The sequence below is a fragment of the Algoriphagus sp. AGSA1 genome (genome assembly GCF_021390545.1).
Lineage (GTDB): Bacteria > Bacteroidota > Bacteroidia > Cytophagales > Cyclobacteriaceae > Algoriphagus.
In genome coordinates, this window is sequence record NZ_JAJUWR010000039.1 from 1 (window position 1) to 43963 (window position 43963).

Genomic DNA, 43963 nt, shown 5'->3' on the forward strand with positions numbered 1-43963 from the left:
GAAAAGGAACTTAAATCAGGAAAAGGGCGCGAATGGTTACGAAATAATGTAATTCCATTTTATAAAAGATAAGCCCAGGGGTCATATCCGCCGCGGCGGACACGGGTTCAACTCCCGTCCTCGCTACTAAAGGCTTTCGGAAACGGAAGCCTTTTTTTATTTTTACCTATGGATGAATTCGTCGTTTATGTGCTTCTTTCCACATCATCAGGTAAGACCTACACCGGAATGACCTCGGATTTAATCACAAGATTTCACTTTCACAATTCCAGATCAGTTAAAGGATATACAATAAGATATAGACCATGGACAGTGATCTATGTGGAATTCTATCAAATCGAGATGTGACAATTCATCTTATCTGTAAAAGCGCATCCAATACTTTTCTTATTCCCTCAGTACCTGGCCTTGGCGCATTTGGATGAATTAACTTCCCTTCCGGATCAAAAATCAAATATCTAGGTATCCGCGCCACATCCAGTGCCTTCAGGTATTCAGACTCCTCTTTTTTTATAGCTACAAAAGATTGCCCTGGAATTGCAATATCATATTTCATAGCGACCTCTTCCCAAAACTTATAATTATTGTCAACGGATAAAAAGATCACTTCCACTCCCTTGCCTTTATAAGCTTGATTCAAAGTAAGAGCTCCCGGGAATGCTTTAATACAGGGGATACACCAGGCAGCCCAAAGATCTACATATAAATACTTTCCCTTCTTTTGGCTTAGTATCTCTTCAAAGCTGCTGAAGCTTTTTCTCAGTCCCATCAATTCTATATCCGGCTCTATACCTTTAAGAACCTCATTAGAGGAATTCAAAAGAACCAGCTGGGCAGGATTTGCTAATTTATCGCCATAATGCGCCAGAACTTCATCTGCTCCTTCAAAAGACAGATTTGGGATTTCCTTTTGTAAAAAGTGAAAGAGCATGGATTTTTCACGGGAATTCAAATCACCGCCATCAATCAGTTCATCAATTAATGCCCTTGATTCTTCCTGCGTTTGAGTAGAAATAATCAACTCGGAAAACTCATCCAAATACACGCTGTAGGCTAGCGGAGAATCTTCTATTTCCAGAAAAGAATTGACAGCCATTTGGGTATTGATTGCCAAGTTTTCAGGATCGTGAGCTTCCAATTTTTTGCACTCCAGCGCATTTTTAGAAGTGTAGAATTTTTTGATTTCCATACTGAGCAAACCGGCATTCACCAAGGAATCTATCCATTCCAGCTCTTTTTGAATTCCCTGAATGGCTTCATCTCTAATTCGCTTCAAGTCCTCCTCCATTGCTAATTCGAACGTAAACATTTTTGTCTCATTCCACAAAAAATAGAAATCCTGGGCTTTTGAAAAATGTTTACCAAAGAGTTCGGTGTTCCTGAGAAATTCCAGATTGTAATGGTAAGATGAGTGCTCTCTATTGATAGAAGTTAGCCATGGCTTTTTGTCTTTTTCTTGAATCAGGATAGAGTCTCCTTTTTGTAGTAGGTAAGTAAACTCTACCTGGCTATTGTCTCTATAAACAAGGTCTAGGTGTTCTCTCTCAGTGGGGATTACAAGATTTGTCTCAAGTTCTCCGCCTTTAAACGGAGTTTCCAAAGGCAACTTATTATCATCCAGGTACTTGAATACTGATTTCCTTTGCTGGAAAAACTGCATGGAAAGACTATCTGCAAAGACTAACACAATCTGTCCCTGAGTAGTTGCTTCCCCGATAATGTCGGACTTTTCACCTGAATTGCAAGCCCAAAAGATTGCAATAGCCAAGAAAAGGCTAACCGGACGACTTGCGCTTCTAGTCTTTCGCATTATTTCTAAACTGTTCTTCCAGACTACTATCCTTTTCCAGATTCCTGATAATTGCTGAATCGAGTGGGTATTTTTTGATTAAATCATAGGTCTTCCAAAAGTTTGAATCAAGTTCATATTTTTTGGATTCCACTTCTTCATCCCGCCCAAGAGCATCTTTCGCTCGAATCTTTTTCAAGTCCTCAATCATAGGCACATCAAACCAGAATGTACTGATATTCATTTGATGCGTGCCCACATCACGGTTAATTAACCGTAATTCCTTATTTCGGATCATTTCCGGATAATAAAGCCCATCTACTTCCCTAAACTTCGCAAAGTGCTCATATTCACCAGAAGCCCATCTAAATTGATATTCTACAATGGCATGGTTCCTACTGTTAATTTTCAAATAGCTGCGTCCATTTGGCGGGTCTTGGCCTCCAAATGCTATTTGATAGATAGTGTCCTTACCGACAATTTCCTCTCCCATTATCCTATGATAAGTAGGGAGCTCCGGGATCCCCATAAATCGACCTCCATCTTTCCCAAACCAAGTTCTGGAATTATACGCATCACCTCGAAATCCATTATATTGATAGATTCCAATGATTTCGTTTAATGGCCCGAAAGTACTTCCCGTTGATTTAATATGCTCTCTAATCCGTTGCTTCAGTATTGACATAGAAGAATCCACTTCTCCCAATTCGTCGCTTTGTCGTAGCGATTCAAGCTTTATCCGAAGAGACAATCCGTCTTTTTTATAGCTAACATCCTCGACCAACACAGCAGCCTCGACCAGCTTCGTAAACTCCTCGTAATTGGTAGATATTTTTCTGTAAAATCCTCTCAGCTGGTGACGCTTGTCAGGATAGTTTTTGGGGATATTATCTATCGCTTTCGAAATCATTCCTTCTATAGAATTACCTTCTGGCATGACCGTTACCTCATTTAGCGACAGAAATTGCCTCTGGAGACTCAGTTTGTTAGCGGTAGCTGATAGAGAAGAAATTGAGACCTCCTTCTTTTCGTATCCTATGCAGGAGACCACCAGCATCTCATCCATAAACTGTGAAGGGAAAAAGAACTTAAATTCACCTTGCTCATCTGCCAAGGCAGAAAAACCAGGATAGTTCTTTAGGTATAGGTAAGCGAAGGGAACCGGAGCCGAATCTTCACTGTCTATGATGACGCCGGAAAGGTTATTTGCTTGCTGATTTTGTGCGGCTACAAAATGAACACAAATAAAAAAGACAGAGAATACTAAAAATCGCATCACCTAATAAAATAAAAAGAAGGTGATTTTCAAAAACATATTTGGCTAGGAATGATAAAAATGATTATCCTGTACACTAACTATGTTTTCGAAGGATTCATTTGATTCAAAATCTGAGGCTGACCTATTCAAAAATAGTAAAAATTCGCTGTTAAATGCAGCTATACCTTGGGGGAATGAATTTATCCCTATTTCTTTCTGAAACTCCCCATTGAGATTAAATATCACAATCTTTCTCCCACCGCTATCAAGTATATTAATTTGCTTTTGTTCGGAATCAATCCAAAAATCCATTACCTCAGAGATCTCCCCGGGCCCAGCTCCAATATTTCCAATCGTATGGATAAACTCGCCATTTGAATTGAAAACAAACAATTTTGACATAGACCCTACGAACCATTGCTCATCAACTTTCTGGGCTTTTGAAATATTACCTAATAACGATTCCTCATTGGTTTCAAGTTGAATTATATCCAAAACTTCAACCTTGCTTATTTCCGAATATTCTGAAACATCCCTATCCAGTTTTATGGTATAAGCACCTTCATAAGTTTCTGATACATCTTTTTCAACCTTGCCTTTGCAACTAACGGACAATAAAACTACAGTTATAACCTTCAAAGAAAAGGAATGGACTTTCATTTCCATAATCAATGTTTAGCTAAAAATATAGTGTCAAGAAGTATGCTGTTAGTTTTTGAAAAACACCTATTCAATTGCTTCCATCACCAGCACCATATCCTGATCCAAGGGATTTTCAAATTCAAGAATGTGCTCATGCGGAGTTGGTTCACCAGTTATAACCTTGTTCAAAACGGGATCAAACCAACGAACCTTATACTTTTTTCCGTCAATGTTAAATACACTGATTGATTGCTTAACAGGAGAATAAATCAAAACCATAGAACGGTCTTCATTTGCCAGCACAGAAATAAAGTGGTTAAAAACCTCATCACCAGGTTGAGCTACCAGCAATTCATTTACTGGTCGGAATTCCCACCACTTAAACTGGTTAATAAATTCATGCAAATAGCCTATCTGACGGCTTCCATCAAAATCCACACTTTCTTTCCAGGTATGAGTTCCTGCCGAAGGTTCATGATTTTCAATTTCCTCTCCTTCCCTCAGCCAAGGCCAAATGCCGTTTGCACCATAAGTGATTCCTGAAGGCGGGGCTGCAAATACACTCCAATAAGATGCATTTCGGACATCTTCCGCTGTGATCTTAAAGTAAATTTCCTCGTAATTTGGCTCAGTATTGATCAGCGGCATGGGACGAAGTTTATCCCAGCGTTCGGCCACAGGGCCTTTATTGATCCAATTAACTGTATTGGATTCATTTGAATGGGAAGATTGGTAGGTGACCACATCATACCAATCCTGATCTTCATAAAGATCCCCTAGCCACGAAAGTCCATGCGGATGCAGGGTGACCAAACCCTGATGTTTCCCTTCTCCGAAGACCTGAGACCCAATTGATTTCCAGCGCTCTTCCAAATCGCCATAATACTTTCCGTCACCACCCAATGTCCAGAGCACGTGATTCCCCTGATACCTTGCCACAATATATTTAGCCAAAATCACTGCTTCACGTATCGGCAAATAGTACCCGGGGCTGAATTCTGTCCCTTCTCCAAAAGGAAGAGCCCAAAGAACCACGGGGGAAACCAAAAACCCCTTGGCGTTAGCTTCTTCTATTTTTTTATCCATACGAATAAAAAACTCAGGATCAAGGATGATTTTGCCTGATCCCGTAAACGCCACTCTTCCCTCTGCATTTTTTGTTCCTCCTCTCCACTGCGTGGTGACCAGTTGGATGGTGTTATAGTGATGTTCTTTTCTGTGATTGAGGTAATATTCCCATTCTTCATCAGTGGATTTCAGGGCACCGTTCCAGGCGGTACAGGCTGTCCAGAAAAATGGGGTCCCATCCGCGTGGCTCAGGTGATAAGTTCCCTTAGGTTGGGTCAATGACCCTTTTCGGTAAATATCCAAGTCACTTGAATTTGTCACACATTCAAAGACGCCCTCCACACCATGCAGCCCTGGGTTGTTTTTATCCGAGGATGTGGACAAAAAACTCCACTTCCCTACTTCATCCGGCATAAACCGGACTTTCCACTTTTTGCCACCATCCCAAAAGCCCCTCACGGTCTTTGACCTACCTGAAGGAGAGGTAAAGGTGACATCAAATGTGCTGACATCGTAAAGTGGATTTGTATATTCCTTATCACTGGTGAATTCATGCTCATATCTCCCATATTTATCTGTTTGGCAGAAAGAAAAGTGGTAGAAAAAAAAGAGCACGATCACCAAAAAATATCTTGGGAATTTCATAGTCAATCTTGGGTTATAGTTAGCAATCAAGGTAAGATAACAAAATTTACAAGCTTCATCTTCATCCATATACGTGTATTCTTCCTGAATCATAGCTACTTCCTCCTAATCTGTATGCACTGCGTCATCCCCTGTGGCTATAACACACAAAAAAAGCCTTCCCGAGGGAAGGCTTCTACTAAAATAAGACAGTGCAACCTTATTTTACTCTTTCAACTACAGCTTTGAATGCTTCTGGGTGATTCATGGCCAGATCTGCCAAAACCTTACGGTTAAGTTCGATCTCACCTTTCTTCAATAATCCCATTAATTGAGAATAGGACACGCCGTGCATTCTTGCACCTGCGTTGATACGCTGGATCCACAAAGCTCTGAACTCTCTTTTCTTCGCTTTACGGTCTCTGTATGCGTACTGAAGACCTTTCTCATACTTGTTTTTGGCTACTGTCCATACGTTGCTACCTCTTCCGAAGTAACCTCTTGTGGCTTTTAGCACTTTTTTTCTTCTTGCTCTGGACGCTACCGCGTTTACCGATCTAGGCATAGTGTTTTGTTTTTTGACAGTTGGTGCCCCGAGTGACCAGGATCTTGATTACCAAACTATCTGGTGAATAAATAAACCTTAATTAATTGATTTTTAAGCTATTGCAGAGAATCAGATTCTCAACATGTCTCTTACTCTACCCTCATCAGATTCGTGAACCAGACCGGTTTTGGTCAAGTTTCTCTTTCTTTTGGTAGCTTTTTTGGTCAGGATGTGGCTTTTGAAAGCGTGTTTCCTTTTGATTTTGCCGGTTCCCGTTAAAGCGAACCTCTTCTTTGCACTGGATTTGGTTTTTACCTTTGGCATTTTGCTGTATTTATTTAGTTGAAATTTATTTCTTTCCTGCCTTCGGAGCGATGAAGATGTTCATTCTTTTTCCTTCCATTTTTGGAAGCTGCTCTACCGCACCGTACTCTGCCAGTGCCTGCGCAAATTTCAACAGCAACATCTCGCCTCTTTCTTTAAACACAATGCTACGGCCTACGAAGTGTACGTAAGCCTTCACTTTTGCGCCTTCTTTCAAGAAGTTTATCGCATGTTTCAGTTTGAAATTAAAATCATGGTCATCGGTGTTCGGTCCGAATCGGATTTCCTTCAAAACAATCTTTGCCGCATTGGACTTGATCTCCTTCTGCTTCTTTTTCTGCTCGTACTTAAACTTTGCATAGTCAAGGATTTTACAAACTGGAGGATCAACATTCGGGGAAATCTCTACCAGATCCAGGTCATTTTCCTGAGCGAGTTTGATGGCTTTATCTGTAGGAAGAAGTGCATTACCACCTTCTACAAAATCACCTACTACCCGCACTTCACGAGCTCTGATTTTCTGGTTTACTTTATAAGGTTCTTCCTGCCGACCTCTATAGGGTTGTCTTTGGTTTCTCAAGTTTGCGTTGATTGTTTTTATGAAATTGGATGCAAATATCGGAATTATTTCTAATTAAGAAAAACTGAATTAAACAATACAGTATTATTCCTTACTCAATGATGCTGAAATAATCCCTTGAAAATAGTTTATAAACTCCTCCGCTGAGAAGTTACCTAGATCTCCTTCACCGTGCTTACGGACAGAAAGCTTCCGCTCTTCCTGCTCCTTTTCCCCCACGATCAGCATAAATGGCACTTTTTTTACTTCTGAGTCACGGATTTTCCTTCCGATTTTTTCATCTCTGTTGTCAATAGAACCTGATATACCCACCTCTTCGAGGATTGATTTTATTTCTTCGGCATATGCTACATATTTCTCAGAAATAGGCAAAATATTGATCTGCTCCGGAGAAAGCCAAAGCGGAAAGTTACCTGCACAGTGTTCGATTAGCACAGCGACGAATCGCTCCAAAGAACCAAACGGTGCTCTGTGGATCATCACAGGTCTATGCTTCTGGTTGTCCGAGCCTATATATTCCAACTCGAACCGTTCTGGTAATTGATAATCTACCTGGATAGTTCCCAACTGCCATTTTCTTCCCAAGGCATCCTTCACCATAAAGTCCAGCTTAGGCCCATAGAATGCCGCTTCTCCAAGCTCAGTCACGGTTTCCAATCCTTTTTCCGCAGATGCTTCAATGATTGCTGATTCGGCCTTGTTCCAAGCCTCATCACCACCTATGTACTTGGAAGGATTTTCTGGATCACGTAGAGAAATCTGTGCGGTATAATCATCAAAACCCAATGCTTTGAACACATATAATACCAAATCAATCACTTTGATAAACTCGTCCTTCACCTGATCCGGACGGCAGAAGATATGCGCATCATCCTGGGTAAAGCCCCGAACACGGGTCAAGCCATGAAGTTCTCCACTTTGCTCATAGCGATAAACTGTACCGAATTCCGCATAGCGGATAGGCAATTCCTTATATGAGTGTGGCTTATGCTTATAGATCTCGCAGTGATGCGGACAGTTCATCGGCTTCAGCAGAAACTCCTCCCCTTCATGGGGAGTGGCGATAGGCTGAAAGGAATCCTTGCCATATTTCTCATAATGGCCGGAAGTCTCATACAGGACTTTGTGTCCTATATGCGGTGTAATCACCTGCTGATATCCGGCTTTATCCTGCGCCTTTTTCAGGAAATTCACCAAACGCTCTCTGAGCAAGGTTCCTTTTGGCAACCAGAGCGGTAGCCCCGCCCCTACTTTCTCAGAGAAAGTGAAAAGCTCAAGCTCACGGCCTAGTTTTCTATGATCACGTTTCTTGGCCTCTTCCAGCAAAGTCAAATATTCCGAAAGTTCTTTGGCTTTAGGAAAAGTCACACCATAGATACGGGTAAGCATTTTTCGCTTCTCATCCCCTCTCCAGTATGCTCCTGCGATGTTGGTCAGCTTCACTGCCTTTACAAAACCCGTATTAGGAATATGTGGCCCACGGCAAAGATCTACAAAGTTTCCCTGCTGGTAGAAAGTAATTGAACCATCCTCAAGTCCTTCTAACAGGTCAAGTTTGTATTCATCACCCTTCTTTTGGTAATAATCGATTGCGTCTTTTTTGGAAATATCAGTACGGATGTACTCATTCTTTTCCCGGGCCAGTTCGATCATTTTCTTCTCGATGGCTTCCAGTTCAGATCCGTCCAGCGTTTTATCCCCAAAATCCACGTCGTAGTAAAAACCTGTTTCAATGGGAGGACCTATTCCGAATTTGATCCCCGGATGGAGTGCTTCCAATGCTTCAGCAAGCAAGTGGGCGGATGAGTGCCAGAAGGTATTCTTACCTTCACTGTCATTCCAGGTCAGCAATTGGATAGTGGAATCGGTATTGATAGGCCGGGTAGCGTCCCACACCTGCCCGTTAACTTTTGCGGCTAGAACGTTCCTGGCTAAACCCTCGCTGATACTTGCAGCAATCTGTAGTCCGGTAGTTCCTTTTTCGTACTCCTTCACAGTGCCATCCGGAAGGGTGATTTTAATTAGTTGTGACATTTGTTTGTGTTAATTCTGCCCATACAAACAGGCATAAAGATTAAGTTGCAAATATGCACAAGACAGCTGCAATCAAAAAATATATGGGAAGGGAATATGGAAATGAGTGCTTATTTTATGTTTGGCCACAGAGATCACTGAGGAAGCACAGAGATACACTGAGGGATTAGTTAATTTTGTCGCAGAGATGTTCCGTCTCTGCGAATGGCTGCCGCAGACAAATTGAAGGTCTGCGGTTTTTGCCCAAATTACCTCTCGTTTAGCTACTCAAGATTTCTTTTGTCATCGCTTCTTAGGAAATCAGCTTTCCGTTTTTAATATCCTCCTCACTCATTTCCAACATCATTTTTGTTCATTCGTTAGTTCCACCTTTTCTAGCTCGTGTGAACTTGGGAAAATCAGTTTGTCAAGCGCATCTAAAAAACCTGTTTGTGATTGAAAAATTTTATCGATCAATCTCCTCTTCTTGAGTTATCAACTTTAGCCATTTCTAATCCTGAATACTTAAATATCGGGAATTTTATACTTATTCCAAATAAGTTCAACAGCTCATGGTCATGTGAATCTTTATTAACCCGGCTTACTGGATAAGCTTCAGATTATTTAAAAACTCTTTCCAATACTCAATCCCGCAATCCTCTTCCTCCAAAATAAACATCAAATATAGGAGTATATGCAACCCTGTAGAAAAATCCTCCCTCGGTTTTTTGGTATCTATAGCCAATTCTTAGGGGAATGAAAGCGAAAACAATCCACTAACTAAAGGATAATCTGTCCGGAGATTTTCACCGCAAATGGCTTAGCTTCAGGATTATCCAGATACGTCATCCTGTGAAAGAAGTCTATTCTGAAGAATTTAAAAATATTCTCAATTCCATATCCCAATTCCACATAGGGTTTGGAAGGATCGAGTCTTCCAAAGGTCTGTAAGGGATTTCCGGCGGGCCCCACAGTCGGAGCATTGGCTATGTTATTATCACTTACCGATCCGTACAGTATATTCGCATTGGCCACGGCACGCCACTTCAGTTTTTTCAGCAAAGGAACTTTGTTGAGCAAAAAACCTTCGAAATAATGTCTATAACGCAGGCTTGCATACTGATCCGAGGCAAATTCGTTGAAATTCATGGTATTGAAGGCGGCAGAGGTATAGAACAATGTCTCATTTCCCAAGTGGTTTTTCAGTACAGGATAAGGCACCTCCCCAAACACTTTTCCCGCATCGAACTCATACCTTGAGACGCCGAACATGCCCACATTCAACCGCTGATATACATAGAAGTTTACTTTGGAATAAGCAATATCTCCACCCAACCAATCCATCCCTTTGGCATAGCTCAATTCGAAAATTGGCCATCTCAGAGGCCCCAGAGAGCTTCGTTCATTGTCATTGATCAGGATGGTTTCATCCCGCCCATAGCGCACTCCTACCTTGGCTTCGGTTGTCTCAAACTGGGATTTGTATTCCCTGCTGCCTTTTTCCAGGTAATAAAAATCATATAACGGCTCAAAATTCATAAAAGTAAGGTCTGAGTACAAGAGAAAACCCTTGAAAAACTCCCGTTGAAAATTAATCTGATGCTTCCGGCTGAAATAAGGTCTTCGCAGCGTACCAAACCTGCTTGCAGCCAGAAATACACTGTTTCCCTGCAAACTGGACATCTCCAAACCGACCTGATCGATTTCCTTCTGCGTGGACAGGGAAACAGAGGTCCAGTGCTCTCTATCCAAAATCCGTGTGACTTTTGCCGAATACTTCAGTTCCTCATCTTTGAAGCCATAGCCTAAATAACCTTTAAATGCCCATTCATCACTGAATTTCAGGTTGGTGCGGAAGCCCATCCCCAGTCTCACTCCTTCTATGTCATTATAGTTGAAAAAGGCAGGCCAAGGACCTATGTCCACTTTGCCGACAGGAAGGTAGCCAGTACCGAAGAATTTTAATCCTTCGGAGTAAAAACGCACGATGGGGATTCTTTTCAGCGTATCCACCATCCTGAGTACCGCTATTTCTTCCTGAGTCAGGATATCCTGTCTGTTGTCTTTCCAAAACTCCTCACTCGCTTCATCATAATCGGGTAGTAAGGTCACCGATTGGTTGAAGAAAGATGTAGGTTGTGGATCGTCTATTTTTACACTATCCGCAGAAGTATAGAATTTGGCCAAAAGCCCTGCGGTTTTAGGAGTAATCTGCCCTATTTTGATCTGGACACGTGTTTTGGAAGGGATCAATGGGCCTGCGGAGGTCGGTACCAATTCCTGCTGGATTTTGATCCGTTCTATAAAATTCAGATTAGCCTCTCTGGGAATCGTCAGATCCACCTGCTTCAGCGCATAAGTTTCTTTATTGATCCAAATGCTCCCGGAGAAAGCCAGATCCTGAGTCCTCAGCGGATAGACTTTCAGCAAATAGCAGGAATCCTTACCTACCAAAACCGAATCCACCAAATCATAATCGTAAAACTGCTTCCAGCCATCGGCAATTGGTGAAACGAACTCCTTTCCTACGATGCTCAGCCAGTTTCTGTAAAAATTATATTCCTGGAATGCTGATCCGGTGATCTGAGAAGTGGTGGATCCATCCGTGATCCCAACGCCGGTCACCTTGGATTTCTCTACTACTTCCTTCCTGAGTTCTGGATTGTTCCTGAAGTAAAATCGGGAAAGCGTCTCTGAAAAGAAAACGGGCAAGATCTTCTCCCCTTCGTCATTGGTTAGTTGCTTGATCGAATCCAAAACCGCGGTGACTTTCTGGACAGTTTTCCGCTGGGTAAATTCCTCCGAGACATGGTCTATATCAATTTCTATCTTCGTATAGTTTTTTGTCTGATAGGCGCTTAATTCTCTTTTATCAAAGTCCTTTTTACGGCCCACTGCCTTTCGGATTACCTCAAAGGCGGGATTCTCCCCAGCTTGAAACTCGAAAGCCTCCATCTCAAAATCAGAAGGCTTGAGCTGGAAATTGACAGTTTGCTCGGCTACCTGCAGCAAGGCTTTTACCCCTGTGATATAGCCCAGATAATTGACCGAAATACTGTCTGTAAGCGACTTGGTTTCCAGAATATAATTACCCTCAAAATCCGTTGAGATCCCTATGGTGGTACCTTTCAGCAGCACCGAAGCGAAAGGGATTGGATCTCCAGTGGCCGAATCAGTCACTTTCCCCTTTACCACATATTGGGCAAAAGACTGGGTACAAATAAGGACTAAGAAAAGGGAAAAGTACTTGCGGATCATGTAGTAGTGGTGGCACTAAAAGGATATTCCTGCAAAATAAATTCATTCCCCATGCAAATTGCTACTCAAGCCCTAAAAATTATAAAGGATTAACTACCCGAAGATGTTCACCAAAGAAGCAAATACAAATCAGTATATTTTAGTTAATCCAAATCTTTCGGGTCTCCTCCTTTGCTTATTGCCCAATTAATGTCCTTATGTGATTTTCACCAAAGAAACTGACTAGTTTCCCATTCCTTTTTAAGCGGATCACTCCTTATATTTGGCTCCGAAAACAGGGAATATGATATACGACATAGCAATAATAGGTGGCGGGATCGTGGGGCTGGCAACTGCGCTAAAAATCCAAAAAGCACGCCCAGGCCTGAAAATTGCACTTCTGGAAAAAGAAGATCAACTGGCCAAGCACCAGACAGGCAATAACAGTGGGGTGATACACTCTGGGTTGTATTATAAGCCGGGCTCACTGAAAGCGACCAACTGTATAGGCGGATATCATGAACTGATAAAGTTCTGTGCCGAAGAAAAAATCCCGTTCGAGATCACAGGAAAGGTTGTTGTCGCCACCCGAGAGAGGCAAAAGCCTTTATTGGACAAGCTGTATGAAAGAGGGATACAAAACGGTTTGGAGGGTACAAAATACATCAGCGTAGATGAACTGAAAGAATATGAGCCACATTGTGTGGGAGTTGCTGCCTTGCATGTTCCTCAGACGGGGATAGTGGATTATTATAAAGTTGCCTTGGCCTACGGAAGAAAAATAATACAGAATGGCGGAGAAATATTTCTTAATCATAAAGTACTGGAAATTAAGCAACAAAATGGAGTTAATTACATTGAAACTTCCAAGAGGACAATCGAGAGTAGCTTAGTAATAAACTGTGCGGGGCTATACTCAGACAAGATCGCTCAGATGAGTGAGCGAGAACCCATAGATGTGAAAATCATCCCGTTTCGCGGGGAGTATTTTAAACTGAAAAAGGACAGGGAGTTTTTGGTCAAAAACCTGATATACCCTGTTCCGGATCCCAATTTCCCTTTCCTAGGTGTTCACTTCACCCGAATGATGAAAGGTGGTGTAGAAGCCGGTCCCAATGCCGTTTTGGCTTTCCGAAGGGAAGGGTATAAAAAATCACAAATCAACTTAAAGGAACTTGCCGAGTCTTTAGCCTGGCCGGGTTTCCAAAAAGTCGCGGCCAAATACTGGCAGACTGGATTTGGGGAGATGTACCGCTCGTTTTCCAAAGCGGCCTTTACCAAAGCACTGCAGGAATTGATCCCTGAGATACAGCAAACAGATCTTGTGGAAGGCGGGGCAGGTGTGAGAGCACAGGCTTGTGACCGCAATGGAGGGCTTTTGGATGATTTCTTCATCAGAGAATCCACTCATGCCATACATGTGCTCAATGCGCCATCTCCGGCGGCAACCAGCTCATTGGCGATCGGCGGTACAGTAGCTGAGTTAGCGCTGAAGAGGTTTGATTGAAACAGGTTTGGGGAAATCTACAGACCTGCTGATACATTTCTGAAATCAATGCAGGCAAAATGGAGAAACTGACGATAGGTTATCGAGCCCCATACAATTGGATTACCAATCTTAGCCTCATTATCTTTTCAAACAGATTTCATAGTCCGTGCCTATGGCACTTTATCAAATCATTTTGTAATCACTATACGTTGAAACGGCTGGCAATAAGATGAACCGTCCCGATGGGACTTTGCAGCAGCAGGTAGGACTGTGCCGAGAAAACTGCATAGAAAAAACCAGTTATAAAAAAACCAGTCTGAAGACTGTTTTGAAAAAGGTCTAAGTCATGAGACTTAGACCAGTTAACGGTTTTTAAACCTCGAAGCAACCTACACTTGAGTATTTACAGAATCCGGAAGATACCTGTTTGCTAGCTTGATCATTTCATCGCCTTTGACAAGATCTGCCGCGCTTAATTCAGATGTATGCTTATGCCCACATGCTCCCAGAAGCTCCTGCACCGCATGCACCGTGTTTTTATGGAAATTATATACCCGTTCAGCTTTATCGGTGATTACCAAACCACCGACCAAATTCGCTTTTTGTGTAGCAACTCCCGTAGGACATTCATTGGTATTGCAGCGAAGCGCCTGTATGCAACCAACACTAAACATGAAACCTCTTGCAGAATTGCAGATATCAGCTCCCAGAGCAATATTTTTTAGGATTGCAAAGGCACTGATGGCCTTACCGGAAGCTATTACTTTGATCTGGTCCCGGATCTGGAATTTTTCCAGAGTCATCCTTACAAAAATAAGGGCAGGCTCCAGGGGCAAGCCAACACTGTCTGAGAATTCCAATGGGGCGGCACCGGTTCCTCCCTCTGCTCCATCCACGGTAATGAAATCCGGATATATATTTCTACTTACCATCTGCTTACAGATGGAAATAAATTCTTCCGTCCTACCAACACACAATTTGAAGCCTATGGGTTTTCCTCCGGAAAGCTCTCTGAGTTTAGAGATAAAATCAAGAAGTTCCCCTTCATTTGTAAACGCACTGTGCGCCGGTGGAGAAAGAATAGTCGTTCCCTGCAATACTCCTCGGATTTCAGCGATTTCCGCTGTATTTTTCACACCCGGAAGCACTCCTCCGTGTCCCGGTTTGGCACCCTGGGAGATTTTGATTTCTATCATTTTGACTTCCGGCCAATTTGCTTTCTCCGCAAACTTTTCCTCACTGAAATTGCCGTGATCATCCCTACACCCAAAATACCCTGTACCAATCTGCCAGACCAAGTCGGCCCCAAGCCTGTGATGTGAGGAAATTCCTCCCTCTCCTGTATTATGGGAGAAACCGCCTTTTTTGGCACCCAGGTTCAATGCCCTCACCGCATTGGAGCTCAGCGACCCAAAACTCATTGCGGAAATATTGAAGATGGACGATGAATAAGGCTGCTTACAGGAATCGTTTCCAATGGTGATTCGCGGATCTTCATCATGTGTGTGTACAGCGTAGATGGAATGCCGAAGCCCAATATAATCCTCTCCATTAATATCCCGCTGGGTTCCAAAAGGATGGGTATCATTCACGTTCTTTGACCTACGGTAAACAAGTGACCTGATATTTCTGCTAAATGGTGTGCCGTCCGTATTCGTCTCTATGAAATATTGCTGGATTTCGGGGCTTATTTTCTCCAACAAATAGCGAAAATGCCCTATGACAGGAAAATTCCGCAGAATAGCATGGGATTTTTGATTGATATCATAGATACCCAGGGCAAAGAGCAGCACTATAATCCCCAGTATAAAATATCCGAATTTGAACTGTACAAACTGGAAATACCACATTAGAAAAAATGTCACCAGTGATAGCAGCAACAGGCTGCCGAAAAATACTTTTCTCATAACGGTTCTTTGGTTGAATATGCTTACAATATAATAAATCCCTCAGGGTCTAGCCTCCATTTAGGAGGAAATCCCGGACTCTGTATTCCGCCCAGGTAAACTCATTTCCACCAACTACAAACCCGGTATGCCCTCCCCTTTTTGGCATTTCCAGTGATAGTTCCGCCTTCCTTTCTGCAAGAGCTACGGGGTAACATTCCGGTCCTAACAATGGGTCATTAAGCGCATTGATTACCAGAGTAGGTGTCTCTATGGCAGGCATCCAGTTATCAGCACTTACAGAAGTATAAAAATCATTCGCATCCTTAAACCCATGGAGCTGGGCAGTAAAAAAAGTATCAAAGGAATCAAAATCACTTACTCGTTCCAATAAATCCAAGTCGATCAACTCCGGGAACTGTGCTGCTTTGGCCCGGACCTTAGCTTTGAGTTTTCCCAGAAATCTATTTTTATAAAATGCATTACTTCTAAATTTCAAAGTATTTGCACTGGATAGTAGATTACATGGAGTGGAATAAACTGCGGCACGTTTGATTGCAGGCGGCAAATCTGCCCCCATTTCCCCGAGATATTTAAGCGTCTGAGCTCCTCCCATACTAATCCCTGTCAGGTAAATTTCCTTGTAATCCCTCGATGCCAGCACATGCGAAACAGTGGTGTCCAGATCGTAACTGGCTCCATGATGGTACAAAACCGGGGTAAGGTTGATCTCCCCCCCACAAGAACGGTTATTCCAGACCAAGACATCTGTATTGCTGGAATTAAACAGTTTAACCAATGCTTTGGCGTAGTGTCTCCCAGAGTCTCCCTCTAACCCATGGGACACAATTAACAATTGGGAACTGCCGACAGAAGACCAGTCCAGATTCAGAAAATCGCCGTCAGAAGTAGGGATTTTCTCCCTTTCATATGTTACATCCGTAATTTTCCTGAACAGGCTTGGGATGACTGTTTCCAAATGGCCATTGAATAGATATGCCGGGGGGCCTGTGTAAGTAGAGTTGATGATTGCCATGAAAAAGCAAAAATAACAGCTTTACATGAAATCGAGCCTTCCTACCGGCAGGCACGACCTGAGCGACACAACTGAAATGATTCCAATGCCACCTGCCTGCCGCAGGGATTCTATATGGCCTTTATGGGGAAAAAATATAATCACATGAAATTCATCTTCTCTTAAAGCCGATTTTACATGTATCACCTAATTTTATGACAGAAAAAATCTTCATAGGGTAATCATTTTAAAAAGCGGAGCGGCGGGTGTCAGCTCCTTTTTTTGTTATAAAGTAAGTTCGTAAACGCGTCGAATGGTCGCATCCAGTTTTATCTGTAGATTTTGAAAATGGGATCGGAACAAAGCATTGTCAAATCCACTGTTTTCAATAATCTCTTTACCCACCTGAAGTTCATCTATGATATGTGTCAGTTCAAAGATGCTGAGGGTGGGCTTCAATTTATGGCGTATCTGTTGTATCTTTTCATCATCCTTTTCCATGGAGGCTTTGGTGTATATATCCTTAAGCTCAAGCAATCCTGTATATATTGCCCACGTCAATTCTTTCTGAAAGGCCTCATCACCTTCAGACATATTGATAATCAGTAGATCCAGTTCAGGGTAAAGTTGTTCCATATTATTAGCGGGATGAGGCTATACCAGCAAGAAATCCTGTTGACCAGGCAGCCTGAAAATTAAATCCGCCGGTGATTCCATCGATGTCCAGGACTTCCCCGGCAAAGTAAAGGTTAGGGTGATATTTACTTTCCATAGTTTCCGGATTCACCTCATTCAAAGCGATTCCACCAGCAGTGACAAATTCTTCTTTAAAGGTTGTTTTTCCTTCGACTTTCAAATTATAGCAAAAAAGGTTCTGTACCAACTTATTAATTTGCTTTTTTGAAAGCGAACCAAATAACTGCCCCGGCTCAATGGTGGCACGAGTACAAAAGTGCCCCCAAAGTCTGGAAGGAATATCAAACAGTGGATTGCTTTCCACCTTGCGGGAAGGATGCGCCTGTATATAATTTCTGATATGGGAACCAAACTCCTCTTCTCCAAAGGCAGCATTCCAATTGATCAGCGCATTGGCTTTATAATTGTGCTCTTTTAACCACTGCGCGCCGAATGCCGACAATTTTAATACTGCTGGCCCACTTATCCCCCAGTGCGTCACAAGGATAGGCCCGCGATAGTTCAACTTAGTCCCTTCGATTTTCACTAAGCCATCGGCTACGGACAGTCCCATCAGCTTTCGAAGCGACTCCTTGGGTGTATTAAAAGTAAAAAGTGAGGGGATAGGATCTAAAATATTGTTGTTTAGATTTTTAAGAAAATCATATCCAGTTATTTTAGGATGGCCACCAGTAGCTACAATGAGCTTATCTACCTGAGTAAAACCCTCATCTGTATCTAGAAGAAAATGTCGTTCTTCTGGAATAATATCCTGTACGCCACAGGATTTTCGGATGGAAACTTTGAGTTTATGGGCTTCGCCCAACAAGGCGTCGATGATGGACTGTGAGGAATCGGAAACCGGAAATACTCTCCCGTCAGCTTCAGTTTTCAGTGCCACACCTCTACTTTCAAACCAGCTTATTGTGTCTTCTGATTTGAATTTGGAAAACACCCGTTTCAAAAACCTCTCACCCCGTGGATAGTGTTTTGCCAGTTTCGATATTTCCATGGGCCTATGTGTCACATTGCAACGCCCCCCGCCCGACACCTTCACTTTGGATAAAAGCTTGGGCGATTTTTCAAATAGAATTACTTCAGATCCCCTACCTGCAGCATGAATAGCAGCAAAAAAACCTGCAGCTCCGCCCCCAATTATGCCAATTTTCAAAACTTATATTGTATTGTTTTTCAAATGATTATATTACTCACTTTCTTTTAGAGAATGAACCTAGAATTCCTCTGGTCAATTCCCTGAAAATCGTACGTCCCACTTGCCTCACCATGGTGTTTTTGCTCAATTCCTCAATTAGAGAAGTTTCGCTTGTAGTCCTTCTGCTCTTCTGCGCCGATGCTTTAGACTGCAGAGATCCCGACTGTCGCTGTGCTTCTTCCAGATCATTCATTTTTTGGTTCAATAGCTCAAAAGCACTTTCCCTGTCAATATCCTGGTTATACTTATAAAGAAGTACTGAGTTCCCTACTACCGCATTGATCTCTTCGGGACTCAGAATATCCATCCTGGTAATCGGTGCCCTGACTAATGTATGTGCCAGTGGAGTGGGAATCCCTTTTTCATTCAAAGCCGTCACCAGGGCTTCCCCTATTCCCATAGCTGTGAGCACTTCCGAAGTCTTGTAATACGGAGAATCCGGATAGTTTTCAGCGGTCTTGGTAATTGCCTTCCGATCCTTCGCAGTAAAAGCCCTTAATGCGTGCTGCACTTTCAGTCCCAGCTGCCCCAGTATGTTGTCCGGGACATCTGTCGGAGTCTGTGTACAGAAATACACCCCTACTCCTTTGGAACGGATCAATTTGACTATAGCCTCGATCTTTTCCAGAAGATCCTTGGATGCATTGGAAAACACTAAATGTGCCTCGTCTATAAACAAGCAAAGTTTTGGCTGAGCCGCATCACCCTGCTCAGGGAAAGTCTCATAAATCTCCGATAGCAGGCTGAGCATAAAAGTTGAAAACAACTTCGGTCGGTTTTGAATATCAGTCAATCTGATAACGGATATCACTCCTTTTCCATCTTTGATCCTCAAAAAATCCTCTACTTCGAATGATTTCTCTCCAAAAAAACGTTCTGCCCCCTGTTGCTCCAGTTCAATAATCTTCCGCATGATGGTATTCACTGAAGCAGCCGAAACCTGTCCATATTCCTTTTGAATGGCTTCTTTACCTTCATTGGTAATATACTGAAGCACCCTTTTCAGATCTTTCAGATCAATCAAAGGCAGATGATGCATATCGCAGTAGCGGAATAGCAGAGATATTACTCCCCGCTGTGTATCGTTAAGTTCCAGTATCTGGGAAATCAAAACAGGGCCAAATTCGGAAACAGTCGCTTTTAACCGAACTCCTTTTTCTTCCGAAATGGACATCAGTTCGATAGGAAGGCCTATTGGATCATAGTCAACTCCTATGGCCTGAGATCGTTTTTTGATAAAATCACTGGCTGTCCCCGGCTGTGCAAGTCCAGAGAGATCCCCTTTAAGATCCATTAAAACAGAGGGGACTCCTTTCAAAGCCAGCTGTTCGGCGATCACTTGCAAGGTTTTTGTTTTACCGGTTCCGGTAGCTCCCGCGATGAGACCATGCCTGTTCATGGTCTTCAATGCAATGTTCACCTGCGCTCCAGTCACAGGTTCCCCCGCCAATATGCCGGTTCCCAATGTGATGAAATCATTTTTATAATTCTGGCCCTCTGCCAGGTGGGCAATAAATTCTTCTTTTTGGCTCATTGTCATGCCGATTAAGTAAGCAAACTACAAAAAAAACCTTGATGCCTTGGGCAAAAAGGTTTCAGTTAATCCTTTGATTGAATACAGTTCAATAAGTTACTAGAGGTTCCAAATTCTTAGCCTGCTCTATAAAGTCAGCCACTTTGGATTCGGCCGGAACTACCCTGGTCAATTTTTTCTCTTCCTGGGTTTTTACCAGGGCATTGTACAGGTTTTCAGGATTTCTAGTCCGCAATTCCTTTACGGTGTCCACTCCTGCGGCTTTTAGGAGTTCTGCAAACTGACTGGCAACGCCGTTGATTCTAAATAAATCTGCCATATTCACCCAATCCAGAATCCTGCCCTCACTCAATCCCGAAGCTTCCGCAATAGCTTTTCTACCTGATTTGCTCGCACCTTTCTCCAATAAACCTTCTACCGTAGAAATCCCCGCAGAAGCTAGTTTCTCTTTAATTGCCGGGCCGATACTCTCTATCATTGTAATTGATTTTCCCATCTTTGTTTAATTTTAGGGTTAAAGTAAATTGACAAAAAATTCTTTAATAGTGCCTGGAATATGTCAGGTCTAAATAGAATTTCATTCCAAAATAAAGACAATTATCAATTCGCCAAAACCAATTTCACATATTCATGCTAGTGTTGGCTTTTTGGAAACATTAACTTTACGATTACGAAACTTCTACCTTTATTGCTTCTGTAGATAAAACCTGTTCATGTGAGCTTTAAATTCCACCCTCCTCTCTATCTGATTTGCTTGATCCTCACAGTGGCTTTGGGCCAGGTTTCCCTGGCCCAGATCGGCCCAAATCTAGGGCATACCGACCGCTGGATGAAAGCTGCCAAAGCGGCTATTGAAAGAACTGATTATAAGACGGCAAATTCTATTTTCCGAAACATGATCGACTCAGGCCAACCACTTCCTGAGGAAATGCCCTATTTTTTCGCAGAAACTCTTTTCCAACTCGAACAGTATGACAACTCATCCAATTTTCTCAACAAGTACCTGGAGCTGAATGGATTTACAGGTGAATACTACAAAGCTGCACAAGAATTACAGCAGCGCCTGGAATCCCCCCTACGGGAAATACTGGATTGTCAGCTATGTGACCGTCGCGGGTACCGGTTCAAAACATGTTTCACCTGTCATGGAGATCGGCAACTAGAACAGGATTGCCACTACTGCAAAGGCAAAGGAGTGGTAGGATGTAGTCGCTGTAGTGGTTCAGGTATGATTACCAAAGTGAATATATTCAAAATCGTGGAATATTATGAATGCGACAGATGCCATGGAAAGGGCAGGCTTACTTGCCCTGTGTGTGAGGGAAATTTAAAGGAAGTAAGCTCATGTGAAACATGCCGCGGCAGTGGTAAATTAAGTTCAGAGGTGATATGCAATCATGAAGAGGAATCTCACGATCATGAGCTATAGGACATAGTCAAGGTCTAGAAGCTGTCCTATCGGAAATCTGTCCCTGCCTCTCGCAAAAAAAACGGCTGTCTCATAATCAGGTTCTCTTGTCAGGCTAGGCAGCCAGTCTGCCGAAGACATGAAAGTCGAAGCCTTTTATTTATGTGCTAATTAAGCCCATTTCGACTTGGCTCAATGTGACAATTATGAGTTACGAGACAGCCTCCTTTTTATTACTTGCAGTATTTGGAGTATGCTTCCTCAGCTCCGGGATACTCCAAAGCTGAAGCCAATTGAAAATCCTCACATGAGGATCCCACTTTTTTCATTGCGACCTTAAGCAAGCCCCTGTTATAGTAAGCCTGCCCAAAATTCTTATCAACCGAAATAGCATTATCGTAGGCTTTCAGCGCTTCATCAGGCTTGCCCAATTGATGCAAAGCACGTGCTTTCATAAATGAAGCCATAGCGGGTGCTCCTGAGACCTCGGCTGCCTGATCCGAATACAGCAAGGCATTGGTGTAGTTCTTCTCATTATAATGCACATTGGCCAAGCTGAGCAAGACCTGAAAGTTGTTCGGGTCTGTAGAGAGTGCTTTTTCAAAGTCCGCTATAGCGTCCTGGTTATTGCCCAACTCCTCGTAAGACCTGCCTCTGTTATAAAGAGCCCGTACATCATTTGGTTTATATTTTAATTCCTTGGTGTATTCACTTGCTGCCTCCTCGTACGCCCCTTTGTTGAAATACGAATCTCCGGAACTTGTTTTCTTTTCCGAACAAGACCAAAGTGATACTGAAATAAATAGAGCCAATAAAGCCCGTTTACCCATTTTCATTTTAATTAATCAGTTTATACTGCCACACTATTATCGCGCAGCGCATCGTTAAGCGAAGTTTTAAGATCAGTGGAAGCTTTTCTTTGACCGATGATCAATGCGCAGGGAACCTGGAAAGTACCGGCGGCGAAGTTTTTGGCTATAGACCCCGGAATCACAACAGACCGTTCTGGGACAAAGCCTTTGTATTCCTTAGGTTCAGAACCGGTTACATCTATAATCTTCGAACTAGCAGTCAAGGTGACACCTGCCCCGATTACAGCTTCTTTGCCGATTCTTACTCCTTCTACGATGATGGCCCTAGACCCTATAAATGCTCCGTCTTCAATGATCACCGGTGCTGCCTGAATAGGTTCCAGAACTCCTCCTATCCCTACACCGCCACTTAAATGAACATTTTTGCCGATCTGCGCGCACGAACCCACAGTAGCCCAAGTGTCAACCATCGTGCCACCGTCCACATAAGCTCCAATATTAACATAACTTGGCATCATCACTACCCCGGATGCAAGGTATGCCCCATAACGGGCTACTGCATGGGGAACCACACGCACTCCTTTTTCAGCGTAATTTGTTTTCAACGCCATCTTATCATGGAATTCAAAAGGCCCAACCTCTATAGTTTCCATTTTTTGGATAGGGAAATAGAGAATTACTGCCTTCTTTACCCAGTCATTTACTTTCCAGTTACCATCTTCAGCAGGTTCCGCTACACGTATTTTACCTGAATCCAGGTCAGCTATCACTGCTCTGATTGCTTGTTGTGTTGCTTCTTCTTTTAATAATTCCCGGTTTTCCCAGGCCTGCTCAATGATTGTTCTCAGTTCCATTATTTTGGTTAGTTTCGTTTAATGAGTGGAAAATCAGCTTCCTTAACTCCAGTCTTGATCGCGTCAAGCTTGAAGCCCGTCAAAGATACACGAGCTTGGGGAAAGCTTGGCCTTTCACTGCATAAAACAGGGCTTTTTAAGGTATATTTTATGGGATTTTCACAAAATCCTGAAGAAAATTGTAAAGATGAAAACTTCTATTCCTCGTTTTCATCTCAGAACTCAATAGGTAAAAGAGTGTTTTCGCAGGTGAATTTTACCCGAACGCTTTTTAAGCTACGGCCAAAAACCCTAGTTGTCTGCACTTATGAATATCTCCCCTTGGCCACCTTTTTCAAGAGATATTTAGGGTATAAATTAATCTATGATGTCCAGGAAAACTACGTGAAAAACCTGGAGCTTAACCCTACTTTAAGTAGTCCAACCAAAAGAAAAACCGGGTATCTAATCCGTTTGATGGAAAGTATGGCTAACATAGATTTACATCTCCTTGCCGAAAAATGCTATGTGGAAGAGATGCCTGAGAAATCTCCGTTTCTGATTTTGGAAAATAAATATAAAGGTGAAATCACGCCAATTTCCCCCTTCAGAGTGGGGCACAAAAATGGTTACTCTTTTTTGATTTCGGGGACGCTCACCCCTGCTTTTGGCACCCTGGATGCCGTCAAGTGGTTCAAAGAAATATTGAGAGAATTCCCGGCTTCGCAACTTCATATTATCGGCCATTGTCCTTTAGCGGACTTTCAGTTCACCCTGCAAAAAGCCGTTGAAAACACTCCCCAAATCCAACTCCGGTCATCCCGTTTCCCCGTGCCTCATGAGCAGATTGTCGCTGCTTATTCTACGGTAGATTTTGCACTTCTAGCTTACCAAAACAGAGCTGCTATTAAGAATAAAATGCCCACTAAACTGTTTGAATCAGCAGCCTTGGGACTGCCTGTTCTGATCAGTCCCAATCCAAAATGGGAGGAATTTTTAGCTCCGTTTTCAGGTGGGTTTTCCATGGATTTTTACGACCTGGACCATGCACTCAAGAATTTTGAAGCTGCACTTAAACAAGAGTATTTCACCCAAACACCGGGTGAATCTATCCTGTGGAAATCCCAACACGAAGCATTCATCACCGCCATTACCTCCTTATAATCCACACCAAGGTTCATATCTGAATGTGGATTACTATCCACACTTATCCACCTATGCCTGATTTTTGACACCAGTTCCCGGCCAATGGAAACTGGGGGACATTGCGATTTTTACTGACGGATTATCATAAACAATTTAATTAAATGACAAATTATCAATGCATTACAGTTTTTATTAGGGGAGCCTAAACTTTATTTTCGCTATAACTTAATCAATAAACACATTCGGAAATGAGTTATCCACACTTAATTTAGCCATAGTTCAAAATATTTTTAGCTATATCTAAATTATTTTTTATATTTGCCATAGCAAAAAACATTACCCCATGAACCTGACTACAGCTGAAGAGAATTATCTGAAAGCCATCTACCATCTTTCTGACGGCGCCACCAAAAGTGTATCCACCAATGATGTGGCTGCCGAGATGAAAACCAAGCCCGCCTCCGTATCCGATATGCTTAGGAAACTCGGTGAAAAGGAAATGATAGAATACAGGAAATATTACGGAGTCAACATCACGGAAGAAGGCAAAAAGAAAGCACTTCAGACCATTCGAAAGCACAGACTTTGGGAGGTGTTTCTTGTGGATAAATTACAGTTTGCCTGGGACGAAGTTCATGATGTAGCAGAAGAACTGGAACACATACAGTCCACCCTACTTATCCAGCGTCTGGACGCATATTTGAACTTCCCGAAATTTGACCCGCATGGTGATCCTATTCCAGATGAATACGGGGACGTAAGGGCTAGGCCAAGACTGGCGCTGAACGAAATGGAAGTAGATCAATCCGGTCAGATCGTAGCGGTAAAAGACAGTTCGGCAGCCTTCCTTAAATACCTTGACAAAGTGGGCGCGTATATCGGGGCAAGGATCAAAATATTGGACAAGGTGGAGTTTGACGGATCCATGGAAATCCTCGTCGATCAGAAGAAAACGCTTTTTATGTCAAAGGATGTCGCAGCAAATATTCTGGCGATTCAGTCATGAAACCGAGCACATCGGAAGCGAAACACAGATGGATGATTATTCACTATGCGAGATTCCTGTGACCATAAAGATTCAAAATATAATCACATGAAAAAATTCCTGGCATTATTGTCCCTACTGCTACTCTCTTTCGCTTGCAAATTTGAAAACAAGGAAGAAAGGGTGAAGCCAAAAATCGTGGCCACTACCAGTATCCTGGCAGATGGGATCAGGAATATAGTAGGCGAAAAAGCAGAGGTGGTCTCATTGATGCCCGCAGGTGTAGATCCGCACTTATACAAAGCCTCCGTCAGGGATTTGGATTTATTGCAAGATGCAGATTTGGTCATCTACCATGGACTGTTCCTAGAAGGAAAAATGACGGAGATTTTTGAAAAGCTAGACTTCAGCCAAAACCTGATCAATGTCTCGGAGAAACTGCCCCAAGACATGCTTCTAAGGTCTGGCCCTGAGACCCACTCAGTAGATCCGCATATCTGGTTTGATGTTTCACTTTGGTCCCAAGCCCTGTCCCATGCCGCGGAGGAAATCATCCTCTGGAGGCCTGCTTGGGAAGCAGCAATCCGTGAGAACAGCAGAAGCTATTTGGCCCGACTGGCAACTTTGCATCAGGAGACCATAGACAGAATAGCAGAACTTCGCAAGGCAGACCAGGCTCTGATCACAGCCCACGATGCTTTCTCCTATTTTGGGAAAGCCTATAATCTAGAGGTTCTGGGACTACAGGGACTGTCCACACTCAGTGAGCCGGGACTGAGAGACTTGACCGGCCTGGTGAGCTTTATTGTGGAGCGTGATATCCATGCGGTTTTTGCCGAGCAAACCATCTCTCCCAAAGCTATAGAGGCCGTAGTCGCCGGCTGCGCAAACCAAAACCACCAAATCAGGCTTGCCGGGCCTCTCTATACAGACAGTTTGGGAGCCGTTGACTCCCCTGCCGGAACCTATATAGGAATGATAGAGACCAATGTGCAAGTAATCTTTGAAAGCCTAACACTATGATCATAAACGTAGAATCCCCGATATTAGAAATACATGACCTCACAGTCAGCTACGACCAGACTCCTGTACTATGGAATGTTGACCTAAGTTTGCCTATGGGAAAGCTGATCGGCATTCTTGGCCCCAATGGTGCGGGAAAGTCCACGCTTATCAAAGCGATCATGGGATTGGTTCCTAGTACCGCTGGCCATGTAAAACTTTTTGACCGGGAGTTAAAAGAGGTAAGAAGCCGCATCAGCTACGTCCCGCAGCGAGAATCTGTGGACTGGAATTTTCCCGCATCGGTACTGGATGTAGTAATGATGGGAACCTACGGTAAATTAGGCCTTTTTCGCAGACCTGGAAAAAAGGAAAAAAACATAGCCATGGAATGTCTTGAAAAGGTAGGGATGCAGTCTTTCGTAGGCAGGCAGATATCAGAGCTCTCTGGCGGACAGCAGCAACGGGTTTTTATTGCCAGAGCGTTGGCACAGGAGGCGGATTTATACCTGATGGATGAGCCCTTTGCCGGAGTGGATATGGCGACGGAGACGGCTATTTTCCAATTGCTCAGGGAAATGACCACAGCAGGAAAAACCGTAGTGGTGGTACATCACGACATCCATTCTGCGATGAATTACTTTGACTGGATCATCATGCTGAACCTTCACCTGGTAGCTTCTGGCCCGAAAACCGATGTGGTGACGGAAGAATTGCTGCGCAAGACTTATGGTGGCAAACTCAACCTGCTCACCAAAGTCAGCGATATCATAAGACAAAAGGACTTCAACCCTCTAAAAAGCTGACATGAGTGACTTTGTATATTTCTTCACTTTTCAAGACAGCTCCATTGCATTCGTGGTGTTAGGGATCACACTTTTGGGCATCGGGTCTGCCTATGTGGGCGCCTACAGTTTTCTCGATAAAAAAGCCCTGTTGGGAGATGCCATTTCGCATGCGGTGTTGCCAGGCATCTGCCTGGGCTTTATACTGGCTGGTGAAAAAAACCCTCTATATATAGTCTCCGGTGCATTTCTGTCCGGTGCCCTGGCCACCTTTCTCACTTCCTGGCTCAAAGGCAACACGAGATTAAGTGACGATGCGATCATCGCCTCTATCCTGTCAATATTCTTTGGATTTGGAATAGTGCTTCTGACTGTTATTCAAAAGTCTGGAAACCCTGAAATGGCTGGCCTCAACCAGTTTATTTTCGGCAATGCCATAGCCATTCTGGAAGAAGATCTTTACATCTACGGAGGGCTGGCACTGTTGATCATAGTCACACTGACGGCATTCCGCAAGGAATTTTCCATGCTGGTATTCAATGCCGACTTTGGTAGATCCATTGGTTACCCCATGGGGACAATCCGATTGGTTTTTAATGTACTGATGATTTTGGCAGTAGTTATCGGAATCCAGGCCATTGGAGTAGTGCTGATGGCCGCACTGCTGATCACCCCCGGAGCTGCTGCCAGATTCTGGACGGATAGGCTTGGGCGACTTTTGGTTGTAGCCGGATTATTCGCTGCTATATCTGGCATAGTCGGAACCTACATCTCCTTTGTAATCCCCCAGATGCCCACAGGGCCCTGGGTGGTAGTAAGCCTTTCATTACTTGCTGTAATCTCCTTCCTTTTTGCTCCAAGAAAAGGAGTGGTTTCACGTTTTATAGCCAGAAAGCATTACCTGAAAAAAACACACCAAGATCATGTGTTGAAGCTTATTTACCATGGTCTGGAAAGTGGAAAGAGCACTTACCCCATAGAAGAAATCTATCAGTCTTTTTCATCCTCAAAAAGGAAAACAAGAAATATAATCGATGAATTAACTAAATCAGGTCTTATTACTGTAAACCAATTAGATATAAGTTTCACTTCAATGGGTAAGTCTGAAGCAAAACGAATCGTAAGACTGCACAGGCTTTGGGAACTTTACCTCAATGAATACATGAATATTGCCCCAGACCATGTGCATGACTCTGCCGAAAAACTAGAGCATATCCTTACACCGGAACTGGAAGCTTTACTGGAAAACAGGCTGAATTATCCCAAACTCGATCCTCACCAAGAGACTATCCCCCGCGACACCGATGAGCTTTGACCAAAACGCATTTCTGATCATTTTTACCGCATCCCTGATTTCCATATCCTGCGGACTTTTGGGTGTATTTATGATGCTCCGCAAAATGTCCATGACTGGCGATGCGATTTCTCATGCCGTACTGCCGGGCATAGTCATAGGCTTCTTTGTATCCGGAAGCCAGCGGGGACTTGAGGTCATTATAGGTGCAGGTTTGCTCGGTATTATGGCCACCTTAATCATCAACTGGCTCAAAACAAAAGCCAAAGTGCAACTTGATGCATCTATAGGAATCACTTTTACCCTGCTTTTTTCCATAGGGATAATTCTCATTAATATGCTCGCCTATAAAGTGGACCTGGATCAGGAATGCGTGCTATATGGGGAAATAGCCTATCTCCCGATTGATCTCTGGATTACTAATTCCGGTTTTAGTATGGGGCCACGTATCACCTACCTGGCATTGTTGAATTTGGTTTTGGTATGCATATTTATAGTCTTGTTATACAAAGAGTTAAAACTTACAAGTTTTGATGAAAGTTTCGGCCTGGTAATAGGCCTTCCTGCAGGAGCGATCAACCTGGCGTTAATGAGTATGGTATCGTACACTACGGTGAGCAGTTTTGAGGCAGTCGGGGCTATTCTAGTAGTGGCGCTACTAGTAGTCCCTCCCGCCACAGCTTTTCTATGGACTAAAAAATTGAGTTCCCTGATTAAACTTACCTGTGCATTGGGTATTTTTATTTCCATTGCCGGATATTACATGGCATATTTGGTGGACAGTTCCATAGCCGGGATGATGGTATCTGTGGGAGGAGTAGTATTTCTGGGAAGCGCCCTACTCACACGCACCAAGCCAAACTGGATATTCGGAACTTCCACTAGTCCAAAGCCGTTGGAGAATTGAAAATTACACGCATGAAAAAAATAGTAATCATAGGCTTAGTTCTATTAACAGCTTCATTTGCGCAAGCTCAGGATAAAATTGAATGGCTGAAATTTGAAGAGGCAGTAGCCGCTACTGAGGCCAACCCGAAAATGCTCTTGATCGATGTATATACCGACTGGTGTGGGTGGTGTAAAAAAATGGATAAGGAAACCTTCACCGATCCGGCTGTAGTCAACTACATCAATGAGAAATTCTATGCCGTCAAAATGAACGCTGAGGACAATAAGCGCAAGTTTGACTTCAAAGGAAAAGAATATACTGAGGCAAAAATGGCAGCGGCAATGCGCGTGAACTCCTATCCCAACTTTGTAATCATCGACCCTACCCTAAGGAATATTACCCAGCTACCCGGATATAGACAGCCCATTCAGTTTCTCGATGGATTGGGGCAAATCGTAGAAAATGGAATCGGCGCAAAATGAGTTTTTCCCTTTCAGAGCAGAATGACACCATCATAGCGTTAGCTACACCACAAGGTGTAGGTGCCATTGCCGTAATTCGCCTTTCTGGAAAAGATGCCATTCAGCTTACCAACGAGGTCTTTTTTGGCAAAAACCTAGAGAAGCAGGAATCCCACACCATTCACTTCGGCACTATCCGGGATGGAGACAAAATCATAGATGAAGTTCTCGTCTCTCTTTTCATCGCTCCCAAGTCCTTCACCAAGGAAAACGTGGTGGAAATCTCCACACATGGTTCTTCCTACATCATCAATCAAGTACTCAAACTATTTATCCGCAAGGGGGCCCGTCCGGCAAAGCCGGGAGAATTTACCCAGCGCGCATTTCTGAACGGACAGTTTGATCTGGCTCAGGCCGAAGCCGTTGCGGATCTCATCCATGCGGATTCCGAGACTTCACACCAGGCAGCTCTCAGCCAGATGAGAGGAGGGTTCAGTTCTGAAATACAAGAGCTTAGGAGCCGATTGATCCATTTTGCTTCAATGATAGAACTAGAGCTGGACTTCAGTGAAGAGGACGTGGAATTTGCAAGTCGTGAAGAATTACGGACACTTGTAGAGCGCTTACTTCGTGTGGTCGAAGAATTGATTCTAAGTTTTGATCTGGGGAACGTGATCAAAAACGGAGTGCCCACCGTGATCGCCGGTAAACCTAATGCAGGCAAGTCCACCCTGCTCAATGCCCTGCTCAATGAGGAAAAAGCCATCGTCTCTGAGATCGCAGGAACCACACGGGATTTTATCGAAGATGAAATCAACATAGGGGGCGTGATCTTCCGCTTCATCGATACGGCCGGACTACGGGAAACCACCGACACCATCGAGGCTATCGGAGTAAGCAGAACCCAGGAGAAAATGAAGTCAGCCTCTCTGATTATATATCTTTTTGATTTGGGAGATACAGACTTGGTGGAGATCAATCGGGATGTCAATAAGCTGGAAAATCAAGGGGTACCTTTCCTTAAAGTTGCAAACAAGATAGATAAGGCTAATTCACTACTTGTTAACGAATTAAAAGAGAAACATCCAGATACTATATTTATCTCGGCTGGCCAAAAGGAGAATCTCGAAGAGCTCAAATCCAGGATTTTGGTATTGGTGAATCTGGATAAATTCCGTACAGGAAACACCGTGGTGACCAATGTGCGGCATTATGATTCCTTGGTCAAAACCCGCGAATCCTTACTGGATATTCTGAGTGGACTGGACAATGAAGTCACCAATGATTTTGTGGCAATGGATATCCGCCGCTCCTTACATTTTCTAGGAGAAATTACTGGGGAAATTACGACCGATGATCTGCTGGAGAATATTTTTAGGAATTTCTGTATTGGTAAATAAACGCTTACAAACAACTATAAGGAAAATTAACAAAACCCTCTAACTAAGCTGATTAGAGGGTTTTTCATTTTTAAGTAATTTGTTAGAAAGCATAATTAGGCATGGTATTTCCTTAATTTTTGCAGGCCTTTAGATAGGCCGAAAAATCCCAGAATAACTTTTCTACTTATCATAAGCCTAGGAGTTTTTTTCGCTGATCTCTGGATAAACTGACCGTTTCAACTTGGCCCAGATCCATTTCTCTTTTTCTGAAAAGTATTTCTTCTACGTTCCTTGGGTTATCAAAATATGGATCTCCGCTTGGTGATGGATTATCATGCGAAACCAATTCACATTCTCTAAGTGTCACGCCATTTTTATAGGCAAGTTTTCTGAATTTTTCTAATACTTTCGGGTTATCAAACTCTATTTCAAGCAGATGCTCCATTTTTGATGCTTTGTCTATTCATTAAGGACTTGTAGAAAAAATAAGCAGGATCCAGATATCTAGGATGCTTTGATTGACCCAAATTTTACCAGAGGCTGTGGCAAAAAATCACTTACTGCCTTTTAAAATTTCAATTTTCTCCTGTTCGCTTTTTAGCAAACGTTCGTATAGCTTTTTATTTTCTTCTAGTGCCTCCATTAACTTATCCAGAGGGTTGAAGGTGCATTGAAAATTAAAGGCACTTTGATCATAAAAAGAATTAATGTTACTGATTTTTACCGGCTAAAAAATTGTTTTTTATAAAAAATGAACTGTCAACTGCAAAATTTACCGGGAATGATGGTTTCATGATTTCTCTTTTAAGTAATTAGGGTCAATAAAAAGAATTCTCAAAAATTAAGATTTTCTTAACAATCGCGTAAACTATATTCGCAGGTTTTAAGTGTATGAGTTTATCGTCATGGATTAAACTTATCCCGTGAATACAGCAATTTTTGTTTTTTGTTACTCCAATTTCTCAATTCTCGTAAACTCTAGACCAATTCCGAAGCCAAATTAAGAATTTCGTCGAGCTTTAAAAAAAAATCAACCCCACATCCCATTGAGTTTTTAGTCAAAAAAAATGCATCTTGTAATATGTTTTTTAATACAAGATCCTTTCTGAATGTCCATCAAGATTCTTAAGCCCAAACAAGCACTAAATAAAGCCTACCTAAAAGTAAAGCCTAACCGTACAGAAATCGAGGGATTTAAGTCAAATCTTACCAAGCTGATAAATCATAGTAATGAGGTTGAATCTGAGGAATTTCATAAGAATCTGGTCATTGATTTTCTTGAAAATACCTATTACGATCCCAATCATTACATCAATACCAAAGGAAGAAATGACCTGGTAATCCATAATGGAGATAAAGCTAAGGCAACGGTTGAAGTGGTCGACCAATTGGTTTATGAGCTGTATGGATTAAGTGAGGAGGAGATTATGATAGTTCAAACTTAACAGAATATGGGATATTATAAGAACATCAAATGCGGAAATTGTAAATATTCTTTTACTGGGGGATATAGTCCAGCCAATGGATTTATGGATTCAAATCTAGGAATTCCTTATGTAAAATGTCCAAAATGTAGAATAATTAATGCAACTGGGGATATTCCTTGGTCTCAATTCTCAAGTTGGAAAAAAATATATCATTGGATTTCTTTAATTATTAGAGGATTACTTTACGGGTTTTTCCTAGGGGCTATTATTTGGGGTGTCTTAACAAAGTTGCTAGAAATAGATTTCAACATTAATATTTTCTTTCCTATTGGGATAGGAATAATTATAACTTTATCCATTATGATAAAATATAATACTAAAACAGTAAAAAAAATTGAAAAAAGGTGCATGAATAAAGACTGGGATTACCTTTTATCTGAAACAAAAAATAATTAGTTTTAACACATGAATAAATGTAAACTATGTAAAAGCTCCAATGCGGTCAAAAAAGGATCGCATATTATACCTCATTTTCTTCTAAAGAAAATTGAAAATATTGATGGCTCAAAATTGAGAGATATGGAGTTAGGATTTACTCTTACTGCTACTGACTCAAAGGTTCATTTCGGAAGAGCTGTACCTCCTGAAAAATTAGAAAAGGTATTAGGAAAAATAGAAGAAAGTGACATAGAAAATAATAACCATCCTATGATACTTGATTATATTTTTTGTAGCAACTGTGAAATAAGATTTTCAAACATTGAATCGATTTATTCTATAGGTTTGTCAAAACCTATAAATTCAAATAATGAATCTGGAAATAGCGGAGTAATTTCAATATTATTTTGGGTTAGTGTGTTTTGGAGACTTTCAATTATTTATCCTAAAATATTCTCAAAAAAAGAGATTGAGTTTATGAGAAAATCATTAGATAGATTTTTAACATCCAATGGAGAAGAAATTAATGAAAAAGGAATAATTGAAAGTCATACATTCGAAAAAATAGGATTACGGATTTTAAAATCTGTTCTTAATGATACTGATGCTTCACATCATATGATTCATCCACGATTTAAATATCCATACTCTATGATTATTCATGACATGGTGATAACTCTTGCGTTTTCAAACAATTTTAGTATTTACAAAAACAGTAATTTATTTGGATTATCTAATGAGATATTAGAATCTTCTCCTACTTTACCAAGTGGCAACGAAAAATTAAATCCATTAGACTCTTCAATATTAAGGTCTATGAATTTGGAAGTAGTCAATACTAGTGTCAGGCAAAGAGTTAAATCCTTTAATTCTATATTAAATGAAATTCACGTAAGACTTGGAGGAAGAGGAAATACTATGCCTACAGATATAAAAAGTCTAATATGGAGCCATATGGCAAATAAAGAGAATGAAAAGGCAAAACAATTCACATTAGAAGACTTTTACGATTCTGTAATCGAAGTGTTCAAAAACCATATCATAGAGTAATATTGTTATGAAAGCCACAGAACTCCAAATAATCAATTTTTTACAAGCACCTAAAGTCCAATTTGTAATTCCTATTTATCAGAGAAATTACGATTGGACTATTTCTGAATGTCGGGAACTACTGAAAGATATCATTCAGGTTTCCCAAGAGAACAGACCCTCCCACTTTATCGGAAGTATAGTCTTTATTCATGACGGGGTTTATAGCTCCAGTAATGAGGTAAAGGAATTGGTGATTATTGACGGTCAACAGCGGTTGACTACTATAAATATTCTCTATGTTGCTCTATACCGATTTGCAAAGGAAAATGGAATCGCCAATGATGCGAATATGGTATTTGATATGTTCCTGACGAATCAATATGTACAAAAAGAAACATCTAAACTAAAGCTGAAGCAAACGGATCGGAATGGGGATGCATTTAAAGCTATTCTTTATGGAAATGAGAAATCTTTCCCTGAATACTCCAATGTAAAAGAGAACTTCACTTTTTTCAGCGGGGAGATCACTTCAGAGAATTTCCATACCATATTGGATGGTTTAAATCGATTGATTTTTGTAGAAGTTTCCTTGGAACGCGGGAAAGACGATCCGCAGCGGATTTTTGAAAGCTTGAATTCCACAGGCTTGGATCTTTCCCAATCTGACTTGATCCGGAATTTCATTTTAATGGACTTACCTCCTATTTCGCAGAACAAAATATTTGAGTCCATTTGGAGTCCTATAGAAGAAAACGCAAAAGATCTGGCTAAGAAAACGTCGTTGGTTTCTGACTTTATCAGGGATTATCTGACTCTTAAAAACAAGAAGATTCCGAACAAGAATAAGGTTTACCAAGAATTCAAAATTCTGTTCTGCGACAAAAATCAAGATGGATTCCACCAAGAATTAGAGGACATCAAATCACTTTCTGTTCATTACAAAAAGCTTGTCAACCCATCCACAGTGGCAGATAAACAAGTCCGGAAAGAGCTTGAATATATCAATAGACTTGAAATCAACGTCGCCTACCCTTTTTTACTGCAGGTGTTTGAAGATTTGGAGAATGGATTGATCGAAACTCCAGAGCTTGTTTCTATTTTGAAGTTGATCCAAAGTTTTGCCTGGAGAAGGTTTATTGTCGGCCTACCTACTAATTCCCTCAATAAAGTCTTTATGACTTTGTATTCAGAAATCGATACAGAAGACTATGTAGAATCCATAGAGAAAGCCCTGATGCGCAAAGGTGGTAGTTCAAAATTCCCAACCAATGATGATATCAGATTGGCTTTGAAAGACAAAGACCTTTACAATATCCAGTCAAAAAACAGATCCTATTTCTTCGAATTACTGGAAAACTACAATAACAAGGAATATGTGGATACCTCAAACGAGGCAATCACCATAGAGCACATTTTCCCTAGAACTCCCACAGATGAATGGAAATCACAGCTGACAAGAGAGCAATTTGCTGAGTTTAAGGATAAGTATCTTAATACCATTGCCAATCTTACGCTGTCTGGCAACAATGGAGCACTTAGCAATAAGTCTTTCCTGGAGAAGAAAACCATGAATGTGGACGGAAATGAGCAAGGTTATATTCACAGCAGGCTTTGGCTCAACTCCTATCTTCAGAAACTTGAAGAATGGACGATTCCACATTTAGAGCAAAGATTTGAAATCATCTACGAACGATTTCTAAAAATCTGGAAATTGCCTGAAGTTATAGTCTTTGAAGATCAAAGCGATGAGGAACAAAATATCTTTGACGCTGAAAAACCAACATTTAAAAAGTTAGGATACTTTATTTTTGAAAACAATAAAATTGAAGAGGATGCCATTGCACAGATGTATTTCTATGTGCTCAGAAGCCTTTTCAAGAAAAACTCAGAAGTAATGGTAAGCGGTCAGGAAATTTTGAAAATAACCCGAAACCAAACTGACTTTAGAGAAGCAAAGGAATTAGATAATGGTTGGTTTTTCGAATCCAATATTGATAGTAATTCGAAATTCAGCATTTTGAAAAAATTGCTTTCACTCTTCGAGATGGAAGAGGAGCTGATCATAAAATATCAAACTGGGCCAACAAATAATGGTGAAACGGGAAAGGCAGGATTGCATAAAAAATTCTGGCAACAGTTATTACCGCAAATCCAAGGATCATCTTTATTTGAAAATATAAAGCCAAATAAAGATCATTGGCTTAATGCTGGCTCTGGAGTTACTGGAGTTGCTTACTGTTTAGTAATCACCAAATCTTGTTCTAGAGTTGAACTTGACATAATGACGTCAAATAAGGATCTTAACAAATCCTATTACCGACAACTTTTCAATAAAAAAGATGCTATTGAGGAAAAATTTGGGCATTCTTTAGAATGGCAGGAATTACCTGATAAAAAGATGTGCAGAATTAAGTGTGAACTGGATGGATTGGATTTCTTCAATCAAGAGGAATGGCCAAAAAGAAATGAATTTTTCGTAGAGATGCTTCCCAAATTTCAGCAGGCCTTTGATCCTTATATTAAGGGATTAACCAATAGAAATAATGACATTTGATATGATAACTGTAAAACACCGATTTTCAAATCATACAATCAGGCCTGATACCGAGACTTTGATACTTGGAACATTTAACCCTGAAACATCAGGTAATAACGCAGATTTTTTCTATGGAAGAACTAGGAATTATTTATGGAGGCTGTTACCTACAGCTTTTGGTGAGGATGATCTAAAAGGTGCCCCCAAGGCTGAGAAATTGGACTTCATTAAAAAATTCAAAATCGATTTGATTGATTTAATGGAAGAGATAAAAGTTGAGGAAGGTCAAGAAGCTAATTATGATGATGTGTATATAGACAATAAGGTTAGCATCTGGCAGAACGTAATTGGTGAAATAGATAAGTTGCCAAATCTGAAGCTTGTTTGCTTCACAAGAAAGACCTTTACTGGTATTCCAAATATGAAAGAACATGTGGACGAGATAATGGCTTATTGCGAAGTAAGAGGAATACTCTTCAAAGCTATGACCACGCCAGCACGTTTTTACAGTAATGATAAACAAACTGAGTGGACAATTTCTCTGAAAAATTAAATACTTGGGAAATTTCAGTATACAATTAATTAAAATGAACATGGCAGTATTCAGAAATTTCTAAGCGACAATTTGAATATATTGACAGTACTTTCAATGCGCAGCTATTCAATAGAGAAATAAATGATCTTCCAGAGAATTCTACAATAACATTTAATGAAAAAGTCATAACTTCAGAATTTAGCATAGAATTACAGCTAGTACGTCGTAATATTAGATTTTCCAAATGTACATTTAACGAACCAATTTATATAAATGCTAGTGATTCTAAAATATTAATATATGGAAACACTGTAAATGAAGTTGGATTAAATACTTTAGTACTCTCAATTAATGGGGCAAGAAACTCGATATTTTTTAATAATATAGAGGGAGTATATACAACTTTAGAGGGAATAATTGGTCAGGGCAATAATCTTTCAATCGGAATGTCAAGTAGTTTTTCATTAGCTATTTCTAGTTGTTCTTTTTCAAATTTTAAAATTTATAGTTGCAAAAATTTACTCGAACTTTCATTAGACACTTTAAATATTAATAAATTTGTAATCGTTTCTACTCAGATAAATGAAAAAATATTTATTCAAGAGTGTGAAATATCAGAAATTGAATTTTCACAGGCAAAATATATACTAATAATGCCAGTTTGGAATTGATAGAACTAAAAGAACTTAATATACTAAGTTCAAATTTCAAGAAAGTTTGGATTTCAATTAACCATTCACATGAGAATATTAGATCAATAAATTTTCAACCAGTAAGAAGTCTTAAAATAATAGTGGATATTCCGGAGCATGCTGACCCCTCCAGTCCGGAGAGTTTTTAAGTAGTGAAAGTGCCTTTACAGGCTGGATTCGACTGACATTCCGGCGCATGTTGACCCCTCTAAGATAGATTTTCGGTGATATTCCGGAGCATGTTGACCCCCTGATGGTTGATATTCCGGAGTATGTTGACCCCTCTGATCGATGGTTTTGGTTTTTTAGCGGACATTTTCGATAACCGCTAACTATAATCCAATGGCTGGAAAACCTAAACCTATGAGTCAGATAAAACAAATGATCATACTTAACAGGCAGGGAAAGGGAGTCAAAACAATCGCCCGTATGCTGGATATCAGTAAGAATACCGTCAAGACTTATCTTTTTAAGCTCGATAAACTACTGACAGCCAATCTGTCAAAAAAGCTTACCACCGAGACATTGCTAAGCCTTGACGAGCCTGAATTATATAGGCTTTTCCATCCCGGAAACCCTTCTTATAAAGATTCACGGTATGAATACTTCAAAGCCAACCTTGGGTATTATCTAAAAGAGCTGGAAAAGACGGGAGTGACCAAAGCCGTTCTGTGGGAAGAATACAGGCAGTCCATTCCGGACGGATACAGCTACTCCCAATTCTGTTTCCACCTTGACCAGCAGCAGACTGCAAAAGGGAAGCCTTCCATGATTCTGGCCCACAAACCCGCAGAAAAGCTCTACATGGATTTTGCGGGAAAGACAATTCACTACGTCGACAGGGAAACAGGGGAAGTCATAGCCTGCCAGCTTTTTGTTGCCTGCCTGCCCTTCTCGGATTATGCTTTTGCCATGGCTGTGCCATCCCAGAGTACATCCGACTTCCTTTATGCGCTCAGTAGATGCATGGAAGACCTGGGCGGTGTACCACAACTTCTTGTTCCCGACAACCTGAAGGCAGCTGTGGTTAAAGCCGACCGGTACGAACCTGATATCAACCAGGCCCTTGAGGATTTTGCCAACCACTACGGAACAGCAGTGTTACCTGCGCGGGCAAGAAAACCCCAGGACAAAGCTTTGGTGGAAAACCAGGTCAGGATCCTGTACTCAAGGGTATATGCCAAGCTCAGGAACATGCAGTTCTTTGATCTTACTGCCCTCAACGGGGCAATCAGAACGAAGGTAAAGTCCCACAACCAGACAAGGATGCAGAAGAAGCCATACTGCCGGGAAGAGAAGTTTCTTGCAGATGAAAAGGCCCTGCTGGGAGATCTTCCTGCTGAGCGTTTTGAGCTCAGGAGTTATTCAGTGCTTACAGTCGCCAAAAACAACCACGTCTATCTGTCTGCCGACAAACACTACTACAGCGTCCCCCACATATTGATGGGCAACAAAGTAAAAGTGGCCTATACCAGATCCATGGTTTTTATATACCATGAAGGCAAAAAAGTGGCGGTCCATTCCAGAAGCTTCAAGACCGGGGCTTACTCCACGGTCAAAGAACACCTCTGTTCCCATCACCAACACTACCGGGACCGGAGTCCGGAGTATTACAGAAACCTGTCTGCGAAGGTGTCAAAGGTTCTGTATGAGTATGTATGTCTGCTTTTTGAGCAGAACAGATATCCCGAGCAACTCTACCGGTCCTGTGACGGACTGCTTGCCCTGGCAAGAAAATCCGATACGGAGGTATTGGAAAAAGCGTGTAAAACGGCCATGGAGAACGGGATATTCTCCTACAAATTCATCAAAAACATCATCGAAAACCATATGGAAGACGAATCTGTCCACAATAACAATACAGCGCTGCCCAAACACCGGAACTTAAGGGGAAAAGCATATTACAGTAACCAACAGACAATTAAATTTTAATGCCTATGACAAACCAGATCCAATCGCAGCTTGCCAGACTCAAGCTGCACGGCATGTCCAAAACATGGACGGCCCTCATGGAAACAAGAAAAAACCAAAGCCTCTCACTCGCTGAGGGTCTTGAACTGTTGCTGCAGGCCGAAGAGCTTGAAAGGGACAACAGAAGATTCAAAAGACTTGAAACCAATGCTGCATTCAGGTATAAAGCTTCCATAGAGGAGCTCAAACTGGACAAGGTAAGAGGTCTTGACGATGTGCTTCTCACCACCCTTGCAACAGGAGAGTTCATCAATAAAGGAGAGGCTGTCCTGATTACCGGGGCAACAGGATGCGGAAAAAGCTATATGGCTTCTGCGCTGGGACACCAGGCCTGTATTCTGGGATTTAAAGCAGCTTACTTCAACACACAGAAACTGATGCTGAAAACCAAGATGGCCAGGCTGGAAGGGACAGTGATGAAGTTCTTTGACAAACTGGCCAAGACAGACCTGCTGATCATGGACGACTTTGGGCTGACACACTTGGAACAACAACAGCGAATAGATTTTATGGAAATGATTGAGGACAGACACGGGAAGAAATCAACGATAATCGTCAGTCAACTGCCCGTTTCGAGTTGGTATGATATCATCGGAGAAGAGACCATTGCTGATGCAATTCTTGACAGATTGGTCCACTCATCTTACAGGATCGAGCTAAAGGGGGAAAGTCTCAGAAAAAAAATGTAAAATTGTCAGCCTAACAGATTACAGTACCAAACCCATTTTTAGAGAGGTCAATATGCCCGGAACGGGGGTCAGTATTGTCCGGAATATCCATCTAATCCCCACTAAACTACCCATAATCAGAATTCCTTAACTCCAATCTCGGCATTTCAACGCCCCTTTTTTCCTTACCTCTTTTACAAATAAAGTGATTATTATAATCCTGTCCCCATTGTTGAACTACAAAATTATGGATTAATGATTTGAAACTCTTGAATATCACCAAGGAAAATAGGAATAATTCAATAAACGGTCGTTTTTTGAGACAGTGTTGGAAAAGGATTATCATATTCGAATTTACTTTGTTCGTAGTTTTAAAAATTGATCTAGGGAAAGAAAACAACTTTTAACCCTTTTACCTGCATCAACATCAGGTGGAAAAAAAAAATTATCCGTGAGATCAGCTCTCTCACGGTTTTTTTAAAGTACTTATGCTTTTTTACTTATCGATAAATTGTATAATGATATCCATTAATTCTACATTTAAAGGTAGATCTGGCATAGAATAGGTCGCAATATTTTTCGATCTATCTAGTTCTGAATCTTTCAAAATATGATTCATTCCTTCAATTATCTGCTTTTTAGCCTCTTCATTTGCGTTTCCAAGTTTATCAGCATCGGAGACACCTATCTGAATGTCCGTGGTGCCTTGGATTATTAAGGTTGGTATATCAAGCTTTGCAATTTCTTTTTGCGGGTCATATTTAAACCAAGAAATAATATAAGGCTGAATACTAGGGCGGAAAATCGAGTAAAGCATTTGAGGAACTTCTTCCGCTGTTTCTCCCTTTTCTAATTGTTCTATAATTGGTAGCGCTTGTTCTAATACCACAGGAGGTTGCGATTTAAATTGCTCCTTTATAGCCTCACCTGCCGGAATTCCAGCTCCTGCTATAGAGATGAATCTATCCGCCTGAGACTTGCCAGCTGCCAGCATTCCAATTAGTGATCCTTCGCTGTGACCAAGAATAATAATTTCTGAAAACCTTTTATCTTTTCTTAAGAATTCTACCCAACTCACCGCATCATCGACATAATTTTCAAAACGTAAATCGATTTCCTTTAAACCTGAATCCTTACTTTCAGCTACTCCTCTTTTATCATATCTAACTGAAGCAATTCCATTTCCAAGTAATCCCTCTGCTAACATTTTCAAGTGATTATTTGTCATCATTGGATTATTACCATTTCTATCTGTCGGCCCTGAACCTGCAATAATTAAAACAACAGGAATTTTTTTACTGACATCAGGACTAAGTAAAGCCCCCTCTATATTTCCTGTTTTGGTTTCAAGAGTAATCTCCTTATCACTTATTTGAGCAAGAAGGTTTCCGGCTAGCATTACCAGTGCTAGCGTGATAATTTTTAGTTTCATGTTTTTTAGTTGAGATTCAGATATTTTTCGAGCTAGATTTTAATTTCAAATGTAGGAGTCCAAGCATTAAAGCTTTTTATGTTGCATTGGTTTCAATTTCAGCCGTACCTAGAAATTTAACGAAATCGATTATTCACTAATAAGTTCGAACCAACAACAGAAACTATCAATCCTACTATAGTCACTAACACAAATATTCCTACACTTAATTTCGGGTTTTCAAGCCAAATAGATACAGGAAATCCTATAAGGACAACACCCCCCATTAAACTAAAAAGCAGAGAGGCATAGAATGGCAAACCATTTTTCTCGGCATTTTCCCTTTCACTACTTGACAACCTACTATAACCCGCTAAAATATTTGGATACACTCTAACCACTTGACCAATAATCAAATATAAAGTTCCCATTATTATAATGCCCATGTTCTTGTTCTTTTAAAGATTTAATTTGAAATTAAGGCAAGCCTAAGATTAATTCAAATAAATTTTAATTGCAAAAGCAAATCGAAAATAACTGTTTTGTCTATTTTAAAAATGATCAATTTTTCCGGTTGCGATAAAAAAAATAGAAGTATTAAGATCGAAATAATCCAAATTCGCTACTGATTTCGCTACTGATTCAAAATTAAAAACCCTAACCATCATTTTTAAGACATTTAGGGTTTTTATATGTAGAGAAGAAGAGTATAAAACCTTAATCTGTAAGATTACTTCTACTTCAATAGCTCAATAACACATTCTAAATGAGTTATAGAACAACTTTCTATTCCTCAAGTGAACTACTTGGCGAAAAATTAACCTACTTTGAAGTTCGGACTGGAAATCCGCCGTTTCCAATTTTGCCACAGCTTGTGGCAAAAATCGTTTCCTGCTTTAATTTGTAGTCGCTTTCTCAAAATTAACTAAATCAAAGAGCTACCAACTCATTGACCTGAATTCAATCAGTTTCCGGCTCTCGAATACTTCTCTTTAGTTCATCTGTTTTAGATTTCCGAAACTTTCAAATTTTAACTTCTCCCTAATTTAGTCAAAGGCTTATAAACTTGTAACTTATGGATTTGGAGATAAAAAATTGTCATTTTTGAATTAGAAAAAGAATATCGGCCAATGGAAAACCAGATCGAAATATATCAAGGAAGTGACGGTCAGACTCAAATCGAGGTAAAATTTGAGCAGGAAACGGTTTGGCTATCTCAAGAACAAATTGCAGAGCTTTTTGGAAAGGGAAGAAGTACGATAACTGAGCATATCCGAAATGTTTTTAAGGAAGGGGAATTAGAAGAGCCAGTGGTACGTCGGGAATTCCGACATACCACTCCGCATGGAGCTATAGTGGGGAAAACTCAGGAAAAAGTAATTAAGCACTACAATCTAGATGTAATCATTTCGGTAGTTTATCGAGTCAAATCAAACCAGGGAACCCAATTCCGAATTTGGGCCACCAAGCGCTTGAAAGATTACCTCATCCAAGGCTACACCATCAATGAAAGTCGGCTGGCTCAGAAAGAACAAGAAGTCCAAACTTTAAAGGATGGGATCCGGATATTAAGTAGAGCAATTCAGCAAAAAGAGGAAGATCAAAATCTGGATTGGCTCAACCACTTTGCCAAAGGCCTGGAGTTACTTGACGATTACGATCATGAAAATCTAGATAAAAAAGGCTTAAGCAAAAGAAAAGCAAACTATCCCGATTTAGCTCAATATCAGGAGGTAATTAAATCCATGAGGTCAGATTTTGAACCCGGTGTATTTGGTAAAGAGAAAGATGGAAGCTTTGAAAGTGCCATAGCACAAATTAGCAAAGGCTTTGGCGAATAGGACTTTTATCCCACCCTGGAAGAAAAAGCCTCAACCCTACTCTACCTGATCGTCAAGAATCATGGATTTGTAGATGGTAACAAACGGATTGCGGCCGCATGCTTCCTTTTATTTTTGCAGCACAATGATCTTCTACATTCTAGTGATGGAATTCCAATCATAAGTAATGACGCCCTTGCCAGCCTAACGCTCTTCATCGCATCAAGCAAGCCAGAAGGCCTGTCCCGACGAATGACGGGAAAATGGATACCGTGAAGAAATTGGTGATTAGTGTATTGAACAGAAACAGAGACGGTAGGCACTGAACCTGAAAACAGCGTTGTACCCATTTTGAATAGAAAAAAACCCAATCCAACCGTCTGGATAAACTTTGTGCACACACTGTGTGCACAATCTTTCGTTTGGCTATTTACTAGATACTTAAAATAAAAAGGCCATAATTTGGATTTATGGCCTTTTTTTGAGATTATTATATCTAGTTAATAAACTAGATATGGGATATCCAACCAAAGTACAACTCA

General features: G+C 41.2%; 40 protein-coding genes. 20 read left to right on the forward strand and 20 right to left on the reverse strand.

Annotated elements, in window-relative coordinates; all coding sequences use genetic code 11:
• Window positions 1–168 precede the first annotated feature (168 nt).
• Entirely contained in the window at window positions 169–348 is a 180-nt protein-coding gene (locus LZF95_RS22710) for a GIY-YIG nuclease family protein (protein ID WP_233757618.1), read from the forward strand.
• 4 nt (window positions 349–352) lie between these two features.
• Here LZF95_RS22710 and LZF95_RS22715 read toward each other — a convergent pair whose 3' ends face one another.
• From LZF95_RS22715 to LZF95_RS22755, 9 genes are all read right to left on the reverse strand, one after another.
• Window positions 353–1810 carry a TlpA disulfide reductase family protein gene (locus LZF95_RS22715; protein WP_233757620.1) on the reverse strand — a complete coding sequence of 486 codons (1458 nt, stop codon included), beginning with the start codon at window positions 1808–1810 and terminating at the stop codon, window positions 353–355.
• The gene (locus tag LZF95_RS22720) at window positions 1797–3065 is read right to left on the reverse strand and encodes a carboxypeptidase-like regulatory domain-containing protein (RefSeq protein WP_233757621.1); all 1269 of its coding nucleotides are present in this window, start codon (window positions 3063–3065) and stop codon (window positions 1797–1799) included. Before LZF95_RS22720 ends, LZF95_RS22715 begins: the two co-directional genes overlap by 14 nt.
• Window positions 3066–3110: 45 nt before the next feature.
• Entirely contained in the window at window positions 3111–3713 is a 603-nt protein-coding gene (locus LZF95_RS22725; protein WP_233757622.1) for a 6-bladed beta-propeller, read from the reverse strand.
• 60 nt (window positions 3714–3773) lie between these two features.
• Window positions 3774–5402, reverse strand: a complete 1629-nt coding sequence (locus LZF95_RS22730; RefSeq protein WP_233757623.1) for a DUF4038 domain-containing protein — start codon at window positions 5400–5402, stop codon at window positions 3774–3776.
• A gap of 199 nt (window positions 5403–5601) precedes the next feature.
• Window positions 5602–5946 (reverse strand): 50S ribosomal protein L20, encoded by a 345-nt coding sequence (gene rplT, locus LZF95_RS22735; RefSeq protein WP_091691840.1) that lies wholly within the window; start codon window positions 5944–5946, stop codon window positions 5602–5604.
• A gap of 111 nt (window positions 5947–6057) precedes the next feature.
• Window positions 6058–6252, reverse strand: coding sequence for a 50S ribosomal protein L35 (gene rpmI / locus LZF95_RS22740; protein ID WP_087941465.1), 195 nt, complete (start codon window positions 6250–6252; stop codon window positions 6058–6060).
• Between the two features lie 25 nt (window positions 6253–6277).
• Window positions 6278–6832, reverse strand: a complete 555-nt coding sequence (gene infC / locus LZF95_RS22745) for a translation initiation factor IF-3 (protein ID WP_233757624.1) — start codon at window positions 6830–6832, stop codon at window positions 6278–6280.
• 84 nt (window positions 6833–6916) lie between these two features.
• Window positions 6917–8866: a threonine--tRNA ligase gene (gene thrS / locus LZF95_RS22750; protein WP_233757625.1), complete on the reverse strand. Its 1950-nt coding sequence runs from the start codon at window positions 8864–8866 to the stop codon at window positions 6917–6919.
• Between the two features lie 759 nt (window positions 8867–9625).
• Complete coding sequence (locus LZF95_RS22755; RefSeq protein ID WP_233757626.1) at window positions 9626–12103, reverse strand: DUF5686 and carboxypeptidase-like regulatory domain-containing protein; 2478 nt, start codon at window positions 12101–12103, stop codon at window positions 9626–9628.
• A gap of 283 nt (window positions 12104–12386) precedes the next feature.
• On the opposite strand from LZF95_RS22755, the gene lhgO reads away from it, so the two are divergent.
• A complete protein-coding gene (gene lhgO / locus LZF95_RS22760) occupies window positions 12387–13589 on the forward strand; it encodes an L-2-hydroxyglutarate oxidase (protein ID WP_233757628.1) in 1203 nt (400 codons plus the stop codon).
• A 371-nt stretch (window positions 13590–13960) separates the two neighbouring features.
• Here the strand turns inward: lhgO and LZF95_RS22765 are convergent, their stop codons facing one another.
• The 6 genes from LZF95_RS22765 to LZF95_RS22790 all read right to left on the reverse strand — a co-directional run bounded on the left by LZF95_RS22765 (window position 13961) and on the right by LZF95_RS22790 (window position 20390).
• Window positions 13961–15478 carry an FMN-binding glutamate synthase family protein gene (locus tag LZF95_RS22765; protein WP_233757630.1) on the reverse strand — a complete coding sequence of 506 codons (1518 nt, stop codon included), beginning with the start codon at window positions 15476–15478 and terminating at the stop codon, window positions 13961–13963.
• 49 nt (window positions 15479–15527) lie between these two features.
• Entirely contained in the window at window positions 15528–16493 is a 966-nt protein-coding gene (locus tag LZF95_RS22770) for a YheT family hydrolase (protein WP_233757632.1), read from the reverse strand.
• Between the two features lie 264 nt (window positions 16494–16757).
• Window positions 16758–17108 (reverse strand): hypothetical protein, encoded by a 351-nt coding sequence (locus LZF95_RS22775; RefSeq protein WP_233757634.1) that lies wholly within the window; start codon window positions 17106–17108, stop codon window positions 16758–16760.
• A 4-nt stretch (window positions 17109–17112) separates the two neighbouring features.
• Complete coding sequence (locus tag LZF95_RS22780; protein ID WP_233757636.1) at window positions 17113–18318, reverse strand: NAD(P)/FAD-dependent oxidoreductase; 1206 nt, start codon at window positions 18316–18318, stop codon at window positions 17113–17115.
• Window positions 18319–18355: 37 nt separating this feature from the next.
• The gene (locus tag LZF95_RS22785; protein ID WP_233757638.1) at window positions 18356–19894 is read right to left on the reverse strand and encodes a helicase HerA-like domain-containing protein; all 1539 of its coding nucleotides are present in this window, start codon (window positions 19892–19894) and stop codon (window positions 18356–18358) included.
• Between the two features lie 88 nt (window positions 19895–19982).
• Entirely contained in the window at window positions 19983–20390 is a 408-nt protein-coding gene (locus LZF95_RS22790) for a DUF4332 domain-containing protein (protein WP_233757640.1), read from the reverse strand.
• A gap of 219 nt (window positions 20391–20609) precedes the next feature.
• On the opposite strand from LZF95_RS22790, the gene LZF95_RS22795 reads away from it, so the two are divergent.
• Window positions 20610–21323, forward strand: coding sequence for a molecular chaperone DnaJ (locus tag LZF95_RS22795; protein ID WP_233757642.1), 714 nt, complete (start codon window positions 20610–20612; stop codon window positions 21321–21323).
• Window positions 21324–21535: 212 nt separating this feature from the next.
• On the opposite strand, the gene LZF95_RS22800 is transcribed toward LZF95_RS22795, so the two are convergent.
• Window positions 21536–22138: a tetratricopeptide repeat protein gene (locus LZF95_RS22800; RefSeq protein WP_233757644.1), complete on the reverse strand. Its 603-nt coding sequence runs from the start codon at window positions 22136–22138 to the stop codon at window positions 21536–21538.
• A gap of 14 nt (window positions 22139–22152) precedes the next feature.
• Entirely contained in the window at window positions 22153–22968 is an 816-nt protein-coding gene (locus tag LZF95_RS22805; protein WP_233757646.1) for a 2,3,4,5-tetrahydropyridine-2,6-dicarboxylate N-succinyltransferase, read from the reverse strand.
• A gap of 21 nt (window positions 22969–22989) precedes the next feature.
• Here LZF95_RS22805 and LZF95_RS22810 point away from each other — a divergent pair, with 21 nt between their 5' ends.
• The 8 genes from LZF95_RS22810 (at window position 22990) to mnmE (ending at window position 30909) form a co-directional block, all read left to right on the forward strand.
• Window positions 22990–24111 carry a glycosyltransferase gene (locus tag LZF95_RS22810; protein ID WP_233757648.1) on the forward strand — a complete coding sequence of 374 codons (1122 nt, stop codon included), beginning with the start codon at window positions 22990–22992 and terminating at the stop codon, window positions 24109–24111.
• A 325-nt stretch (window positions 24112–24436) separates the two neighbouring features.
• Window positions 24437–25099, forward strand: coding sequence for a metal-dependent transcriptional regulator (locus LZF95_RS22815; RefSeq protein WP_233757649.1), 663 nt, complete (start codon window positions 24437–24439; stop codon window positions 25097–25099).
• An 87-nt stretch (window positions 25100–25186) separates the two neighbouring features.
• The gene (locus LZF95_RS22820; RefSeq protein ID WP_233757651.1) at window positions 25187–26101 is read left to right on the forward strand and encodes a metal ABC transporter solute-binding protein, Zn/Mn family; all 915 of its coding nucleotides are present in this window, start codon (window positions 25187–25189) and stop codon (window positions 26099–26101) included.
• The gene (locus LZF95_RS22825) at window positions 26098–26886 is read left to right on the forward strand and encodes a metal ABC transporter ATP-binding protein (protein ID WP_233757653.1); all 789 of its coding nucleotides are present in this window, start codon (window positions 26098–26100) and stop codon (window positions 26884–26886) included. Before LZF95_RS22820 ends, LZF95_RS22825 begins: the two co-directional genes overlap by 4 nt.
• Window position 26887: 1 nt before the next feature.
• Entirely contained in the window at window positions 26888–28180 is a 1293-nt protein-coding gene (locus LZF95_RS22830) for an iron chelate uptake ABC transporter family permease subunit (protein WP_233757655.1), read from the forward strand.
• Window positions 28170–29066: a metal ABC transporter permease gene (locus tag LZF95_RS22835; RefSeq protein WP_233757656.1), complete on the forward strand. Its 897-nt coding sequence runs from the start codon at window positions 28170–28172 to the stop codon at window positions 29064–29066. The genes LZF95_RS22830 and LZF95_RS22835 overlap by 11 nt, the downstream gene beginning before the upstream one ends.
• 11 nt (window positions 29067–29077) lie before the next feature.
• Window positions 29078–29530 carry a thioredoxin fold domain-containing protein gene (locus tag LZF95_RS22840; protein WP_233757657.1) on the forward strand — a complete coding sequence of 151 codons (453 nt, stop codon included), beginning with the start codon at window positions 29078–29080 and terminating at the stop codon, window positions 29528–29530.
• The gene (gene mnmE / locus LZF95_RS22845; RefSeq protein ID WP_233757658.1) at window positions 29527–30909 is read left to right on the forward strand and encodes a tRNA uridine-5-carboxymethylaminomethyl(34) synthesis GTPase MnmE; all 1383 of its coding nucleotides are present in this window, start codon (window positions 29527–29529) and stop codon (window positions 30907–30909) included. The genes LZF95_RS22840 and mnmE overlap by 4 nt, the downstream gene beginning before the upstream one ends.
• Window positions 30910–31078: 169 nt before the next feature.
• Here mnmE and LZF95_RS22850 read toward each other — a convergent pair whose 3' ends face one another.
• Window positions 31079–31336, reverse strand: coding sequence for a hypothetical protein (locus tag LZF95_RS22850; protein ID WP_233757659.1), 258 nt, complete (start codon window positions 31334–31336; stop codon window positions 31079–31081).
• Window positions 31337–32000: 664 nt separating this feature from the next.
• Between LZF95_RS22850 and LZF95_RS22855 the strand changes: the two genes are divergently transcribed.
• The 7 genes from LZF95_RS22855 (at window position 32001) to istB (ending at window position 40211) form a co-directional block, all read left to right on the forward strand.
• Window positions 32001–32336, forward strand: coding sequence for a hypothetical protein (locus LZF95_RS22855; protein WP_306422407.1), 336 nt, complete (start codon window positions 32001–32003; stop codon window positions 32334–32336).
• A 6-nt stretch (window positions 32337–32342) separates the two neighbouring features.
• Window positions 32343–32774 carry a hypothetical protein gene (locus LZF95_RS22860; RefSeq protein ID WP_233757660.1) on the forward strand — a complete coding sequence of 144 codons (432 nt, stop codon included), beginning with the start codon at window positions 32343–32345 and terminating at the stop codon, window positions 32772–32774.
• Window positions 32775–32783: 9 nt separating this feature from the next.
• Window positions 32784–33806, forward strand: coding sequence for a hypothetical protein (locus LZF95_RS22865; RefSeq protein WP_233757661.1), 1023 nt, complete (start codon window positions 32784–32786; stop codon window positions 33804–33806).
• A gap of 7 nt (window positions 33807–33813) precedes the next feature.
• On the forward strand, window positions 33814–36342 hold the full coding sequence (locus LZF95_RS22870; protein WP_233757662.1) for a DUF4268 domain-containing protein: 2529 nt from the start codon (window positions 33814–33816) through the stop codon (window positions 36340–36342).
• Window positions 36332–36877 (forward strand): hypothetical protein, encoded by a 546-nt coding sequence (locus LZF95_RS22875; RefSeq protein WP_233757664.1) that lies wholly within the window; start codon window positions 36332–36334, stop codon window positions 36875–36877. The genes LZF95_RS22870 and LZF95_RS22875 overlap by 11 nt, the downstream gene beginning before the upstream one ends.
• A gap of 1037 nt (window positions 36878–37914) precedes the next feature.
• The gene (istA, locus tag LZF95_RS22880; protein WP_233757666.1) at window positions 37915–39483 is read left to right on the forward strand and encodes an IS21 family transposase; all 1569 of its coding nucleotides are present in this window, start codon (window positions 37915–37917) and stop codon (window positions 39481–39483) included.
• Between the two features lie 5 nt (window positions 39484–39488).
• Window positions 39489–40211: an IS21-like element helper ATPase IstB gene (istB, locus tag LZF95_RS22885; RefSeq protein WP_233757668.1), complete on the forward strand. Its 723-nt coding sequence runs from the start codon at window positions 39489–39491 to the stop codon at window positions 40209–40211.
• Between the two features lie 475 nt (window positions 40212–40686).
• Here istB and LZF95_RS22890 read toward each other — a convergent pair whose 3' ends face one another.
• Window positions 40687–41622 (reverse strand): alpha/beta hydrolase, encoded by a 936-nt coding sequence (locus LZF95_RS22890; protein ID WP_233757670.1) that lies wholly within the window; start codon window positions 41620–41622, stop codon window positions 40687–40689.
• Window positions 41623–41738: 116 nt separating this feature from the next.
• Entirely contained in the window at window positions 41739–42047 is a 309-nt protein-coding gene (locus tag LZF95_RS22895) for a DUF3784 domain-containing protein (RefSeq protein WP_233757672.1), read from the reverse strand.
• 684 nt (window positions 42048–42731) lie between these two features.
• On the opposite strand from LZF95_RS22895, the gene LZF95_RS22900 reads away from it, so the two are divergent.
• Together LZF95_RS22900 and LZF95_RS22905 are read left to right on the forward strand one after the other, a co-directional pair.
• Window positions 42732–43442, forward strand: a complete 711-nt coding sequence (locus tag LZF95_RS22900) for a virulence RhuM family protein (RefSeq protein WP_233757674.1) — start codon at window positions 42732–42734, stop codon at window positions 43440–43442.
• Window positions 43443–43490: 48 nt separating this feature from the next.
• Window positions 43491–43697, forward strand: coding sequence for a Fic family protein (locus tag LZF95_RS22905; protein ID WP_233757676.1), 207 nt, complete (start codon window positions 43491–43493; stop codon window positions 43695–43697).
• Window positions 43698–43963 lie beyond the last annotated feature (266 nt).

Excerpts from the sequence above, each read along its gene's own strand:
- LZF95_RS22710 (WP_233757618.1), top strand. The coding sequence starts at position 169 with ATGGATGAATTCGTCGTTTATGTGCTTCTTTCCACATCATCAGGTAAG.
- LZF95_RS22715 (WP_233757620.1), bottom strand. The coding sequence starts at position 1,810 with ATGCGAAAGACTAGAAGCGCAAGTCGTCCGGTTAGCCTTTTCTTGGCT.
- LZF95_RS22720 (WP_233757621.1), bottom strand. The coding sequence starts at position 3,065 with ATGCGATTTTTAGTATTCTCTGTCTTTTTTATTTGTGTTCATTTTGTA.
- LZF95_RS22725 (WP_233757622.1), bottom strand. The coding sequence starts at position 3,713 with ATGGAAATGAAAGTCCATTCCTTTTCTTTGAAGGTTATAACTGTAGTT.
- LZF95_RS22730 (WP_233757623.1), bottom strand. The coding sequence starts at position 5,402 with ATGAAATTCCCAAGATATTTTTTGGTGATCGTGCTCTTTTTTTTCTAC.
- rplT (WP_091691840.1), bottom strand. The coding sequence starts at position 5,946 with ATGCCTAGATCGGTAAACGCGGTAGCGTCCAGAGCAAGAAGAAAAAAA.
- rpmI (WP_087941465.1), bottom strand. The coding sequence starts at position 6,252 with ATGCCAAAGGTAAAAACCAAATCCAGTGCAAAGAAGAGGTTCGCTTTA.
- thrS (WP_233757625.1), bottom strand. The coding sequence starts at position 8,866 with ATGTCACAACTAATTAAAATCACCCTTCCGGATGGCACTGTGAAGGAG.
- LZF95_RS22755 (WP_233757626.1), bottom strand. The coding sequence starts at position 12,103 with ATGATCCGCAAGTACTTTTCCCTTTTCTTAGTCCTTATTTGTACCCAG.
- lhgO (WP_233757628.1), top strand. The coding sequence starts at position 12,387 with ATGATATACGACATAGCAATAATAGGTGGCGGGATCGTGGGGCTGGCA.
- LZF95_RS22765 (WP_233757630.1), bottom strand. The coding sequence starts at position 15,478 with ATGAGAAAAGTATTTTTCGGCAGCCTGTTGCTGCTATCACTGGTGACA.
- LZF95_RS22770 (WP_233757632.1), bottom strand. The coding sequence starts at position 16,493 with ATGGCAATCATCAACTCTACTTACACAGGCCCCCCGGCATATCTATTC.
- LZF95_RS22775 (WP_233757634.1), bottom strand. The coding sequence starts at position 17,108 with ATGGAACAACTTTACCCTGAACTGGATCTACTGATTATCAATATGTCT.
- LZF95_RS22785 (WP_233757638.1), bottom strand. The coding sequence starts at position 19,894 with ATGAGCCAAAAAGAAGAATTTATTGCCCACCTGGCAGAGGGCCAGAAT.
- LZF95_RS22790 (WP_233757640.1), bottom strand. The coding sequence starts at position 20,390 with ATGGGAAAATCAATTACAATGATAGAGAGTATCGGCCCGGCAATTAAA.
- LZF95_RS22800 (WP_233757644.1), bottom strand. The coding sequence starts at position 22,138 with ATGAAAATGGGTAAACGGGCTTTATTGGCTCTATTTATTTCAGTATCA.
- LZF95_RS22805 (WP_233757646.1), bottom strand. The coding sequence starts at position 22,968 with ATGGAACTGAGAACAATCATTGAGCAGGCCTGGGAAAACCGGGAATTA.
- LZF95_RS22810 (WP_233757648.1), top strand. The coding sequence starts at position 22,990 with ATGAGTGGAAAATCAGCTTCCTTAACTCCAGTCTTGATCGCGTCAAGC.
- LZF95_RS22815 (WP_233757649.1), top strand. The coding sequence starts at position 24,437 with ATGAACCTGACTACAGCTGAAGAGAATTATCTGAAAGCCATCTACCAT.
- LZF95_RS22820 (WP_233757651.1), top strand. The coding sequence starts at position 25,187 with ATGAAAAAATTCCTGGCATTATTGTCCCTACTGCTACTCTCTTTCGCT.
- LZF95_RS22825 (WP_233757653.1), top strand. The coding sequence starts at position 26,098 with ATGATCATAAACGTAGAATCCCCGATATTAGAAATACATGACCTCACA.
- LZF95_RS22830 (WP_233757655.1), top strand. The coding sequence starts at position 26,888 with ATGAGTGACTTTGTATATTTCTTCACTTTTCAAGACAGCTCCATTGCA.
- LZF95_RS22835 (WP_233757656.1), top strand. The coding sequence starts at position 28,170 with ATGAGCTTTGACCAAAACGCATTTCTGATCATTTTTACCGCATCCCTG.
- LZF95_RS22840 (WP_233757657.1), top strand. The coding sequence starts at position 29,078 with ATGAAAAAAATAGTAATCATAGGCTTAGTTCTATTAACAGCTTCATTT.
- mnmE (WP_233757658.1), top strand. The coding sequence starts at position 29,527 with ATGAGTTTTTCCCTTTCAGAGCAGAATGACACCATCATAGCGTTAGCT.
- LZF95_RS22850 (WP_233757659.1), bottom strand. The coding sequence starts at position 31,336 with ATGGAGCATCTGCTTGAAATAGAGTTTGATAACCCGAAAGTATTAGAA.
- LZF95_RS22855 (WP_306422407.1), top strand. The coding sequence starts at position 32,001 with ATGTCCATCAAGATTCTTAAGCCCAAACAAGCACTAAATAAAGCCTAC.
- LZF95_RS22860 (WP_233757660.1), top strand. The coding sequence starts at position 32,343 with ATGGGATATTATAAGAACATCAAATGCGGAAATTGTAAATATTCTTTT.
- LZF95_RS22865 (WP_233757661.1), top strand. The coding sequence starts at position 32,784 with ATGAATAAATGTAAACTATGTAAAAGCTCCAATGCGGTCAAAAAAGGA.
- LZF95_RS22870 (WP_233757662.1), top strand. The coding sequence starts at position 33,814 with ATGAAAGCCACAGAACTCCAAATAATCAATTTTTTACAAGCACCTAAA.
- LZF95_RS22875 (WP_233757664.1), top strand. The coding sequence starts at position 36,332 with ATGACATTTGATATGATAACTGTAAAACACCGATTTTCAAATCATACA.
- istA (WP_233757666.1), top strand. The coding sequence starts at position 37,915 with ATGAGTCAGATAAAACAAATGATCATACTTAACAGGCAGGGAAAGGGA.
- istB (WP_233757668.1), top strand. The coding sequence starts at position 39,489 with ATGACAAACCAGATCCAATCGCAGCTTGCCAGACTCAAGCTGCACGGC.
- LZF95_RS22890 (WP_233757670.1), bottom strand. The coding sequence starts at position 41,622 with ATGAAACTAAAAATTATCACGCTAGCACTGGTAATGCTAGCCGGAAAC.
- LZF95_RS22895 (WP_233757672.1), bottom strand. The coding sequence starts at position 42,047 with ATGGGCATTATAATAATGGGAACTTTATATTTGATTATTGGTCAAGTG.
- LZF95_RS22900 (WP_233757674.1), top strand. The coding sequence starts at position 42,732 with ATGGAAAACCAGATCGAAATATATCAAGGAAGTGACGGTCAGACTCAA.